The organism is Bacillus sp. AFS088145, assembly GCF_002564465.1.
Lineage (GTDB): Bacteria > Bacillota > Bacilli > Bacillales > Bacillaceae_G > Gottfriedia.
Map to the genome: position 1 here is coordinate 1 of NZ_NUUX01000002.1, position 57,671 is coordinate 57,671.

General features: G+C 35.2%; 55 protein-coding genes and 1 other annotated feature. Of the genes, 11 read left to right on the top strand and 44 right to left on the bottom strand.

Going from position 1 to position 57,671, the window contains the following annotated elements; genetic code table 11:
• The coding region (locus COI44_RS23800) for a hypothetical protein (protein WP_179886962.1) at positions 1-284 on the bottom strand (284 nt) is incomplete at its 3' end.
• A gap of 565 nt (positions 285-849) precedes the next feature.
• On the opposite strand from COI44_RS23800, the gene COI44_RS00620 reads away from it, so the two are divergent.
• The 3 genes from COI44_RS00620 (at position 850) to COI44_RS00630 (ending at position 5,814) form a co-directional block, all read left to right on the top strand.
• The gene (locus COI44_RS00620; RefSeq protein WP_098426211.1) at positions 850-2,481 is read left to right on the top strand and encodes a hypothetical protein; all 1,632 of its coding nucleotides are present in this window, start codon (positions 850-852) and stop codon (positions 2,479-2,481) included.
• Positions 2,459-5,215, top strand: coding sequence for a DEAD/DEAH box helicase (locus COI44_RS00625; RefSeq protein ID WP_098426212.1), 2,757 nt, complete (start codon positions 2,459-2,461; stop codon positions 5,213-5,215). Before COI44_RS00620 ends, COI44_RS00625 begins: the two co-directional genes overlap by 23 nt.
• 65 nt (positions 5,216-5,280) lie before the next feature.
• The gene (locus COI44_RS00630; RefSeq protein WP_286163685.1) at positions 5,281-5,814 is read left to right on the top strand and encodes a GrpB family protein; all 534 of its coding nucleotides are present in this window, start codon (positions 5,281-5,283) and stop codon (positions 5,812-5,814) included.
• A gap of 71 nt (positions 5,815-5,885) precedes the next feature.
• Here COI44_RS00630 and COI44_RS00635 read toward each other — a convergent pair whose 3' ends face one another.
• The gene (locus COI44_RS00635; protein ID WP_098426213.1) at positions 5,886-6,167 is read right to left on the bottom strand and encodes a hypothetical protein; all 282 of its coding nucleotides are present in this window, start codon (positions 6,165-6,167) and stop codon (positions 5,886-5,888) included.
• Between the two features lie 140 nt (positions 6,168-6,307).
• Between COI44_RS00635 and COI44_RS00640 the strand changes: the two genes are divergently transcribed.
• The gene (locus COI44_RS00640) at positions 6,308-7,063 is read left to right on the top strand and encodes a prolipoprotein diacylglyceryl transferase (RefSeq protein WP_286163687.1); all 756 of its coding nucleotides are present in this window, start codon (positions 6,308-6,310) and stop codon (positions 7,061-7,063) included.
• Positions 7,035-8,435, top strand: a complete 1,401-nt coding sequence (locus COI44_RS00645) for a radical SAM protein (RefSeq protein WP_335490663.1) — start codon at positions 7,035-7,037, stop codon at positions 8,433-8,435. Before COI44_RS00640 ends, COI44_RS00645 begins: the two co-directional genes overlap by 29 nt.
• 173 nt (positions 8,436-8,608) lie before the next feature.
• On the opposite strand, the gene fabZ is transcribed toward COI44_RS00645, so the two are convergent.
• The gene (gene fabZ, locus COI44_RS00650; protein WP_056469377.1) at positions 8,609-9,031 is read right to left on the bottom strand and encodes a 3-hydroxyacyl-ACP dehydratase FabZ; all 423 of its coding nucleotides are present in this window, start codon (positions 9,029-9,031) and stop codon (positions 8,609-8,611) included.
• Positions 9,032-9,459: 428 nt separating this feature from the next.
• Positions 9,460-10,095: a Crp/Fnr family transcriptional regulator gene (locus tag COI44_RS00655; RefSeq protein WP_098426216.1), complete on the bottom strand. Its 636-nt coding sequence runs from the start codon at positions 10,093-10,095 to the stop codon at positions 9,460-9,462.
• A gap of 70 nt (positions 10,096-10,165) precedes the next feature.
• On the opposite strand from COI44_RS00655, the gene COI44_RS00660 reads away from it, so the two are divergent.
• From COI44_RS00660 to COI44_RS00675, 4 genes are all read left to right on the top strand, one after another.
• On the top strand, positions 10,166-11,305 hold the full coding sequence (locus COI44_RS00660; protein ID WP_098426217.1) for an aminotransferase class V-fold PLP-dependent enzyme: 1,140 nt from the start codon (positions 10,166-10,168) through the stop codon (positions 11,303-11,305).
• Entirely contained in the window at positions 11,286-11,909 is a 624-nt protein-coding gene (locus tag COI44_RS00665; RefSeq protein ID WP_179886963.1) for a YitT family protein, read from the top strand. Before COI44_RS00660 ends, COI44_RS00665 begins: the two co-directional genes overlap by 20 nt.
• A complete protein-coding gene (locus COI44_RS00670; protein ID WP_098426219.1) occupies positions 11,906-13,321 on the top strand; it encodes an amino acid permease in 1,416 nt (471 codons plus the stop codon). The genes COI44_RS00665 and COI44_RS00670 overlap by 4 nt, the downstream gene beginning before the upstream one ends.
• A 251-nt stretch (positions 13,322-13,572) precedes the next feature.
• A complete protein-coding gene (locus COI44_RS00675; protein ID WP_098231086.1) occupies positions 13,573-13,830 on the top strand; it encodes a hypothetical protein in 258 nt (85 codons plus the stop codon).
• Between the two features lie 26 nt (positions 13,831-13,856).
• Here COI44_RS00675 and COI44_RS00680 read toward each other — a convergent pair whose 3' ends face one another.
• From COI44_RS00680 to spoIIQ, 7 genes are all read right to left on the bottom strand, one after another.
• Entirely contained in the window at positions 13,857-14,975 is a 1,119-nt protein-coding gene (locus COI44_RS00680) for a GerAB/ArcD/ProY family transporter (protein ID WP_179886964.1), read from the bottom strand.
• A gap of 17 nt (positions 14,976-14,992) precedes the next feature.
• Positions 14,993-16,174 carry a Ger(x)C family spore germination protein gene (locus tag COI44_RS00685; RefSeq protein WP_098426221.1) on the bottom strand — a complete coding sequence of 394 codons (1,182 nt, stop codon included), beginning with the start codon at positions 16,172-16,174 and terminating at the stop codon, positions 14,993-14,995.
• Positions 16,175-16,176: 2 nt separating this feature from the next.
• Complete coding sequence (locus COI44_RS00690; RefSeq protein ID WP_286163688.1) at positions 16,177-17,700, bottom strand: spore germination protein; 1,524 nt, start codon at positions 17,698-17,700, stop codon at positions 16,177-16,179.
• A 267-nt stretch (positions 17,701-17,967) separates the two neighbouring features.
• On the bottom strand, positions 17,968-19,299 hold the full coding sequence (locus COI44_RS00695; protein WP_098426223.1) for a UDP-glucose dehydrogenase family protein: 1,332 nt from the start codon (positions 19,297-19,299) through the stop codon (positions 17,968-17,970).
• Between the two features lie 548 nt (positions 19,300-19,847).
• A complete protein-coding gene (gene mreB, locus COI44_RS00700; protein WP_025569003.1) occupies positions 19,848-20,849 on the bottom strand; it encodes a rod shape-determining protein in 1,002 nt (333 codons plus the stop codon).
• Between the two features lie 157 nt (positions 20,850-21,006).
• Positions 21,007-21,276: a sporulation transcriptional regulator SpoIIID gene (gene spoIIID / locus COI44_RS00705; RefSeq protein ID WP_025569002.1), complete on the bottom strand. Its 270-nt coding sequence runs from the start codon at positions 21,274-21,276 to the stop codon at positions 21,007-21,009.
• 279 nt (positions 21,277-21,555) lie between these two features.
• Positions 21,556-22,350 carry a stage II sporulation protein SpoIIQ gene (spoIIQ, locus tag COI44_RS00710; RefSeq protein ID WP_179886965.1) on the bottom strand — a complete coding sequence of 265 codons (795 nt, stop codon included), beginning with the start codon at positions 22,348-22,350 and terminating at the stop codon, positions 21,556-21,558.
• Between the two features lie 334 nt (positions 22,351-22,684).
• Positions 22,685-22,980: a binding site (T-box leader), on the top strand.
• Positions 22,981-23,032: 52 nt separating this feature from the next.
• Here spoIIQ and COI44_RS00720 point away from each other — a divergent pair.
• On the top strand, positions 23,033-24,652 hold the full coding sequence (locus tag COI44_RS00720) for a peptide ABC transporter substrate-binding protein (protein ID WP_098426225.1): 1,620 nt from the start codon (positions 23,033-23,035) through the stop codon (positions 24,650-24,652).
• A 260-nt stretch (positions 24,653-24,912) separates the two neighbouring features.
• On the opposite strand, the gene spoIID is transcribed toward COI44_RS00720, so the two are convergent.
• From spoIID to COI44_RS00805, 17 genes are all read right to left on the bottom strand, one after another.
• Positions 24,913-25,926 (bottom strand): stage II sporulation protein D, encoded by a 1,014-nt coding sequence (spoIID, locus tag COI44_RS00725; protein WP_098426226.1) that lies wholly within the window; start codon positions 25,924-25,926, stop codon positions 24,913-24,915.
• A gap of 278 nt (positions 25,927-26,204) precedes the next feature.
• Positions 26,205-27,509 (bottom strand): UDP-N-acetylglucosamine 1-carboxyvinyltransferase, encoded by a 1,305-nt coding sequence (murA, locus tag COI44_RS00730; RefSeq protein ID WP_098426227.1) that lies wholly within the window; start codon positions 27,507-27,509, stop codon positions 26,205-26,207.
• Positions 27,510-27,541: 32 nt separating this feature from the next.
• Entirely contained in the window at positions 27,542-28,261 is a 720-nt protein-coding gene (locus COI44_RS00735; protein ID WP_098426228.1) for a YwmB family TATA-box binding protein, read from the bottom strand.
• Positions 28,262-28,341: 80 nt separating this feature from the next.
• Positions 28,342-28,578 (bottom strand): DUF1146 family protein, encoded by a 237-nt coding sequence (locus tag COI44_RS00740; protein WP_025568971.1) that lies wholly within the window; start codon positions 28,576-28,578, stop codon positions 28,342-28,344.
• Between the two features lie 179 nt (positions 28,579-28,757).
• A complete protein-coding gene (gene nuoN / locus COI44_RS00745; protein WP_098426229.1) occupies positions 28,758-30,254 on the bottom strand; it encodes an NADH-quinone oxidoreductase subunit NuoN in 1,497 nt (498 codons plus the stop codon).
• A gap of 3 nt (positions 30,255-30,257) precedes the next feature.
• Entirely contained in the window at positions 30,258-31,766 is a 1,509-nt protein-coding gene (locus tag COI44_RS00750; protein ID WP_098426230.1) for a complex I subunit 4 family protein, read from the bottom strand.
• Complete coding sequence (gene nuoL, locus COI44_RS00755; RefSeq protein WP_098426231.1) at positions 31,763-33,619, bottom strand: NADH-quinone oxidoreductase subunit L; 1,857 nt, start codon at positions 33,617-33,619, stop codon at positions 31,763-31,765. The genes COI44_RS00750 and nuoL overlap by 4 nt, the downstream gene beginning before the upstream one ends.
• A 17-nt stretch (positions 33,620-33,636) precedes the next feature.
• On the bottom strand, positions 33,637-33,951 hold the full coding sequence (gene nuoK, locus COI44_RS00760; RefSeq protein ID WP_025568976.1) for an NADH-quinone oxidoreductase subunit NuoK: 315 nt from the start codon (positions 33,949-33,951) through the stop codon (positions 33,637-33,639).
• Positions 33,948-34,466, bottom strand: coding sequence for an NADH-quinone oxidoreductase subunit J (locus COI44_RS00765; RefSeq protein ID WP_025568977.1), 519 nt, complete (start codon positions 34,464-34,466; stop codon positions 33,948-33,950). Before COI44_RS00765 ends, nuoK begins: the two co-directional genes overlap by 4 nt.
• Positions 34,463-34,882, bottom strand: coding sequence for an NADH-quinone oxidoreductase subunit NuoI (gene nuoI / locus COI44_RS00770; RefSeq protein WP_025568978.1), 420 nt, complete (start codon positions 34,880-34,882; stop codon positions 34,463-34,465). The genes COI44_RS00765 and nuoI overlap by 4 nt, the downstream gene beginning before the upstream one ends.
• Before the next feature lie 31 nt (positions 34,883-34,913).
• Positions 34,914-35,915: an NADH-quinone oxidoreductase subunit NuoH gene (nuoH, locus tag COI44_RS00775; protein WP_097974912.1), complete on the bottom strand. Its 1,002-nt coding sequence runs from the start codon at positions 35,913-35,915 to the stop codon at positions 34,914-34,916.
• On the bottom strand, positions 35,915-37,015 hold the full coding sequence (locus COI44_RS00780; RefSeq protein ID WP_098426232.1) for an NADH-quinone oxidoreductase subunit D: 1,101 nt from the start codon (positions 37,013-37,015) through the stop codon (positions 35,915-35,917). The genes nuoH and COI44_RS00780 overlap by 1 nt, the downstream gene beginning before the upstream one ends.
• An 8-nt stretch (positions 37,016-37,023) precedes the next feature.
• Positions 37,024-38,232 carry an NADH-quinone oxidoreductase subunit C gene (locus COI44_RS00785; protein WP_098426233.1) on the bottom strand — a complete coding sequence of 403 codons (1,209 nt, stop codon included), beginning with the start codon at positions 38,230-38,232 and terminating at the stop codon, positions 37,024-37,026.
• Positions 38,229-38,747, bottom strand: coding sequence for a NuoB/complex I 20 kDa subunit family protein (locus tag COI44_RS00790; protein ID WP_056469321.1), 519 nt, complete (start codon positions 38,745-38,747; stop codon positions 38,229-38,231). Before COI44_RS00790 ends, COI44_RS00785 begins: the two co-directional genes overlap by 4 nt.
• Entirely contained in the window at positions 38,738-39,106 is a 369-nt protein-coding gene (locus tag COI44_RS00795; protein WP_056469320.1) for an NADH-quinone oxidoreductase subunit A, read from the bottom strand. The genes COI44_RS00790 and COI44_RS00795 overlap by 10 nt, the downstream gene beginning before the upstream one ends.
• Positions 39,107-39,492: 386 nt before the next feature.
• Complete coding sequence (locus COI44_RS00800) at positions 39,493-41,274, bottom strand: DHA2 family efflux MFS transporter permease subunit (RefSeq protein ID WP_098426234.1); 1,782 nt, start codon at positions 41,272-41,274, stop codon at positions 39,493-39,495.
• A 12-nt stretch (positions 41,275-41,286) separates the two neighbouring features.
• On the bottom strand, positions 41,287-41,931 hold the full coding sequence (locus COI44_RS00805) for an HlyD family secretion protein (RefSeq protein WP_483295366.1): 645 nt from the start codon (positions 41,929-41,931) through the stop codon (positions 41,287-41,289).
• 226 nt (positions 41,932-42,157) lie between these two features.
• Between COI44_RS00805 and COI44_RS00810 the strand changes: the two genes are divergently transcribed.
• Complete coding sequence (locus tag COI44_RS00810; protein WP_098426236.1) at positions 42,158-42,778, top strand: TetR/AcrR family transcriptional regulator; 621 nt, start codon at positions 42,158-42,160, stop codon at positions 42,776-42,778.
• Here the strand turns inward: COI44_RS00810 and COI44_RS00815 are convergent.
• The 16 genes from COI44_RS00815 to deoC all read right to left on the bottom strand — a co-directional run bounded on the left by COI44_RS00815 (position 42,775) and on the right by deoC (position 57,659).
• A complete protein-coding gene (locus COI44_RS00815; RefSeq protein ID WP_098426237.1) occupies positions 42,775-43,761 on the bottom strand; it encodes a nuclease-related domain-containing protein in 987 nt (328 codons plus the stop codon). The genes COI44_RS00810 and COI44_RS00815 overlap by 4 nt on opposite strands.
• A 677-nt stretch (positions 43,762-44,438) precedes the next feature.
• Positions 44,439-44,840 carry a F0F1 ATP synthase subunit epsilon gene (locus COI44_RS00820; protein WP_025568605.1) on the bottom strand — a complete coding sequence of 134 codons (402 nt, stop codon included), beginning with the start codon at positions 44,838-44,840 and terminating at the stop codon, positions 44,439-44,441.
• Positions 44,841-44,923: 83 nt separating this feature from the next.
• Positions 44,924-46,336, bottom strand: coding sequence for a F0F1 ATP synthase subunit beta (atpD, locus tag COI44_RS00825; protein WP_025568604.1), 1,413 nt, complete (start codon positions 46,334-46,336; stop codon positions 44,924-44,926).
• 63 nt (positions 46,337-46,399) lie between these two features.
• A complete protein-coding gene (locus COI44_RS00830; protein WP_069033739.1) occupies positions 46,400-47,254 on the bottom strand; it encodes a F0F1 ATP synthase subunit gamma in 855 nt (284 codons plus the stop codon).
• An 85-nt stretch (positions 47,255-47,339) separates the two neighbouring features.
• Positions 47,340-48,848, bottom strand: coding sequence for a F0F1 ATP synthase subunit alpha (gene atpA, locus COI44_RS00835; RefSeq protein WP_056469307.1), 1,509 nt, complete (start codon positions 48,846-48,848; stop codon positions 47,340-47,342).
• Positions 48,849-48,870: 22 nt separating this feature from the next.
• Positions 48,871-49,410 (bottom strand): F0F1 ATP synthase subunit delta, encoded by a 540-nt coding sequence (locus COI44_RS00840; RefSeq protein WP_056469304.1) that lies wholly within the window; start codon positions 49,408-49,410, stop codon positions 48,871-48,873.
• Positions 49,407-49,910 carry a F0F1 ATP synthase subunit B gene (atpF, locus tag COI44_RS00845; protein WP_098426321.1) on the bottom strand — a complete coding sequence of 168 codons (504 nt, stop codon included), beginning with the start codon at positions 49,908-49,910 and terminating at the stop codon, positions 49,407-49,409. The genes COI44_RS00840 and atpF overlap by 4 nt, the downstream gene beginning before the upstream one ends.
• Positions 49,911-50,115: 205 nt before the next feature.
• Positions 50,116-50,331, bottom strand: a complete 216-nt coding sequence (gene atpE / locus COI44_RS00850; RefSeq protein WP_025568599.1) for a F0F1 ATP synthase subunit C — start codon at positions 50,329-50,331, stop codon at positions 50,116-50,118.
• Between the two features lie 80 nt (positions 50,332-50,411).
• Positions 50,412-51,083 (bottom strand): F0F1 ATP synthase subunit A, encoded by a 672-nt coding sequence (gene atpB, locus COI44_RS00855; protein WP_420488239.1) that lies wholly within the window; start codon positions 51,081-51,083, stop codon positions 50,412-50,414.
• 64 nt (positions 51,084-51,147) lie between these two features.
• Positions 51,148-51,528, bottom strand: a complete 381-nt coding sequence (locus COI44_RS00860) for an ATP synthase subunit I (RefSeq protein WP_025568597.1) — start codon at positions 51,526-51,528, stop codon at positions 51,148-51,150.
• Positions 51,529-51,532: 4 nt separating this feature from the next.
• Positions 51,533-51,757: an AtpZ/AtpI family protein gene (locus COI44_RS00865; protein ID WP_025568596.1), complete on the bottom strand. Its 225-nt coding sequence runs from the start codon at positions 51,755-51,757 to the stop codon at positions 51,533-51,535.
• A 261-nt stretch (positions 51,758-52,018) separates the two neighbouring features.
• Complete coding sequence (locus COI44_RS00870) at positions 52,019-54,223, bottom strand: S8 family serine peptidase (RefSeq protein ID WP_098426239.1); 2,205 nt, start codon at positions 54,221-54,223, stop codon at positions 52,019-52,021.
• Positions 54,224-54,399: 176 nt separating this feature from the next.
• Entirely contained in the window at positions 54,400-55,032 is a 633-nt protein-coding gene (locus tag COI44_RS00875; RefSeq protein ID WP_098426240.1) for an AmiS/UreI family transporter, read from the bottom strand.
• 114 nt (positions 55,033-55,146) lie between these two features.
• Positions 55,147-56,331: a NupC/NupG family nucleoside CNT transporter gene (locus COI44_RS00880; protein WP_098426241.1), complete on the bottom strand. Its 1,185-nt coding sequence runs from the start codon at positions 56,329-56,331 to the stop codon at positions 55,147-55,149.
• A gap of 118 nt (positions 56,332-56,449) precedes the next feature.
• On the bottom strand, positions 56,450-56,854 hold the full coding sequence (locus COI44_RS00885; RefSeq protein ID WP_098426242.1) for a cytidine deaminase: 405 nt from the start codon (positions 56,852-56,854) through the stop codon (positions 56,450-56,452).
• Positions 56,855-56,993: 139 nt separating this feature from the next.
• Positions 56,994-57,659 (bottom strand): deoxyribose-phosphate aldolase, encoded by a 666-nt coding sequence (deoC, locus tag COI44_RS00890; protein ID WP_098426243.1) that lies wholly within the window; start codon positions 57,657-57,659, stop codon positions 56,994-56,996.
• Between the last annotated feature and the right edge of the window lie 12 nt (positions 57,660-57,671).

Genomic DNA, 57,671 nt, shown 5'->3' on the forward strand with positions numbered 1-57,671 from the left:
GTTCCCCCAGTTGTTGCGCCACCGGTTGTTCCTTCAGTTGTTGCGTCGCCCGTTGTTTCTCCAGTTGTTGCGCCACCGGTTGTTTCTCCAGTTGTTGCACCGCCGGTTGTTTCTCCAGTTATTGCGCTACCAGTTGTTCCTCCAACTCCAGTCTGAATCGTCAAATCTGTAGGTTTTAGAGTTACAACCCATTTGTCTGCATTTGCTTTTGATTCTGCAAATACATCTTTAAACATACTAAAAATAAGTACTAAAACAATTAAACTAATATAACCTTTTTTCAAACCCATCACCTCTCTAGTTAATCAAAAACAATTGTGTATATGTGAGTAATTGTTTTTTTAAAATAAATCTCATAACAGACGAAAAGCTCCCTACGTAGGGAGCTTATTTTAATTGTCTAATATATTAATATTTTATAATATTAGCATTTTCATTGCATATTAAAATTGTATTACACACTTGCCTATTTCTGTTGCATTTTTTACTTTAAATATAGGTATGTTTTTATAGATTTTAGTTGATACTATGAGGATTTTACATATAAGTGCGATTTATTTGTTGAATATATTTGTTTTGATGGTTTTTATTTGCGATTCCCGGAATTTAATTACGATTTATACTTTTTTTTTTGCGATTTCCGGATTTTAATTGCGATCCAGACTCTTTATTTGCGATTTCCGAATAATAATTGCTTCCCACACTTTTTATTTATGATTCCAAAGTCTTAATGACGGCTTAATATTAACAATCTAGATCAACTTTCATTTTTTCCCTTTTCGGCTATGTGTATCGTATTTGTTTAGGGTATAATTACCAATAAGAATGTTTCGAGTAAGGAGGCATCGAATGCTTCAGCGTGATTTAAGTAAAGATATTATTTATGAACTTTCATATTCACTTTTTTCAAAGCTTTCTCCTCAAAATACGAGGGACGCAGAGCTTGTTGAAACTGGCCTGCAGTTGTATCGACTAGGTCAAGTATATAATGTTTCGGTTCGCGAAGGTCGCCTAGTTGGTGTTGTCGAAGAAGGGGATCAAATTCATTTACCAATTCTACATATTGAAAACCATGATCAAAATGGATGTGATTGCTACGAAGCTCCTCCATGCCAACATCAAATTGCACTTCTTTGCTATGCTGCCGCTTCATTTTCTTTAGTCGGTGATATTATGAGGAAGTTTAAGCAGTCTTCTTTAAAAAGTATCCCGAACATCATGACTGGTCGCCAACTGCTAGATCAAATGAGTATGTTTGAACAGGACCGACCGAAAGAGACAGTGGCGTTATTTGAGCAAAAGTATAAGGAGTATATAGAACAGCAAAGAACGTCATTTTACCAAGATGTTTATTTTGTATATCCATTATATGAACGGTTTTATCATGGATTATTGAATCAACAACCACGTCAAGAAAAGGAAAAGCTACAATATCAGTTACTTGCGTCAATTTTTACAATGAATAAAATGGTCGGACAAATCGAAATTCAAAGTACAGTTTATGACAATGCGCATTTACCGCGCGAAATGACAATGCTAGAAAATCAAATTGACGCAATAAGTAGACAATTACATAATTTAACTGGTGGTTCCGTGTCTACTCAGTACGAAGAAGTTCTGCGTGAGCAGTTGCAGGCTCTTTTATTAGAAAGAAACCTTTGTTTAGTTCCTCGATATAACTCTTTTCGTTATGTATATAAAGAGCTATTAAATAGTCCGAAGATTTTATATAAGGATTTAGAAACATTATCAAAGGTTGAGGACAATTATTATGCAGATTTAGGAAAAGCTCATCTATTTTTTTTATTAAAAGAAGATGAAACAATGCTGTCCATTATAAAGCAATACAGTAATAATGAACGTACTCTCTATTGCTTTACTTACTGGATAGAAATTCTTCGAAAAAACAATGAAACAGATCGGCTAACATTATTTTTGCCATTGTATTACGAGATGCTTTTACACTTTTTAAAAAATGGCGATGATGAATATGCAAAAACTACTTTTGCGAAACATTTCCTTACTAATTATGAGTACAATAGTTTTTACACTAATGAAACGGCCGGGCTAGAAGTAGTTTATCAAGCATTACTTCCATATAGTGTGATGCAGTACACTGATTATTTAATGCATAATCGAGAATACAAACGATGGGCTGAGCTGCAAATGCACTTATATTCTTATAATCCTGATTACATTGATAAACATGACCTTCAGGAAGTACATAAGTACTCACCTCAATCTGTATTACCTATATACCATCACTTAGTTCTTTATTACATTGAGTTAAAAGGCCGAGCAAACTATAAAATAGCTGTTCGATATTTAAAAAAACTAAGAACAAATTATAAAAAATTAAAGCGTATGAATGAGTGGGAAGACTATATTCAGTATGTTGAATCTCAATTTATTCGTTTACGTGCACTTCAAGAGGAATTAAAGAAAGGAAAATTAGTCAATGAAGCGACTAGCAAATCTTAGTATTGCCGTAAAATGGGTCGAGCGAAAAGGCTTGCTCATTTATGGAATGCAAAGTCACGGTGTCATTTTACCGGTAACCGCATGGAAGCATCTAGTGTTTCAATGGCATGAACCTTCATATTATGGGACATTATTGCAGCCGACCCGAGTCGGTCAGATTGAAGGAATTCTTTTAACTCCAATCGAAGCACTTACTTTTTTTAGAGAACACCAAGAAAACTCATTAGTAGAGATTACATATTTAGATGAAGCAAATGAGTTTCATTCCGTCATCTCACGTTTATACGACGATTTTAATGAGGGCCACGTTTCGCCAAGTTTTGCTTATTATCAGACTGGCGAAGAGCTATGGAAAATTGATGGATTTGAACAATTAGAACCAACTTTACAAGAATTGGTTTCTTCTGCAATTAAACAGCAGTTTGAAATAGAAACTTTACAGTCTAAACGCTGGGATATTGCTAGGGGCTTGTATCACAATCCAAGTTATATTAAACAGCAACTCACACATAGTATTGATGAAGACGATTGGCATGTAAAAATCGGGCTAAGAGACGATGATGTTCCATTTTCAATTCGATTAGTACTTGAAGAGCCAATGAGTGAACATGATGACTGGAATTTACGTACCTATTTAATTGATGAGCGAAAAACTATAAAACCTTATGAGTATAACGGACATGAATCCTTACATAAAAAGCATGCATCTTATGCTGAGTATTTAGACCGAACGTTCCAAGGAGTAGGATTATTAACACCAAACTTAATCGATGATCATAAGCCAAAAGAAATTTTAAGTGAACAAGAAGCTTGGACATTTTTAACAGAGGATAGTGAAAAAGTACTTTCCGCAAATATTCAAGTTCTTTTACCAAGCTGGTGGCAAGCTCTAAAACAAAATAAGATGACTTTAAAAGCAAGTGTAAAAGGTAAACCTGCTGGAAATTCATTTTTCAATATGGAAACATTAGTTGACTTCAACTGGCGAATCTCTACAAATGGGATGGAGCTTTCAGAACAACAATTCCAGCAATTCGTTGAAAATCAAAGACGTTTAATTCAATTTAACGGTCAGTGGATTGCACTTGACCCTGCTTTTATTGCACGTATGAAGAAAATGATGGTAAAGGCTGAAAAGCAAGGACTTAGATTTCACGAAGTTCTTCAACATGAGCTACTACAAGGGACCGAAAAACCTGAGGACGATAACTCTCCTTTTGCTGAAGTTGAAATTGAAGTAGATGATGTATTCCGAGAATTAACTAAACGATTAACATCCATTTCAGAAGTTCCTGAGCTTAATGTTCCTCATGGTCTGCAAGCAACGTTACGAGCATATCAGCAAAAAGGGTTCGAATGGTTAGTTCATTTGAAAAATATGGGATTTGGTGCACTACTAGCTGACGATATGGGGCTTGGTAAAACAATTCAATCGATCTCTTATTTAGCTTATCGTAAAGAAAACGAAGAAAAACGAGGAGCATCATTGATTGTCTGCCCTACTTCTGTAATCAACAACTGGAAACGAGAAATTGAATTATTTTATCCTGATTTAACTGTTCATGTTCACTATGGAGGCAACCGTTTAAAAGGTGAAGACTTATTTTCAGTAATGAGAGATGTCGATATTATCATTACCTCCTATGCTTTAAGCGTGTTAGATTATGAAGACCTAAAGCAATATGTTTGGAAAAGTATCATCCTTGATGAAGCCCAAAACATAAAAAACCCAACAACAAAGCAGTCTCGTGCAGTTCGTGGATTAAAATCTGAGCACCGCATTGCTCTTACTGGTACTCCAATGGAAAATCGCTTAACGGAGCTTTGGACAATATTTGATTTTATAAATAGAGGATATCTTGGTTCTCTTAACCGTTTCGCTAGCAATTATGTAAATCCTATTGAGAAGGACCGAGATGAAGAAAAGATAAATGCTGTTCATCGTTTAATTTCGCCTTTTTTACTAAGACGTACAAAGCAAGACGAAGACGTGGCATTAAATCTCCCACCCAAACAAGAACAAAAGATGCTTTGCCCGTTATCTGTTGAACAAGCGGCATTATACGAGCAAGTTGTTCAAGACAGCTTAAAACAAATCGATACATTAACTGGTATTGAACGTCGAGGCCGTATTTTATGGATGCTAAATAAATTAAAACAAATCTGTGATCACCCTTCTTTATTCTTAAAGGAATCACAGCTTGTTGAATTCGAAGAGAGATCAAGTAAAGTTGAACGATTATTCGAATTAATAGACCCAATCCTTGAACAAAAGGAAAGCTGCCTAATCTTTACTCAATATGTGAGAATGGGTGATATGCTAAAAGAGGCAATCCAAGCAAAATTTGGTGAAGAAGTATTATTCCTAAACGGTAGCGTACCTAAAACCGCTCGTGATAATATGATTTCTCGCTTTCAAAACGGCGATGTAAAAGTGTTTATTCTGTCACTCAAAGCTGGTGGAACAGGACTAAACTTAACAGCAGCAAATCACGTTATGCACTTTGACCGTTGGTGGAATCCAGCAGTTGAAAATCAAGCAACTGACCGTGCGTACAGAATTGGGCAAACAAAATTCGTTCAAGTCCATAAATTTGTAACGATCGGAACGCTAGAAGAAAAAATTGATGAAATGCTACAACGGAAACAATCACTTAACGATACAATCATAACGAGCGAACAATGGATTACAGAATTGTCTATGGATGAGCTTGTTGATTTATTAGGTGTTTAATATGAAGAGAAAATGGGATTATTGTATAAAGATAATCCCATTTTCTATTAATTGGGGGTTATATTATGGGCACAAATACTGGAATGAACGTAATTGTCAAAAACCATGATGAAAATTGGAAAAACTTATTTCAAATAGAAGCTAACCGTATACGTGAAATCTTAAAAGATGAGCTTATTGAGATTCACCACATTGGTAGTACATCAGTTCCAAATTTAAAGGCTAAACCGATTATTGATATGTTACCTGTCGTTAAAAACATAGAAAACATAGACAAGTATAATGATCAATTGGCTGAAATTGGTTATGAGGGACTTGGTGAGTTCGGTCTTCCAGGTAGAAGATACTTCCGAAAAGGTAGTGAGAATCGTACCCATCAAATGCATATGTATCAGTTTGATAATGAAAAAGAAATTGAGCGTCATATTGCGGTTCCTGCTTATTTAAGTGCACATGATGATGAGATGAAAGCATATGGAGAATTAAAAGCGCAGCTTGCTGAAAAATTTCCAAAAGATATTTATGGATATATGGACGGAAAAGATGCTTTTGTGAAGGAAATTGAGCGAAAAGCAATAGAATGGCGAAAATCGATTTAATTAATACAGATAATAAAACAGTAAAAAACATGCTTTGGGTATATGCATGTTTTTTTATTTGGATTTCATTATTAAAGATTATAAAAAAAGGTCCCACAAATCGAATAGAATATAAAGAACACAATTGGCAGAGACATGAAAAACCCTATTGCCAAGAACTTTCTTTTTGAGACTCCCCAACAAGAAATACCTATTAGAAGTGGTATAGCAACAACTATTCCAGCCGCGATGGGAAATTTTAATAAATCGATTCCCACTATAGTAACAAGGATCCCACTGAATGAAGTGAGGGTCCCAAGAAAAATCCCTTTAAAAAAATCAGCAACTGGATGATGATCACGTTTAGCTGACAATCTGATTCCCCCCTCCCCAATTTGCACTACCTATAAATATATGATAGTAGAACATTCAGAAAAATAGTATCATAGGGTTAGCAACATGACAATAAAACTTTTGAAATAAAAAAGGAAGTGATACTATAAACACCCCTGTAATGATCCCGCTTTTCGGCATGGAACTTCACCCACATCGAGTTTTTGAAAGTTTAGCCTTTTTTATAGGATTTAGAATATATATTAAGTTCCGCCGAAAGGAAACAATTAGTGAAGAAAAAACCGTTTATGTACTAATAGGAGCAATTCTAGGTTCCCTTTTGGGTAGTCTAATTGTCGCTTCACTACAGGACATCCCCAAATTATTACATAGCATTAATAGTCATGGTCTACTTGGAATATTTCAAGGTAAAACCATTGTCGGAGGGTTACTTGGTGGGATCATTGGAGTCGAATTAAGTAAAAAACTTTGTAACCAAACACGTTCAACCGGAGATGATATGGTCCTTCCACTTTGTCTGGCAATGTGCATTGGAAGAATAGGTTGCTTTTTAACCGGAATAAATGATGATACATATGGGATCCCTACTTCAAGTGTATTTGGGATTGATTTAGGTGATGGAATAAAACGTCACCCAACATCACTGTATGACATTGCCTTTTTATGCTGTCTACTGTTCGTTATAAAATACACTTTTAGAAAAAAACCTTATGAAGGTTTCCATTTTGCTCTATTTTCCAGCACATACTTTCTTTATAGGTTTTTCATTGAGTGGTTAAAACCAACAATCAAGCCATATGGAGAAATGAGCAGTATTCAACTAACTTGTTTATTAGGCGTATTGTATTACGCTATCTATTTTTTCTATCAGAGAAGGAGAAATTATCGTGCCAAATCGTCCGTATACGTACAGTGATTTTACATTATCTGTTTGTAGTAAATGCTTACGAAAAGTAGAAGCAAAAATTATATATGAAAATGATTGCGTTTATATGTTAAAACGCTGCATGCACCACGGAATGGAGAAAGTCTTAATTTCTACAGATATCCCTTATTATCAATTATGTAGGGAATTTATTAAACCAAGTGAAATGCCTCATCGATGGAACACTCCAATTAAATACGGTTGCCCATACGATTGTGGTCTTTGCCCGGATCATGAACAACATAGTTGTTTAAGTATTGTTGAAATAACAGATGTATGTAATTTGCAATGTCCAATTTGTTATGCAGAAAGTTCCCCTAAACGAACTACTTGGAAAGATCTAGAAACCATTAAACGGATGTTTGATACGATTATTAAAAACGAAAAAGAAGCAGATGTAGTTCAAATCTCCGGTGGTGAACCGACAATCCACCCTCAATTTTTTGAAATACTGGATGAGGCAAAAAAGCGAAGTATTAAACACCTAATGGTTAATACAAACGGAATTAGAATTGCCACTGATGAAGCCTTTGTAAAAAGACTCGCAAGTTACAAGCCTGGCTTTGAAATCTATCTTCAGTTTGATAGTTTTGAAGAGGAAACACTTCTTGAGCTACGAGGGCGCGATTTACGAGAGGTGCGACAAAAAGCTATTAACCATTTAAATAAATATAATATTAGTACAACACTGGTTGCTGTCCTAAAAAAGGGCTTAAATGATCATGAAATCGGTAAAATTATTAAATGGGGCACGGAGCAAAAATGTGTACGTGGTGTAACATTCCAACCTATTCAACACGCTGGAAGAACGGAAAATTATGATCCATCAACTGAACGCTTAACACTGAGTGAAGTTCGCCAAGAGATTATTAAACAAAGTGAATTTTATTCTGAAAATGATATTATTCCAGTCCCTTGTCACCCTGATAGTCTAGCGATGGGCTATGCTTTAAAAATGGGCGGTAAAATTACCCCTTTAACTAGTATCATTGATAAGAATGTACTACTTGAGGGTGAAAGGAATACAATAGTTTTCGAGAGCGATGAAGAGCTACGAAACAAGGTTTTCAAATTATTTAGTTTAAATCACTCCCCTCAAAGTGGATTTCAAGGCTTAAAGGATCTACTATGTTGTTTACCGAAAGTTATTTTACCAAGTGGAATGGGATATGAAAATGTATTTCGAGTATTAATTATGAAATTCCAAGATAATTATGATTTAGATGTTCGTAGCGTAAAAAAATCGTGTGTTCATTTTGTAACGACAGATGATAAAATGATTCCATTTGACACATATAATTTATTTTATAGGGACGACAAAGAGTCATACTTAGAGACACTTAGAGAAGAAATCATAAGATAATGCAAAACCCCACTTAAAGTAAAAGTGAATTTGAATTACTTATATTTTTCCTCACAATTATATATGAAATTATTTTTAGAGATGCCACTTTGAATAACAGTTAAATGTCCTTCTCTTAAGAATAAAAGAAAGCCTATTTTTTCAAAAATAGGCTTCTTTTTTATTCACTCTATTTATTTAAGTGCAAATGTAAGTTCAGCTTCACAAGCTATTTGTCCGTCAACTGTTGCTACTGCTTTACCTTTACCAATTGGTCCACGCATTTTCACTAGTTCAACCTCTAGTCTTAGCTGATCACCCGGTACTACTTGTCTTTTAAAGCGGCAATTATCGATACCAGCAAATAATGCTAGTTTTCCTTTATTTTGCTCAAGGCTTAAAGCCGCAACTCCTCCAACTTGTGCAAGGGCTTCTACAATTAGTACCCCTGGCATTACAGGATAATCAGGGAAATGACCGTTAAAAAACTCTTCGTTAGCAGTTACATTTTTAATACCAATCGCACGTTTACCTTCTTCGTGCTCAATAATACGATCTACTAATAAAAATGGGTAACGATGAGGAAGAATTTCTTTAATTGCTTTAATATCTAACATTTTATGTAGTCCTCCATTGTAAAAATTCAATATGTTAATAAAAAAGAAGCAAGTCTTAAGACCAGCTTCTATGCGCTATTAGTATAATACTATCTTATTTTGTAAGTTAACGCAAACCAATAATGAAACCGCTCATTTGCTTACCAGTATTACTCCAATTACTCTATAAGAGCTAAAACGGTAAGTTTCTTAGTCAATTAAGCCAATCATAGAACTCAATATATCTATTACTTTAAAGTTCAGTTATTAGTGATCACCCATAAGCAAAGGGTCATCCCAAACTGATTCAAGCTACCTACTGTGTTCGACTATTTATATGTCTAATTTACAGAAAATTTATAAAAATTAGAAATTTTGTAAAGTATTTGACAGACGAAAGGAACCAATTTTTTTATCATTAAATTAGAACAAGACAGAGATACTGCTCTTTAGGACAACAGTGTGTATCGCCCATTTTGTTTCTCAATGAATCCTTTTTCACATAATTCATTCATAACATAGGACACGCTTACACGTGATGAACCAACTACATAAGCTAGTTCTTGGTGAGTGAATGGAATCGTAATTGTTATACCCTTAGGTGTTTCCTTACCATATGAGGATGCTAATTGGCGCAACATTGTTAAGACACGCTCTCCTACATCTGAAAAACTCATTAACCTCGTTTGAAGAAGTAGAGCTGATTGTTTATTACTTAGCGATCTTAGCGTTTTAGGAATGAGCTCTGGCTCACTCATAACGATATCGCGAAACATTGATTTTGGAATTCGAAGGACACGTGCGATTGACGAGGTAGAAGCGTTATATCCATATGCTTCATCTGCCCATACGTTTGATTCTCCAATTATATTACCAGAGCCTACAATATATAAATGGCGCTCGGCTCCATTAGGTGATAACAAGTAAATACGAATTCGCCCTTCAAGGACGAGATAAACAAATGGATGATGTTCATCTTGTTGGAATAATACGACTTCACGTGAGAATGCCAGTTCTTTACCTACTTTAAGAAAATTTGCTGCTGTCCATTCGCCTTGTTCAAACCATAAGGATTGATGATTCATATGTCACCTCAAATTATTTATGTATCAAATAATGAAAACGCTGTCAAAACAGTGAAAGGATGAATTTAATATGACTAGCCCATTTTTGGAGAAGCGTTCTCTTTTTCCGACCTTATCTGAAACAATTCATTTATCAAGTTGTTCCCAAAGTGCAATCTCATTACCAGTGAAGGAAAGTATTCAATCTTACCTTACGAGCTGGACCGAAAAAGGTATGGACTGGGAAGGATGGATGGACAAAGTATATGAAGCAAAAGTCGCGTTTGCTACTTTAATAAATGCTTCTCCTGATGAGATTGCGGTGTTATCTAGCGTATCTGATGCCGCTTCATCATTTGCAGCATCGTTAGATTTTACTGGAAGTCGAAATAAAGTTGTTACAACCGATATTGATTTCCCATGCATTGGTCACGTTTGGCTATCACAAGTACCACGTGGCGCAAACGTCACGTTTTTAAATGAAAACCTTCATCAAATTCAAATCGAACAATATGAAAAAGCAGTGAATCCAAACACACTTATTACATCTGTGCCACATGTATCTTATTATAATGGGTTTATTCAGGATATCAAAGCTATATCAAACATTACCAAAACGAATGGATCACTACTATTTGTCGATGCCTATCAATCTGCCGGAAGTGTTCAAATCGATGTAAAGGAAATGGGAGTTGATGCACTCGCAACTGGTGCACAAAAGTTTTTACTAGGTATACCTGGGATTAGCTTTTTATATGTAAGAAAAGAGTTAGCAGAGTCTCTCTACCCCCCAACGACTGGTTGGTTTAGTCGAGTAAATCCATTTGCTTTTGATCAGCATCTTCTTGATTATGCGGAAGGGACAAGGAGATTTGATACTGGAACTCCAATGATGATAAACGCTTATGCAGCTGAAGCAGGAATTTCTTTATTAAATCAAATTGGTGTTCCAGCCATTCAGGATTATCTATCTTACTTATCTACTGTTGCAATTGAAACAGCGCATTCACTCGGGTTGACCGTTGTTAGCCCAACAGATTTATCAATAAAAGGTAGTAACACTGCCATTCGAGTGCAACAAGCTAATGTCGTTGAGCAATACTTAAAAACAAAAAAAATAATTGTCTCTGCTCGAAATGACGTTTTACGCGTGGCTCCTCATTTCTACAATACAGAAGATGAAGTTGTACGCGCGATTGAGGAAATTGCTTATGCAATTAGGAAAAGCTGACAAAAAACTATATTTCAAAAAATCCATTCTGGTAATTGTCGGAACAATTTTGGTCGCACTTACCTATTACTTTTTCCAGGTGCCAAATGGAATTGTGGCTCCTGGTCTTGGTGGTATCTGTATGTTGCTTGTTAAATTCATACCTATTCCACTAGGGATTCTTTACTTTTTATTAAACATACCACTATTTTTAATTGGATACCGTGCAGTTGGAGTACCATTTGCATTGCTTAGTTTACTCGGAATGTGTAGTTTATCATTCTTCTTAACTATCTTCTCCTCACTACCAGGCCCGCATCTTCCGTTTATAGGATGTATACTCAGTGGGATTTTGTCCGGAATCGGGATTGGGGTCGTGATTTTAGCAGGTGGTACAACTGGAGGACTTGATATAGCAAGTGTAGTAATCAATAGAAAATTACCGAATTTTTCTATTGGAAAAACGATGATGGTTATAAATGGAATTGTCCTTTTGTGTTCCTTAATCGGAGAAGGTTTACAGCGAACTTTCCTCACGCTTTTTAGTATGTTAATTGCCGGAAAAAGTGTTGATTGGACGTTATCTTATAGAAAACAATTCAAGAAAGGTGGCGAAACAATATGAATGAAAACAAAACTGTAATTGATCGAGAAGGAGGACTAAGTCGTTCGCTTACAAGTAAACAGCTAACCATGATTGGGATTGGTGGAGCAATTGGTACCGGTTTATTTATGGGAAGTGGCATTGCAATCGGATACGCTGGACCTGGGGTTATTCTAAGCTATATTATCGCTGCATTCATAGCAGTCATAATGATGTTTAGTTTATCTGAAATGGCAGTTGTGCACCCGACAGCCGGTTCATTCGGTACTTATGCAGAGATGTATTTAAATCCTTGGGCAGGTTTCCTAATTCGCTACACATATTGGGCGGCACAAGTAATCGCAATTGGTGGAGAAGCAGTTGCGGTTGGACTGTACATGCAGTATTGGTTCCCAAGTATTCCTGTTTGGTTATGGACACTTGGATTTGGTATTGCTTTAGTCCTTGTGAACAGCAGGTCTGTTTCCAACTTTGGTCAAATCGAGTATTGGTTTGCAATGATTAAAGTCGTTGCTATTGTACTGTTCATCGTTTTTGGTGTTTCGCTCCTATTTGGGATTGGACATTCACACTCTGTAGGATTTCACCATTATACCGATCAGCACGGGTTCCTACCTAATGGATTTAAAGGTGTTTGGATGGCAGTACTTATGGCAATCTTTAGTTTTTATGGTGTAGAGATTGTCGCTGTAACAGCAGGGGAATCTAAAGATCCAAAAACAGCTATTCCTAAAGCAATGAAGAGCATGGTTCTACGTTTGTTTTTATTCTATATCCTATCGTTAGGAATCATAGTTGCTGTTATTCCTTGGATGCAAGCAGGTGCTCATGAGGTTTCTGGATCACCGTTTGTAAAAGTCTTTGAGAGTTCTGGTGTGAGATATGCGGCTGGCATTATGAATTTTGTTATCTTAACCGCTGCACTATCCAGTATGAATACTAATTTATACTTAACATCACGTATGTTATTCTCCTTATCTCGTGGAGATTATGCTCCAAAATCATTTGGTAAATTAACTAAAAATGGTACGCCAGTAACGGCAATTTTCATTTCAAGTGCAGGTGTATTAATCGCAACTGTATTGTCTATGTACTACCCAGATACATTTAACAAATTATTTGGTATCTCAATCTTTGGTGGCATTTTAGTATGGCTTATGATTTTAATTAGTCATCTTCGTTTTAGAAAAACCGTTCACCTTCATTATAAAGAGCCATTACCAGTTAAAGCACCGCTCTTTCCATTTCTTCAATGGATCGGAATACTACTGCTTAGTGGTATCTTAATTACAATGGCATTTTCACCGGATTGGAACTCCGCTTGGAAAATTGGTGTTCCGTGGGTCATATTAGTATCAATTGGCTATTGGATCCAAAAAAGACGTAAATCGATTTTATACAAACAAAATTCAAATAATAAATCAGCACTTTAATTATTTAGCTCGAATTTTTTAAAGATTTTTAGTTTAAAAATACAAACAAAAAGACAGGTATAAAAGAGGTAAATGCCTTTTATATCTGTCTCTTTTTATTCTTTTGGATCAATTAACTACCCTTTTATTTATTCTAAATTTCCAGATAAAAGCTCTTAGACTTTTCTTGAAGTTTTCCTAACTTTTCGTATAATCACTGCCATCATATACCAAAATAATAGTAATTAGTCATTATAAATGGGGTGCGGGCATTGAAAGTATTTTGGGTTTTTCTTTGTTTATTTATACTAGAGATGTGCTTGTTGGAAGGGATCGACTTATATAATGGTGACCAATTTCCTCATCTACTAACGAATATAAAGCTTAGCAAAACAGAACTAGTAGGTGAAGATTATGTATTAATTTTCTTTTTTACTGTACCATTCGGCGTTGCCAAAATCGTCCTATCGTATATGAAAAAACTAAAAAAGAAACGAAATCAGGAACAAAATCAAAATACTTCTAATTAAAAAGAAAGAGAATGCAGCTAGAGTTTCTATGCTGCATTCTCTTTTGTTTTTGTTTTTGCTTTTTTTTGGATGACTGCAATGACCAACAGAACGGTAGGTATAACGATTTGTAAAGGTATATGTAAATAGTAAGGCACAATGTCGAACCCTTCTTTATAGTGCTCTAAATAATCAGGTGCCATCCATACGGAACAAATTAAGATAATTACTGCAATTGGATAGGTAAGTGTATCCGACTTTTTCACTTTAAATAAATCTGCCGCTCCAATGATCGCACAAAAGAAAAAAACCGTTATCTTAATAAATCCTCCTACAGCAATAACAATGACAACGACTGAATCGAGTCTTTGAATAAAATCAGCAATATTGATATAGCTAATTGCAGTTAAGATAGGATAAGTAGCTCTCACCACCGTGTTTGCTCCTAAAATACCAATATTAAGCATTGTTACTAACGTTAAAACAAGACCTGCAAAAATTAATCCAGGAATGCCGACCTTCCATGCATAATCCGGTTTCTTTAAATAAGGTAAAATCATTGTAAATACAATCATTTCCCCAAATGGAAATGTAACGGTCAAAGGGTATGCTTCTTTTATTACGGTTTTCCACCCCGTTTCTAGTACGGGTCTTAGATTATCAGTTTTTATTATTCCTGCAATTACTTCAAAACCAATTATTGATACCATTATGAAGATGATTACGATAAACAGAAACTCACATACTCTACCGAATACTTCAAATCCTTTAAAGAGTGCATACATACATAAAAACATAAATAAAATACCGATTGAAATAAGAGAGGACGCGTTATAAAGTGTAATCACTAGTAATTCTTCAAAGTCTCTAAGAACTCGTGCTCCAATATAAATAAAATAGAGAATATAAACCATTGCTAGTATTTTGCCTGCAAACTTCCCTAAAATAGATTGAACATATCTCGTAAATGGTAACTCAGGATACAGATCAAATAATTTAATGTAAACACAAAATAGTAAGCATCCAGTAACCAAAGCGATTAAAACACTAATCCAAGCATCCTGCATTGCACCAGATGCAAGCCCTACTAATGTAGCGCTCCCCATTTCAAATAAAAATATAATACTAAAGAATTGGTAGGCACCAATTGATAATTTTCGATTCATTAGCATTCCCTTCTTTTCTAAAATGGATAAGCTTTTTTTCTCATACCTACATTATTTATTTGGACATCAACATCAATTTTTACTTTAGCTTTTTGAAATTGGTCATCCCAATTTTTCTCATATTTTTTAAACTCTTTTGGATTTGATAAATGGAGTTTATCACCAAACCCAAAAATATCTGCCCCATATCCTTGTGCTTTTTTGATTCCTTCATCTATGGTTTTCTTTATCGCTTTCTCACTTAATAATTCATATTTTTTTAGTGTGTTTGCTTTATCAAAATTGTCATTACAAAGTACTTCATCAATAATGGCGATCGCTTTTACCGTAATGTGAATTTTTGGTATTTTATTTTTCATTTTAATCTTCGTGTCCGTTTTCACACGTGTGAGCTCCATCGAATCATATTCTTTTTTGCTGCATTTTATTTGTATATTTGTTTCTTTTATTGCATTATCAATTATTTGTACCGATTTTGCCGGTGAGCCATCTAACCACCCCACTAGCCTTCCTTTTTTAAAAACGGCTAACCCCTCAATCTTGTTATAGGATGATTTCACACTTGAAAAATTATCAAGTGTTTCAGAAGTCTTGGTTTCACGTTCTAAAAGTGCACCATTAATGACCGGTTCTCTACCACTACTTGAAAGAGCTGATATTACTTGGCGCATTTGTATTTCTTGATTTTCACCTAAAAGAGACGACGTATTTTTAATTTTTCCTACGATCGACTTAGCCGGTAATTTATCAAGTGCTGGCAAGTTATTCATTACTCGAGAAACACTGTCGTTCCTTGCAATAACAACTGGAATATTAACACGTATTTTGGAATCCCGCTCAAACACATCAAATATATAGTTCAACGATTTTTCCTTTGCTAGTTTTTCACCAATGACAACGAGTGCCACATGAGAATATATATTTGATCGAGAAACACTTTTTGTAACGTTTCGAGCAGCTTCCGAAATTGTTCTACCTTTTTGTTCTAAGGAAATAACTGGTGTACCTATTGAACCAGTAACACTGGCAATCGCACTCGGATTAATGATTTGAAGAACCATATTATATTGATTATCTTTAGGTATATAATCAATACCCATAGCTACCACGATCGATACACTGTTTAATTCTTTATAATTAGAACAACTCACCAAAAGTAAACTTGTAATAAGAATTAAGATTATACATTTTCTTTTCATACTTATTCTCCAGTACTTTGTTCTTTAACGGTTTTTGTGTTTCCTTGACTAGGTGCAACTAATATAGTATCTTTTTGACTTTTTATACGGAATGGAGCAAATGGTGCAAAATATGGCTCTCCAAAAGATCGTAGGCTACACATATGTAATAATATAATTAAACCACCAATCAAAATTCCAAATAAACCAATATAGGCTGCTGCCAATAATAATATAAAACGAAGAATCCTAGCAGCAGTTGACATATTATAGTAAGGGATCGTAAAGCTAGCAATCGCAGTAATTGATACGATGATTACCATTGACGCAGATACAAATCCTGCTTGTACAGCTGCTTGCCCCAAGATTAAGGCTCCAACAATTGATAGCGCCTGCCCAACCGCTCTTGGCATTCGGATTCCAGCTTCACGTAATACTTCAAAAACTAGTTCCATACCAAGAGCTTCAACAATTGCTGGCAAAGGCACACCTTCACGTTGAGCCGCTAAGCTTACTAATAAAACCGTTGGAACTACAGCCTGATGAAATGAAGTAATTGCAATGAAAATTCCAGGTGCAAATAAAGCAGTCCAAAAGGACATATAACGCAGCAATCTTAAAAAAGTACCAATATATGAGCTTTGATAATAATCCTCTGGAGATTGAAAAAACTGTGTAAATGTAGCTGGTAAAATTAAGACAAATGGTGTACCAGCTATAAAAATTGAAACGCGTCCTTCCAGTAAATTACCTACTACAGCATCAGGTCTCTCTGAATTAATCATTGTAGGAAAAATGGTCTTTTGGTCGTTTTGAATATAGTTTTCAATATAGCTGGATTCTAAGATTTCGTCTGCATTAATAGCCTCTAAACGATGTTTTACTTCCCTTAATAACTCTTCATCTACAACTCCTTTTATATACATTATTTCTACATCAGTTCTCGTTACTTCGCCTATTTTCATTGACTCGATTCGTAGCGCTGGATGTTGAATTCTATTACGAATTAGAGAAGTATTTGTACGTAAGCTCTCTGTGAAGCTATCCTTGGGTCCTCTAATTACAGTTTGCGTTGACGGTTCTGTTATACTTCTAGATTGGACCATTTTTGTACATGCAACTAAGAAGTTACTATCATGATCTAAAAGAACAACGGTATCTCCAATTAATAATGCTGATAGAAGATTTGTATAGCTTGATTGTGATTTTAAACTTGAAACGGCGATTACGCTTTTTAAGCCATTCTCTAAATCTGTTAGTGACAGCGTTGTTTCTTTTTCTGCATTAATTTTAACAATTTTATTAATGATTCCATCATTCACTAGTTTCTCATTTGAAATTCCGTCGATATGAATCACAGCAAAAGAATACTGCATACCTTCCCCAAGTGTTTCATGACGAATCACAAGGTCAGAGCTATCTCCAAAATCATCTTTTATTCTTTTTAAATTTTCTAAAATGTCCTTACTTAAAGAACGCGATATATTATTTTGAAATGGAATTTTTTTATTTGTAGCTGCACTATTGGTTTCTTTGTAGTTAAACACTTTTTTCACCACCCCATAATCATGGCATATTATTCTTATACTTTTTCCAAAATATTTCATTTAATGTATTGTTTTCTAAGTGGTTTATTTTACACACAAAAAAAGGCTGTCTCATGAGACACCCTGCTTCATTTTTGTTATGCGAATTTTTTTCCTCTAGGTTATTCAATCTCCGTAGTGCAGTGTCTTATCCATACAACTTTGAGACCAACCCCTATTAAAGAGTCATAGAAATTTCAGTTCTAAAGTGCATTAAATTTATAATAATTATTTACTAATAAGCTGTGGCATTGGATTCACTGGCTTTCGACCAATTGAGTAATAGTGGATGTTCTTTTTTTGCATTTTAGTTAATTCAAAACAATTACGTCCATCAATTACTAACGGAAGCTTCATTAGCTCCTCATACAATTGGAGATCAGTTTCTACGATTTCTCTCCATTCAGTCAAAATAAATGTGGCCTCTTTTTCACGAATGGCTTCCTTCACATTAACTGAATAATTTATGGAATCTCCGAATACTTTTCTTAATTCAGGTAGGGCATATGGATCATATACTGTTATTTTAGTACCTTCTCTGATGAACTGATTAATTAAATCGATCGAAGGTGCATGTCGAATATCATTTGTATTTGGCTTAAAGCTAACTCCTAGAATTGCAATTTCTTTATTTTTTAAATTTCCAAAAAGAGATTTTATTAATTCGAAAAGTTTTATTTTCTGTTGATTATTAATTGTAATAACAGATTTTAATAGTTTTAAGTCTACACCTACTAGCTCAGCTTCTTTTACTAAAGCAGTCGTATCCTTTGGGAAACATGATCCTCCATATCCAATTCCAGCTTTTAAAAACTTTGAACCGATTCGATGGTCTAGCCCGATACCATGAGAAACATGATCAACATTAGCATCCAATTTTTCACAGATCATAGCAATTTCATTAATAAAACTTATTTTAGTAGCTAAAAAAGCATTAGATGCATACTTGATCATTTCCGCACTTCTTGCATCTGTTGTATAAATAGCTGTATTAAATGGTTTATATAATTCCTTTATCAATTCCGTTGCACTTTGACTTTCGGAACCAATGACAATTCGGTCACCATTAAATAGATCGTATAGTGCAGAGCCTTCCCTTAAAAATTCAGGATTTGATACTATATCAATCGTTAAATGCCGAGGGGCATTTTCCAACATGATTCTCTTAACTGCTTCATTCGTTCCAACCGGAACAGTGCTTTTAATAACAACTATTAGATTTTTGTTAGCATTAATTGCGATCTCTTTCGCAACACCTTTTAAATAGTGCAAATTTGCTGTTCCATCAGGAAGTTCTGGTGTACCGACAGCAATGAATATGATATCTGCATGGCTATAAGCTACTTTGTAATTTGTTGTAAACTCAATTTTATTAAGGGAAATATTTTCTAATAATAATTCTTTCAAGCCCGGTTCAAAGATAGGGCAAATTCCTTTTTGCAGTAATTCAATTTTTTCAACATCAATATCAACACATGTTACATTGTAACCAACTGTAGCAAATGAAACTCCTGTAGTAAGACCAACATATCCCGTACCAGCAACAACTATATGCGTCATGGTTCATCCCCATCCTATACAATTAATCAGTAAAGATAAAAGACCTTTAACACTGCCTAAAGTGATAAAATTTACTTTTAATTGCAAATTTTGTTTTGATTTCTATAGGTCTATTGCTTTTTAAAAGAGATAAAGTTTAGTATCTCTACTTCTCTTGAAGTTCGATCATCATTTACACAAGTTAAATTAACTATCTACCAATCAACCCTTTTCCGTTTTTCTTTAGACCAAGTCCCAAGTTAAACTAGAGGAGCGTTTTACTAATTTTTAAGATGTTAGAGTTTTAAGTATTAAATCATATGTACTGCTTACCTTGATAATCCTCATTTTACAATTACTTAATTTAAACTTTAAATGGCGCTTTTTAAACGTTGATACTTTCTTTTTCTCTTTGCCAACTTTGACTACCTTCTAGTTCATCTTAACTTTACAAAACATAAACACTTTTCTTACAAAGATAACCGTTCCTAATAAATTCCAAACAAAAAAATCCCAAGCTCTATATGCTTGAGATTTCAGTGTGTAATCAAGCTAGATAGCTTGAGATTTTATTTTAAGTAACGACTTGGAATTTTATCAATATTTTCTAACATAATTCCAGTACCTACTGCAACACATTGCATTGGATCTTCAGCGATGAAAACAGGTACTTTTAATTCTTCAGCAAGTAAAATATCTATTCCATGAAGTAATGCTCCGCCACCAGTAAGAATAACTCCACGATCAATAATATCAGCTGATAATTCAGGTGGTGTACGCTCTAATACTGTTTTTGCAGCTTGTACGATTAAGTAAACTGGTTCACTTAATGCTCTTTGAATTTCATCAGATTGTACAGTAATTGTACGAGGTAATCCAGTTACCATATCACGTCCACGGATATCGATTGATTCATTTCTTGCGCCAGGGAAAACAGTACCTACTTCAATTTTAATTTGCTCTGCAGTACGTTCTCCAATTAGCAGTTTGTATTCACGCTTGATATAGTTTAGAATCTCCATATCAAACTTGTCCCCTGCCATTTTAATTGAAGAGGCGGTGACGATATCTCCCATCGATAAGACTGCGACATCGGTTGTCCCACCGCCAATATCAATTACCATGTTACCACTTGGTTGGAATATATCCATTCCAGCACCGATTGCAGCAACCTTTGGCTCTTCTTCAAGATAAACTTGTTTACCGCCACTCTTTTCAGCAGCTTCACGAATTGCTTTTTGTTCAACAGATGTGATGTTCGTTGGACAACAAATCAAAATACGCGGCTTTGACATGAATCCCTTTACATCTAATTTATTTATAAAATGACGTAGCATTGCCTCAGTAATATCAAAATCAGCAATTACGCCGTCTTTAAGTGGACGGATTGCTACGATATTACCAGGTGTACGACCTACCATGCGGCTTGCTTCTTCCCCTACTGCTAATACTTTACCGCTACTACGCTCTATTGCAACTACAGAGGGTTCGTTTAATACGATTCCCTTACCTTTAACATGTATTAAGACATTGGCTGTACCAAGATCTATTCCGATATCCTTAGAAAACATTCCTTTTGGCTCCTCCTTATTCACTATACTCATGAGCAGTTCCCCGAATACGTTCCATACCAAAATATAATTTTACCATAAAGAACTACTTTTAGTAATTAATATTTGTGAACAGGAGGTTAAATATTTCTAATTTTGTTTTCAAGGCTCAGAAACCCTATTTAGTTACTTTCTCAACGTCTTCTTTTTGATACTTTTGCTTTGTAGCCTCTCCACCGCGTAAGTGACGAATTGATTTGTGATAATCCAAAATTTCTTTTACTTCATTTGCCAAATCTGGATTGATTTCCGGTAGGCGTTCTGTTAAATCTTTGTGTACTGTACTTTTTGACACTCCAAACTCTTTAGCTATTACACGAACTGTTTTCTTCGTCTCCACGATATATTTCCCAATCTTGATCGTTCTCTCTTTGATGTAATCGTGCACACTACTCTCCTCCTCTAAATGGATGTGAGAAGCGTGAAATGAGACTCGTTTTGACTGACTAAGCTGCTCTTTTTCCTGCTCTGACTGACCTGCTGAGGTACATTTATTTTGACTAGGTAGAAAATCCACGATTCCTCACCTCAAACACCTCTTTGATGGGTTTATAACATTGTATTAGCAAAGGTGTCTAACTATGCACAATTATCAGAAAAAAACAAGTGCCCAACACATATGTGGTATGATTCCCACGTGTTAGGCACTTTGTGAATTGCTTAAATATTATTGTTGAATTTTATTTCCATCTGAATCAGCATTAGAAGAACCTTGTTCATTGTCATCTGATACATTCCCAGAAGTATTCATTGTATTAGATTCTTTTGTATCGCTTTTTGTATTTTCAGAACTAATAATTGATGAAACATCTTGTCCTTGGTATTTCTCTGGATTAATTGCTACACCATCTTTACGTAATTCATAATGAACATGAATGCCATTTTCTTTGCCAATTAAAGCTGTTCCAGCTGTTCCAAGAACTTGTCCTTGTGAAACTTTTGTTCCTGGCTCAACACTTACAGATTTTAAACTTTGGTAATATGAAACTAATCCGTTACCACTTTCTACTACAACTACATAACCTAGCTCAGCATCTTTTTGAGCTTTTGTAACAGTACCACTAAGAGCTGCAGTCACATCAAATTCTTTTCCACTTTTATCAACTAAATCCATACCAGTGTTGATCGTAAAAGTATTATTATCCATTTGGATTAATGATGCTTGTTGCTCATCTTTTGAAGCAGAGTCATCATAATAATGACTTTTAACTTGAACTGTTGCATCCTTTGAAACTGGGTAAGTTAATTTTTCTTCTGGCTGTGAAGCTGGAATTGCCTCTGGCTCTCTCGTATCAACTGTAGTTCCAGTTTTTGTTGGAGTTGGAGCATTACTATATTGATACCATAACGCACCTGTCAAAATAACTGCCGCACTCACTAAATAAATTGCTGGTACTACCCAACGCTTTCTTAACATTTTAATAACCTTTTGAGAAGTTTTTTTGTTTTGTTCCTCTCTCATCCTTATCACCTCTGCAATCATTGTCAACAGATTTCTGGAATTATATACGCAATTTAGAAAATTTTAGTTCGACAAAATTCTTATTTTTCCACACAATTTCAAACTAATTCACATTAATCCACAAAATACTAGAAAAATATTAACAAATGAAAGCGATTTATCCACAATTCCACAAGGTTTATACACAATATTTGTGGATAAGTTAATCAGTCTCATTATGAAGTTCACAAAATATTTTTCTTGCATTTTTCTTTATTACAAAATATAATCACACTACAAGCTTGTACGATGTATTAAAAACTTAAACTTAAAAAATTATTTCAGTCATTATATATTTTTTGCGATGATGAAGAAGAGTAGATTATATGAAAGTTTCAGAGAGCTGACGGTTGGTGCAAGTCAGTACGGACATATTTTTGAATGGGCTTCTGAGCACCCAAACCGAACCATTTATTTATGCAGTAGGCTTTGGCGGACGTCTCACCGATAAAAGAGACGGGTATTCAAACTCATGTTTCGATACTGCTTTTTGTCACAAGGTAGTTCAATTCATTTGTTTCGATACTGCAAAGTGAGTCTAAACGTTTTTAGACTAATTAAGGTGGCACCACGGGAGTCCTCGTCCTTTTTATAAGGCGGGGACTCTTTTTTTTGTACCCAAAAATAAGGAGAGAAAAATAAAATGATATTTACTAAGAAAACCTTCATATCAATTACTTTATTATTCACATTGGCACTAGCAGGTTGTGGACAACAATCAAATCAAACAGCTTCGAAGTCAAATGATCACACGTTACATTTAATGGATACTTCAGATATTGTAAGTCTTGATAGTTCACTAGCTTTAGATGGACCATCATTAAACGCACTTAATAGCGTAATGGAAGGTCTTTACATGCCAAATGAAAAAGGAGAATACGTTCCCGCTGCTGCTTTGTCACATAAAGTTAGTACGGATGGTAAAGTTTATACATTTACTCTAAGAGACGCTAAATATTCAAATGGAGACCCAGTAACAGCAAAAGATTTTGTTTTTGCAATGAAACGAGCAGTTGATCCAAATACTAAAGCACAGTTTGCATATGATTTATATGATATTGAAAATGCTAAAGAAATTAACCAAGGAAAGTTATCTGTGGATAAGCTCGGGGTAACTGCACTAGATGATAAAACACTACAAATTAAACTTGAACGCCCTATTCCATATTTCATTCAACTGACTAGTTTACCGATGTTCTTCCCGTTAAATGAAAAATTCGTTAAGGATCAAGGTAGCAAATATGGTTTAGAAGCAAATACAACTTTATATAATGGTCCTTACGTTGTAAGTAAATGGGATCATGAAGCTGGATTCACAATGACAAAAAATCCACAATACTATGATAAAAAGAATGTCCATGTAAATAAAATTGACGTTAAAATCATGAAAGAAACAACAACTGCAGTTAATCTTTATGAAACAGGTGAACTTGACCAAGCGATTATTGATTCTAATGTTATCGATCGTTATAAAGGGAATAAAGAATTAAACAAACTAGCTATGCCAATTGTCTCTTACATCAGCTTTAATCAAAAAAATCCATTTTTAGCAAATGTAAAAGTACGTAAGGCAATCGCAAATGGCTATAATAAAGAGGACATTAGTACAACGATATTAAACGATGGTTCTATTCCTACTGATCGAATTATTCCTAAAGGTTTAGTAAAAAACTCTAAAGGCGTCGACTTTGTGAGCTCAACGACTCATCCTTCTACAGTAAGTTTAGAAGAGGCTAAATCACTTTTTAAAGAGGCTTTATCTGAAAGTGGTAAGTCAAAAGCTACAATTTCATTACTAGTAAGTGATAACAATACATCGCGTAAAATCGGTGAATATTTAAAATCACAATTAGAAACAAACTTAAAAGGTTTAACTGTTAATATTGTCGTACAGCCCGCACAACAAAAATTCGAATTGCGTCAGCAAGGAAACTATGATCTCTCTCTAGATACATGGGGTGCTGATTATCCTGATCCAACGACTTATTTAGAGCTATTTACATCTAAATCGGCTTTAAATGTATTAAATTATAAAAATGCTCAATATGATGAATTTGTACAAAAAGCAAATACAATCAGCTTACAAAACGAATCAGAACGTACTCAGCTCCTTCATAATGCTGAAGACCTTTTATTAGATGACGCTGCGATTGCTCCAGTTTACCAAGCTGGCTATGTATACTTGCAAAAATCAAATGTAAAAAACATAAAAGTACGTCCATTTGTTGGATATTTTTATTATAAATATGCTCAAAAGCAGTAAGGGATAAGAAAAGAAGTGGAATTGTAGTGTAATCTTATGAATTTCGTAAGGAACTGAAATCGAACCTGTATGCTGCAAATAACACTAGTATTTCTGCAATTAAACTTCATAATTTCCCAAAATAAATACTTTATTTAATCAAAAAACACTCTAATCGGACGAATCTTAGTTTGATTTAGAGTGTTTTTTAATTAGTTACTTCTTCTCATAAAAAACCGATCTTAGCGGTTATACAAAAAAACAGACCTTAATGAGGTCTGTCAAAGCTTCTCCAATAGGTCATAATCCTTCTTACTAAGCTTCTTTATGCTAATTCCCTTATAGTAATACTTAGCGATCTCAGCGTATGTTTTTCCTTGCTTAGCAAGCTCATTTGCTCCGTATTGACTCATACCTACTCCATGGCCAAAACCTTTTGTTGTAATGATGATTTCATTACCTGAACGCTCCCATGAAAAATCTGTTGAACGTAGGTTTAGTTTTTCTCTAATTTCTTTACCAGAGAGAGTTTTTTTACCAAATGTCACTTGTGCTACACGTTTACCTTGTGTTCTCGAGGTGACTTTCCCTATGTCTGACTTATTAATTTTTACATTAAGTTTCTTTTCGAAATGACTTATTGTGATTGATTTTTTTGATAGATAGTTTGGAGCAACGGAATCCCAAGGACTCGGTACGCTTTTCAAATATGGTACACTATTTTTCCAATATTCTTCGGAGTTTTCTGTGTATCCATTGCTTGTGGAGAAGAATGAAGCAGTTATAGGTTGTCCATTGTAAGTTAATATTTGTCCTTCAGTAGCTCTTACTGCTTTTTCAATTTTGGCTATATTTTTATCGTATTCAGCGCCATATCTTTTCTTCAGGTCGTCACGATCCTGAAAGACTTGAAAATTAACTGAATCATCAACAATTCCACCCTCATCAAGTGGTTTTCCTTCTTTCAATCGTTTGATGATAAATGTTCTTGCACTTAAACTTTGTGCTTTTAGTGCTTCTGTTTCAAATTTTGCTGGCATTTCTGATGCTACTACTCCTAATACGTATTCCTCGATAGGTAGTTTTTCAACTTTTTGTGTTTTTGTTCTAAAAACTTCAATACTTAGATTGTCATTTTTGTTCGCTGCTGCGACTTGGTTTGCTTTTTTCTGTAGCTGATCAACCAATCTACCATCTGTATGGCTATGAAATGGTAGAACAAGCAATGTAGGGATAATAATAACGACTGAGCAAGTAGTTAATCCTGCAGTGATTAATGTTTTAAATGACTTCATATTTTCCTCCTATCCATTTCAATACAACTTTAAATGACAATTTTCAACTAACTGCCCTTTCTAAAGATAATTTATGTATATGGACAAGCATTTAGAACAAATAATAGATTGATTTCAAATTAGATTCTTTTAACAAATTGTATTATTTTTTATTATTTTTAGAATATTTTATAAGGTTTCTGTCTATAACTTATAGTAGAAAGTTGCATGAAAATGCAAAAATGCCCGACTCTATGTGGGGTAACACAAAGTGCCAGGCATTTGAATTAGTTTTTAGTTTACGCTTGTAAATCTTTTAGTGTTTCTTCCTCTACAGCTGTGCTTGGTTCGTTTACACGTTCAATGTCCGCTCCAAGTGCAGCAAGCTTTTCATGGAAATTTACATAACCACGATCTAAATGTTTTAATTCAGTAACACGAGTATATCCATCAACAACAAGACCAGCAAGGATAAGTGATGCAGCAGCACGTAAATCCGTAGCAGCTACTTCTGCTCCTTGAAGATCATTTGGTCCATGAATAATAGTTGATCGACCTTCAATTTTAATATTTGCATTCATGCGACGGAATTCTTCCACATGCATAAAACGATTTTCGAATACTGTTTCAGTAATCATGCCTGTTCCATTAGCTTTTAATAGAAGTGCCATCATTTGTGATTGCATATCTGTTGGGAAGCCTGGATGAGGCATTGTTTTGATGTCTACAGGTTTTAAATTGTCTGTACCAATTACACGAAGACCTTCTTCCTCTTCGATAATTGTTACTCCCATTTCACGCATTTTCGCTACAACCGAGCTTAAATGCTCTGGAACTGCATTTTCAATTAATACGTTTCCATTCGTAATTGCTGCTGCTACCATAAATGTTCCAGCTTCAATACGGTCTGGAATAATGTGATGAGTTGTACCAAATAATGTTGGTACACCTTCAATTCGAATAGTGCCTGTTCCAGCACCTCGAACTTTACCACCCATTGCATTAATGAAGTTTGCTAAGTCAACAATTTCAGGCTCTTTTGCAGCATTTTCAAGAATTGTTGTTCCTTCTGCAAGTGCTGCTGCAGACATAATATTTTCTGTTGCACCTACGCTTGGGAAATCTAAATAGATTTTTGCCCCTTTTAAACGACCGTTTGATTTTGCTTCTACAAAACCATTACCAACCGTAATTTGAGCTCCCATTGCTTCAAATCCTTTTAAGTGCTGTTCAATTGGTCTAGATCCAATCGCACATCCACCTGGTAACGCTACACGTGCATGACCATTTCTTGCTAAAAGTGGTCCCATTACAAGAATAGATGCTCGCATTTTACGAACATATTCAAATGGTGCTTCAACATGTAAATCCTTTGAAGCATCAACTGTTACTGTATTATTTCTGAACCCAACCTCTGTATTTAAATTACGAAGAACTTCGTTAATCGTGTAAACGTCAGATAGAGTTGGTACGTCATGAATTATATTTTTTCCTTCACTAGCTAGTAGCGCTGCAGCAAGAACTGGTAAGACAGCATTTTTTGCACCCTCTACACGAACTGTGCCTTGAAGCTGTTTCCCGCCACGGACAATGATTTTATCCAAACTTTTCCCCTCCGTGTCCTAAAATAGATCTATCAATATTCTACTGTTATAATCGGTGTGCCAATAATAATTGTCGTTGATTTATCAACATTGTTTTCGCGAATTGCAATTTGTAAATTAATTTTTTTGCCATTTGCAACCAGAGCGTCATTCCACTGTTCAGTATATGCTGAAACAGAGACGAATGCCCCTTCTTTTATTTCTTCAATTTTTGTTGCTTTAAAAGTCCCCAAAAAATCATTTTTTATACCCTGCAAAACACCTTCAAGTTTACCACCCATTGTCCCCTTTATACAAGTAAAAAAAGTAGGTTCTTTACTAAAAATATTTTCCAATGAGTTCTTTATGAGTTTATTCGTTTCTTTTTCAGCCTGCTGGTCCCATTTAGTCCCACTGAGTTCATAAATTACATAGCTGCTGTTATTGCCAGTAGATGTAACAACGATTCTTTCTGTGACCAAATTATGGTTAAACGTACCAATTATTTTATTACCATTGTCAGTTTTCGTCCACTTAAATTTTTTGAAATCCTCTTTATATTTACTGATTATTTTGGACACCGAAGTATTCATTTTAGCTTCTCTTGCGTATAAATTCCAACTTGTAACCGAAATGTCTTTTTTATTTAATACGTCTGCAAAACGGTTCAATTGGCCTACACCTGTATCAGCCATACCGATTTTACCCCAATTAAAAAATAGTGCAGAAGCAAAAGTAATCGTAATTAATAATAAGTACATAGTCTTTTTCATAAATAATCCCCTCTCTTACTTCCATTTTTCACAGGGAGAGAGGGGTTTATACGATACATCGTAACATACTTTTTGACAAATTATTTCAATAAATATGTAATGTTTTTTGTATATTGAAGATAGTCTAAGAAAAAACTACTTACAGCAGAAGAAATTGTAATCGTCAATAGCACCATAAAAAGTCGAATTTGGGCGACATGACCTTTTTTCATAATACTCTCCCACTTAATTGCTGTTAAAGCCCACCAAGTTAAAATAATGAAAAATAAATGGACAATTATTGCTAATAACGCTTCTGTCCCAACTAAAGCTTCCATTCTTCACGTCCTCTTTCCGATCTATTTTTATAGAAAAAACTTTCAGATTGCCTAGTTGCATTTTTAGCATATGTTTTCTTAGTGCAAGCAATTTCAAACAGTCTGAAAACCTAATTTTATACTTTCTCTACAAATTAAAAAGTGTAGGAATCACCCTACACTTTTAATTTAAATATATTTTACGCCATAAAGAAGTCTTTCACAATGTCTAGCTTATGAAATACATCTAATGCTAAAGATGGTTTAATACCCAATACAATTGTTAAAACAGCACAAACCAATACAACGAATAGATGTGTCTTAGGAAGTACAACTTTACGCTCTTCACCACTTCTAAAGAAAATATTTTGAAGGATGCCGAAGTAGTAAAAATAAGATACTACTGTAGTTAAAAGTAGAATGCCACCTAATACATAATATCCTTTAACTTGGACGAAAGCCCCCAAGAAAATATTTAACTTTCCTATAAACCCTGCAGTTAATGGAATACCTGCTAGCGATAACACAAATATTGTCATGGTAATCGCTAAAAATGGATTTGTTTTAATTAGCCCTGCAAATGATGATAATGAATCCGATCCCCTTTGTTGTTGCACATTGTAGACAATCGTTAAAATACCGATTGTCATGAATGTATAAGCTAATAAATAGAACCAGATTCCCTCAAACATGAATGGTGAAATACTTACAAATGCAACTAGAACATAGCCTCCGTGTGCAATACCTGAGTATGCAAGTATACGCTTTAGACTGTTTTGTTTTAAAGCAATTGTATTACCAATAATCATCGATAACGCGGCCAATGTAGCAACAACTGGTTGCATTACTTCAAATACAGATTTTTGTTCTTTCATCAATAATGCACCCGTGAAAATTGCTAAGAAGATGCGAAGTACGATAATAAATCCACCTGTTTTTGAAACTGTTGCTAAGAATGCTGTTACAGGTGTTGGCGCACCTTCATATACATCTGGCGCCCACATATGGAACGGAACAGACGCAAGTTTAAATGATAATCCAACAAATACTAACACAAATGCTAGGATCATTAGAAATCCATTACTGCTTGGAATTCCTTGTTGAAGTGCCAAATTCATTTCAGTAATGTTTGTTGTACCTGTTAAGCCATAAGTATAGCTTAGTCCGAATAATGTTATTGCAGTTGAAATACCACCGTTAATTACATACTTAAGAGCAGCCTCGGAAGAGCCTTCTCTTCTCTTTTGAATTCCAACTAGAATATAAGATGAAATCGAAAGTAGCTCTAACCCAACAAATAATGTGATTAAATCACTACTTGAAGCCATGTACATTGCTCCAATTAACGCTGTAATAAATAATGTGTAGTATTCTGAGCGCTCTGCAATCGATTTATCTCCTAGTGCAAGTAATAAAACTAGGATTGCTCCGATTAATAAAATTAGTTTAAATAAAAACCCAAACGAATCAAATTTAAATGATCCCGCTAATAGACTTATTGGTTTATGTGAATAAAGTGTGATTAACCATACAAGCGATCCAACTACACTTAACAAGCCAATCCAACCGACTATTTTACGACTAGCATTTTTAGGTAATAAGAGTTCAAGAGTTAATAGAAGAAGCGCAGCAGCTACTAGAATAATCTCAGGACCCATTGTTCCCCATTGAAATTCAGATAATGCTTTCCATGTCATCTTCTATACACCTCTAATCCCTTGAATGATAAAATCCACTGATGACACAATCATATCATTTACGAAAGCTGGGTATACACCAAGCAGGACAATCGCAAATACTAAAATAACTGAAGCGATTGCTTCGCGTTTTGACAAATCAGTGAATGATGAAATAAATTCACTATTTTTACCGAAGCTTAATTGTAAAATTGCTCTTAAAATATAAGCTGCAGTTAAGATGATTCCTAACGTACCTACAGTTGCAATTGCTTTATGAGATTGGAAAAGACCAACAAATGATAGCCATTCTCCTACGAACCCTGATAGTCCTGGTAAACCTAACGATGCCATACCGCCAAAAAGTAATAAGCCGGCAAGTCTTGGAGCTGATTTTGAAAGACCAGAAATACGGTCAAAACTAGTAGTATCACCTCGGTTTTCTAACATGCCAACTATTAAAAATAGAAGTGCTGCAATTAAACCGTGAGATACTGATTGTAGAATTGCTCCTTGAATTCCAGCGCTATTCATTGCTGCTAATCCAATAATAACAATCCCCATGTGTGAGAAACTTGAATATGCCAATACGGAGCGTAATTCCTTTTGAATTAAAGCAATATAAGCTCCGTAAAGTAAATTAATTACACCAATAATCGCAAGTGCTACCGACATTTTTTCAAATTGCTCTGGGAAAATCCCTAAAGCAAAACGAATTAAACCGTAAGTTCCAATTTTTAATAGGATACCAGCGTGAATAATTACTACAGCAGGATTTGCTTGAGTATGAACATTCACCATCCATCGATGGAACGGGAATAATGGTAGTTTGATTGCAAATGCAATTAATAAACAAATTAATAGAACCATTTTTAAATGCTCTGATATTGGACTAACTGTTTGTTGTCCTGTTGAAATGATATTTGCTAAAACTTCATAATTTGTTGTGCCTGTGCGAGCAAATAGGACAGCAATAACAAATAATAAGAATGCCGATCCTAATCCGTTATAAATTAAGAATTGGTACCCAGCACGTTCACTATCAAATCGGCCCCATTTTCCAATTAAGAAGAACATTGGAACTAGCGTTAATTCAAAGAATAAGAAGAATAACACTAAGTTCTGAGCTGCAAATACACCAAACATACCTACTTGTAAAATAAATAGTAGTTGATAGAAGCCTTTTGAACCTTTATTAATAGAGTAACCTGCTATTACAGCGATTAATGAGATAATACCAGTAAGTAAAATCATCACTAATGATAGACCGTCTACTCCAAGCTCAAACTTAACTTGAAACAATCTAGTTGATCCAGCGAAAAACTTTCCAAATGAAAACCAATCATATGAAATATTCCAATCTTTTAAACTAGAATGGTTTTGACCTGCTATATAAGCAAGTATAGTAACTGCAAATGATAAAACCGAAGTCAATAATGCCCAAAGCTTATAAGAATTCTTTGGAGCAAAAGAAACTAGTAATAATCCCAATAAAGGTGAGAAAACAACCCATAATAAGAAATGAGACATCATAAGTTGTACCCCCCTGTCACAACGATTGCTAATAAGATTAGTGCAAGACCAAGTAATGTGATAAATCCATAAGTTTGAACTTGACCACTTTGCAGCCTTGAACCAATTCCACCGATACTACTTACAATTCCTTTTACTAGAACTGCAATCCCTTCAATTACAAAGCGCTCAATAGCAAACATTACATGTCCGATTGCAAACATACCTTTTACGATTGAACCGTTATATAATTCGTCAATATAATATTTATTAAGAAGAATTTCATAGAATAATCCATTTTCTTCTTGTTTAGTTTGCTTCACTTTTCTTCCATACATATTGTAAGCAAGCGTAATACCAGCTAAAGAAACAAGCGTTGCTACGACCATAATCCAAACCGGCTCATGACTATGCTCAGCAATTGTAAATGGAGCTCCATCTAATAAAAACTCATTTAAGTGACGACCAAAGAAAGGTGTATTAATATAACCTGCAAATATAGCAAGGATCCCTAATAGTGACATTGGAAGAACCATTGACATCGGTGACTCGTGCGCACCTTTTGTCTTTTCTTCTCCAGTGAAAACTAAGAAAAATAATCGGAACATATAAAATGAAGTAAAGAATGCCGCTGTTAAAGCAACTACGAATAAAACGTAATTTCCATTTTCCCAAGTTGCAGCTAAAATCTCATCCTTACTAAAGAAACCAGATAGTAATGGTACACCTGTAATAGCTAATGTGCCAATTAAGAAGAGTGTAGATGTCCATTTCATTTTCTGACGTAATCCACCCATTTTAAAGATGTCTTGAGTGTGTACGGCATGAATAACACTACCTGCAGCTAAGAATAACAATGCTTTAAAAAACGCATGAGTTGTTAAGTGGAAAATACTTGCTGTATAACCACCTACACCTAATGCAAGCATCATATAGCCCAATTGACTGACTGTAGAGTATGCTAGTACTCGCTTAATATCTCTTTGTACAAGACCAATACTCGCTGCAAAAATCGCTGTAAATCCTCCGACAATCGCAACTACCGTTAAAGCAGTTCCACTAGCAATAAAGATCGGATAAGTCGTCGCTACTAAGTAAACACCGGCAGCTACCATTGTTGCTGCGTGAATTAATGCAGAAACAGGTGTTGGACCTTCCATCGCATCAGGAAGCCATGTATGAAGTGGGAACTGACCTGATTTACCCATTGCTCCTACGAAAATCAAGATCGCAATAAGTGTTAACATACCAGTACTCACTTGTCCACCTTGGATTACATTGAAAATTTGATCAAAATCAAAGCTCTTTGTTTTCCAAAATAAAAGTATCATCCCGATAAATAAACCAACGTCCCCTATTCTAGTCATAATGAACGCTTTTTTAGCCGCTGCTTTTGCTTCCTCTTTATAAAAGTAGAAACCAACAAGTAAAAATGAACCTAAACCTACTAACTCCCAGAATACATAAAGTTGTAGAATGCTAGGTGAAATGACAAGTGCTAACATCGCAAATGTAAATAAGCCTAAGTATGCGAAGAACACTGTAATTCGGTCATCCTCTTCCATATATGCTGTTGAATAAATATGTACTAATGTACTAACAAACGTAACGATTACTAGCATTAACGAATTTAGTGCATTTACTACGTATCCAACGTGAATATCGATATTTCCAATTGTTAACCAAGTGTATAGTTTCTGCACTGTATCCCCTTGTAGACGGTCAAATAAGACGAACAAGGAGATGATGAATGAGATTCCTGTTAAAGTTGCTCCTAAAATCCCACTACCTTTCTTTCCTTTTGTACCTGCTAATATTAGGATTAGAAAGGAAATTAGCGGAAGTACCGGAACAAGCCAAGCATACTGCATCATCAAATTCCACCTCCTATTTATCTTTTCAATGAATCAGCTTCATCGATATTGACTGTCTGACGATGACGATACCATGCAATTAAAATTGCCACGCCCACTGCAGCTTCAGCAGCTGCTACTGAAATCGTAAATAATGAAAAAATTTGGCCTGTTAATGACGGTGCTACACCAAGTTTACTAAATGCTACTAAATTAATATTTGCTGCATTTAACATTAACTCGATACAAATTAACACGATTACTGTGTTTCGTTTTGTTAATGCACCATATAATCCGATACAAAATAAAATTAGCGCTAAAAGAAGATAAGCATTAATTGGAACTGAACTCATTCCTTCGTACCCTCCTCTTTTGAATCATCTGACTTTGCTAAAATGATCGCACCTACTAAAGCAATTAGTAATAATACAGACATTACTTCAAATGGCACGATATGATTTGTAAATAGTTGTAATCCAATATTTTTCGTATTATTTGTTGCTAAATCAACATCTGATGCGTCGATTGAAAGTCCGTTTACACCTAAAAACATAACGACTCCAAATGCAACAATACCGATTAACGCCGCAATATTTCTCCAATTTCTTTTTGGTTTTTCACTTTCAATATCATGTTTCGTTAACATGATTCCAAAAATCATTAAGATTGTTACTGCACCTGAGTAAATAAGAATTTGAACAACAGCTACAAATTCAGCTGATAGAAGGACATAAATCCCTGCAATACTTATAAATGTTAATACAAGCGAAAGCATCATATGCATAACTTTCGTTGAGTTTAACATCATTACGCCACCTAAAATGGCTGATAAAGAAAGAAGAAAGAAAGCAACTACAAAACCACTCATGCTTTATTCTCCTTTCGAATGTTTTGATCGTTTTCATCAAGCCATTGAAGGTCTTTAAACAATTCATCACGTGAATATTCAGCAAGTTCAAAGTTATTTGTCATAATAATCGCTTCTGTTGGACAAACTTCTGTACATAAATCACATAGAATACAAATTTCGAAATTTATATCGTATGTGTCGATAATTTTTCCTTTTTTCGTAGGATCAGGATGTTTTTTACCAGTTAATGTAATACAGTCTGTTGGACAGATTGCTGAACATTGATTACAAACAATACATTTTTCTGGATAAAACTTTTGAATTCCACGAAAACGATCTGGTAACGGAATCGGCTGATTTGGATAATCATACGTCACTTTCTCGCGCGTTAAATTTTGAAGAGTATATTTTAAACCTTTTACTAACCCAATCATGACTCACACCCCTTTAGATTGGTCTATTTGTTTAGAAGAACAAGCTTTTTACTAATGCAGTTATTAAAATATTAGCTAATGAAACTGGTAATAATACCTTCCAACCGAACTCCATTAATTGGTCAGCACGTAAACGTGGGAACGTTACACGGAACCAAATTAATAAATATAAAATTACACTAAATTTTAAAGAGAACCATACAGCTCCAGGAATAAAGTCTAGACCCGCAATTGGTTTCCATCCGCCTAAAAATAGAATCGTAATTAACGAACACATTGCAAAAAAGTAAACATACTCTGAAAGCATAAAGAATGCCCAACGGAATCCTGAAAACTCTGTATGATAACCTGCTACAAGTTCTGATTCAGCCTCTGGTAAGTCAAAAGGTGTACGGTTTAATTCAGCTACAGCTGCAATTAAGAAAACGATAAATGCAATCGGCTGAGTTACAATGAACCACACATTCTCCTGTGCATTAACAATATCATTTAAATTTAAGCTTCCAGTTAATAAAATAACACCTAATACACTCATAACTAACGGAATTTCATATGAAATCATCTGTGCTGCTGCACGCATACCACCAATAAGTGAGTATTTGTTATTTGAAGCCCAACCGGCTGTAACAACACCAACTGTTGTTAATCCTGAAACAGCAATATAGTAAAGTAATCCAACACCTATATCAGCAAACTGTAAGTTCTCTGTGAAAGGTAGAGTTGCTAATACCATAAACGCTGGTGCAAATGCGATGATTGGTGCAAGTATAAATAATGGTTTATCTGCTGCTTTTGGAATTGTATCTTCTTTTAAAAGTAGTTTTAATACGTCAGCAACAGTTTGAAGCAAACCATAACGTCCACCAACTTGGTTAGGTCCAATACGCCCTTGCATGAAACCCATTACTTTACGTTCTGATAGGATTCCAAAAGTTACGAAGCCTAAAACTACAAATAGAAAAATAACGCCTAAGCCTAAATAGATGAGAAAATTTATCCAAGACGGTGTACTTTGTAGAAGATTTTCTATCATTATCCGTCTACCTCCCCAAGTACAATATCAATACCACCTAAAATAGTAATTAAGTTTGCGATGTTTTCACCTTTTAATAGCTTTGGAAGAATTTGCAGGTTATAAAAAGATGGTCGTCTAAACTTCAAACGATACGGCTCTTTTTTTCCATCACTTGCAATATAGCAACCGATTTCCCCACGCGGTGACTCGATTCTAACGTATCCTTCACCTTTAGGAGCCTTGATGATTTTAGGAACTTTTGCTAAAATGTCACCTTTAGCAGGGAATTGTTCAACAGCTTGTTCTAAAATCTTTAATGACTCTTCAATTTCTAGCATTCTGCACATATATCGATCCCATGCATCGCCAACTGTTCCCACCGGTACATCGAAATCAAAGCGATCGTAAATAGAATATGGAGCATCTTTTCGTAGATCATATTTAACACCAGTACAACGAAGATTTGCACCACTTAATGAAAAATTAATTGCATCTTCTTGTGAATAAGCACCAATACCTTTTACACGATTAATAAAGATTTCATTACCAGAAACTAAATCGTGATAACCTTTTAATTGCTCTCTCATATAAGGAATAAATTCTTTTACTTTTTCAATCCAACCTTCAGGAGCATCCCACTTAACCCCACCAACACGCATGTAGTTAAAAGTCAATCTCGCTCCACAAAGTTCGTTTAATAGATTGATAATCATTTCACGCTCACGGAAAGCATAAAGGAATGGACTCACTGCCCCAATATCTAGAAGGTTTGTACCCCACCAAACTAAGTGACTAGCAACGCGCCCCAATTCCATTGAAATAACGCGTAAATATTCTGCGCGATCTGGAACTTTAATATCCATCATTGTTTCAACAGCATGGCAGATAACATAGTTATTTGTCATTGCTGATAGATAATCCATACGGTCTGTATATGGAATAATCTGTGTATATTGAAGATTTTCAGCGATTTTCTCTGTACCACGGTGTAGATAACCGATGACAGGTGTCGCTTCTTTAATGATCTCTCCATCAATCTTTAACACAAGACGAAATACACCGTGTGTACTTGGATGCTGAGGTCCGACATTTAATAGCATTTCTTCCGTACGAATCATGGCTTATCCTACACCCCCTCGTCAAATTGAACGTAATCTTTTCTTAGTGGATAGCCAACCCAATTGTCTGGCAGTAGTATACGCTCCAATTTTGGATGTCCTTCAAACTGAATACCAAGTAAGTCGTAAGCCTCACGCTCTGGCCAGTTTGCACCTTCCCATATTGGAGTAATACTATCAACAATAGGTTGTTCACGGTCTGCTCTTACTTTTAAAGCGATTCCATGTTTACGTTTATATGAATATATGTAAGAGTAAACTTCCATGTACTCAACAAAATCAGTTCCATGTAATCCAGATAAATAAGTAAATTGTAGCTGTTCATTATTCTTTAAGAACTGTGCGACTTTAAAATAAGCATCCTTTTTAATTGTAAAAGTTGGATCATGTTTAGATAGCGTATTAATAATTGCTTCCTCAATAACATCCGCTCCAAACTCTTTTTCAATTAATGCCTTTACTTCATCTAACAATGATTGATTATGAGAAGGTTTCACTTCTTCAACTGGAGCCTCTTTACCACCATCTGTTTTACCTTTCGCTTTTGCTGCTGCCGCTGCTTTTGCCTTCGCAACTGCAATTGCCTTCGCTTTTGCTTTTGCCGCTTCATCGTCCGAACCAGCAGTTGCAGTGTCTTCTCCACCCGCTGCTTTTTGTTTTGCCAATGCCGCTGCCTTTGCTTTTGCTGCCGCTACTGCTTTTGCCTTCGCCGCTGCTAAGGCCTTTGCCTTATCATCATTAGAAGTCGCCTCTTGCTCTGCTGCTTGAGCCTGTTCGCCTGATTCCACTGCTTTTTGTTTCGCAATTGCTGCTGCCTTTGCTTTTGCTGCTGCTACTGCTTTTGCCTTCGCCGCTGCTAGAGCCTTTGCCTTATCATCATCAGAAGTCACCTCTGACTCTTCTGCTTGAGTCTGTTCGCTTGCTTCTGCTGCTTTTTGTTTTGCGATTGCTACCGCCTTTGCCTTCGCCGCTGCTACTGCTTTTGCTTTCGCTAGTGCAAGTGCTTTCTCTTTTTCATCTTCTGAAGCTGGTTCCTCTTGTTTAACTTCATTTTTAACAGTAGACTCCTCAACTACAGGAACTTCTTCTTTTTGAACCTCAGTATTTTTTGCAGCTTCCTTTTCTGCCTTCAACTGTTCCATTTTACGTCGAGCCGCTTCTTTAGCCCTCTCAGCTGCTTCTTTCTTTAACTGTTCTTTTGACTTATCTTCACTCACTTATTCGTCACCTGCTTTCCGGTTTTAGCTTCGTAACGAATCTTCTCTTTCAATTTATTAATACCATAAATTAATGCTGCTGGATTTGGAGGGCATCCAGGGATATACACGTCCACAGGAACAATTTGATCCACTCCTTTAACAACTGCATACGAGTTAACATATGGTCCACCAGCAGTCGCACATGAGCCCATCGCAATCACCCATTTTGGTTCAGGCATTTGATCGTATAGGCGTTTAACAATTGGCGCCATCTTTTTCGTAACAGTTCCAGAAACAATCATACAGTCAGATTGACGAGGAGAAGTACGGAAAAATGATCCAAATCGGTCTAAGTCATAATGAGATGAACCTACACCCATCATTTCGATTGCACAACAAGCTAACCCGAAAGTTAATGGCCACAACGAGTTACTTCTTGCCCATGCCTTCACTTCTTCCAAAGTCGTGAAAAAAATATTCTTTTGGAGTTCTTCCATTTCAGCAACAGAAATTCCATCTAACTTCATAACCATTTCAACACCTTCTTCTTCCAAGCATAAATAAGTCCAAGTAATAGCATAAGTATAAAAATAATCATCTCTACAAAAGCAAAAAGCCCTAATTGATCATATGCAACCGCCCACGGATATAAGAAAACAGTTTCAACATCAAAAATAACGAATAATAGTGCAAAAATGTAATATCCAGCGTGGAAACGAACCTTCGCATCATGAAATGGTTCAATCCCACTTTCATAGGTCGTTGCTTTTGCTTCAGTTGGTACATTCGGTCTTAAAATTTTACCAATTACCGAGAGTGCGACAACTGGAAGCGCAATTCCTATAACTAGAAACACAACTACGATCACATAATTATTTAAATAAGCATTCACGAAACTTGTCCCTCCTCTAACTACAGAGCTCTACATTATATACTTATTATAAATATAATGTATTTTTCATTAATTTTTACTATTCAGTTTTGTAATCGTATTCATTATAACAAATGTGACAAAAACGTGTCGATATTTATTGCCATTAATCTGAAAATTGAATGATATAGTTAGAAAATAAATTCCATTATTCTTTATTTATCTTAAATGTATGTCGTTCTAATAAATTTCTAATATTTCAATTGTCATTACCAGTTACTAAAATTGTATATCAGTATAAGAGTTATCCACAAATCCACAGAAAGTTATTCACAATTCCCACAAATTAAAAAATAGTGATAATTGTCGAAAAAAAAACCAGTTCAAAACATGAACTGGCCATTTTTTTAAGATGCAATCGTTTCTGAAGACTGCTGCTTATTTTGATTTTTAGATTTTGATTCAGGTTGTGCAATCTTTCTGCTCTTTGTACTTCCCATAAAGAATGAAAGCACTAATGCAATACCTGATAATACAGTTGCAAAGATAAATGCATCATTGATTCCATTAATAGATGCTAATTTAGACGCCTGACTATAAAGTGTTGTAACTGCTAAAGCTCCACCTTGAGAAGGGGTTACTCCAGCTGCACTAACTAACTGTGCGCCTGTTTGATGTACCCAATCCATAATGAACGAATTCGTTGACGTTACTTCATTTGAGAAGTCTGCCATGTGATTAGTCGTTTGAGTCGTCATAATTGTAACAAGGACTGCTGTACCTACCGAACCTGCAACTTGTCGTAATGTATTTTGAGTTGCAGTACCATGAGAAATCATCTTAAGAGATAACTTATTTAATCCAGCAGTCATAATTGGCATCATAATAAATGACATACCGAATGAACGTAAAGTATAGAAAAACATAATTTTTAAATACGGTGTATCAATAGACAATTTAGTGAACTCATAAGTTGTATAAGTCATAATAAGTAAACCAAAAATGGCTAAAGGACGGATACCATATTTATCGAATAACTTACCTGTAAGTGGTCCAAGAGCACCCATTATTAATGAACCAGGAAGTAATAATAATCCTGCTTTAATTGGTGTAAACCCACGAATGTTTTGTAAATAAAGAGGTAGTAAAATCATCCCTCCGTATAAAGCAGTCGTAACGATTAAATTAATTAATAAAGTGTAAGTAAACGAAAAAGATTTAAATACTTTTAAATTTATTAATGGTTGTTTAGCAGTTAATTCTCTCCACACAAATAAACCTAAACTGATACAAGCAATTACTAAAGAAAGAACTACTTCAGTGCTACCCCAACCTTTATTACCAGCTTCACTGAATCCATATAATAAACTTCCGAATCCAAGTGACGAGCTTATTACTCCCCATATATCCAAAGTTGGGAATGAACGTTTACGTGAAATATGAAACCAAGCATTAGACAAAATGATTGAAATGACACCTAACACAGCCATTCCATAAAATAAGAAATGCCATGAATAATCTTGTACTACATACCCAGTTATTGTTGGACCAATAGCTGGTGCCAGAATCATTGCAATTCCCATTAATCCCATTGCTGCCCCACGCTTTTCAGGTGGGAAGATCGTCATAAAGATATTCATACCAAGCGGCATTAAAATACCAGCCCCGACAGCTTGAACTACGCGACCTGCCATCATAACTGGGAAGTTTCCTGATAAAGCACAAATAATTGAACCGATTGTAAAGGCAATCATCGAAAAGATAAATAATTTTCGATAAGTAAATGTATCAACTAAGTAAGCACTGACCGGAATTAAAATACCATTCACTAACATAAAACCAGTAGATAACCATTGGGCAGTCGAAGTAGTTACATTAAAATCTGCCATTAACTTCGGTAAAGCAACATTTATTAATGTCTGATTTAAAATAGACACGAACATCCCTAGTAATAGTACTGTCAAAACTTTTCCCATGCTAAAGCCCTGTTTTTCACTTGACTCTGATGGAATTGATTTCTTTTGAATTTCTTCAGTTTTTTCTATTTTATTTGGTTCTTCCGTTTGGAACATTTCTTCTCTTTTATCTATTTTTAAGTCATTTTCTTTATTTCTTAATACAATTCGATTAATAATAAAGAAAACAATTAAGCAAAACCCTCCATATGCAATGATCATTCCTGTAGACATTGAAATTCCTCCTTACTTATGGATACGAACAGAAGCATTCATTCCTGGAACAATTTCAAATGACTTATTATGATCTAAAGCAATTCTTACAGGTACAACCTGCTCAACTTTCGTATAGTTTGCATTAGAGTTTCCAGAAGGTAATAAACTAAATGTATTTGCAGTTGTTAATCCAACAAATTCCACAGTACCTGTTAAAGTAGTATCTGGATATGCGTCAACATACACATCAACTTCTTGACCTTTTTTCACATCTTCTACTTCAGTTTCTTTAATATTTGCAGTAACCCAAAGATTATCTAAATTATATGCATAACCAAGAGTTGAACCTGTTCCAACTAATTGATCTTTAATTGCATTTGCTTGAACAATCGTAGCATTTGTTGGTACTGAAACTGATACTTCATGTGCAGTATCTCCAGCTGCTTGAGGTGCAGCTAAAACTTTACCGATTGATTCATTTGGTGAAAATGTTTTTCCGAATGTACCTGACCATGACTCAAGCTTACCAGCTGCAGGAGATGAAATAACAATTTGTTGCCCATCTATTTTTGCATTATCCGTTTTTATATAATTTGTTGATTGATCATAATAGTAATAACCAGCAAATCCACCAGCAACTAATATGATTAAAGTAATTATGTTAACAAACACCATTTTCTTCATGTTCCCCATAAATAAAATTCCTCCTAAATTTTTAATCGTTTCTCTATATAGGTAACAAAAGTAAAGCAACACATTGTCGTTTTACTTCTCATAGTTTTTAATTATAATTGATTTATAAACGTACTCAACCGTTAATAATTTAAAATTTGTTGTTTAAGCAACACTACTAACAACGATTGTTTACTTTCTTAGAGTTATTTAATAAAGGAGTTTTAAAATGAGCATAAAAAATAATCTCGACCCTCGTGTCATTCGAACTAGACAACTTTTACAAGATGCATTAATTACGCTATTAGCAGATAAAGAATTCGAAGCGATCAGTGTACAAGACATAACTAAAAAAGCAAATGTCAACAGAGCAACCTTTTACAGCCACTACGAAGACAAATACCAAATGGTACGCCAAATCGTTAGAGAAAAACTAGTTGATTTGGACAGTGCCATGAAGAATGTAGATTTTAGTATGTATGACGGAAACCCAAACTCACTAGATGAAATGGCCTTACAATCATACTTCCATCTATTCGAACATATCGAAAAAAACAGTTACTTCTATAAAGTCCTACTAAAACGACAAGGACCAAATATTTTTAGAAGAAGACTTTACGAAGTATTATATACAACGTTCGAAAAAGGCATTGCATTCATACAACCAAAAAAGAATATATATCTTGTCCCAGGTGACCTACTAGTAAGTTATATATCAGGCGCAACTCTCAGCGTAATTTCATTTTGGGTTGAAAATGACATGCCATACACAAAAAAGCACATGGCAGAATACCTTTTAAAAATCTCAAGAAATGGTGTTTTAACAACAGCGGGATTGGAATTAAACTAAAAAGAGGATTGCTGTGACAGATCGTCTAAATAGTGAGTTTTATCTTTTTTTGTTCTTGATGATGGTAGGTTTAGTTTGCGAAGGAGTCTTGAAGCAGAGTATATTGAAGATATATGTAGGAAATCGCGAAGTTGGCTATTTTTAATGGTATTTCCAATTAATAAATAAAAATCATATAACGAATTTAAATGAGCATCTTTTGAAACACTGAAGCAATGCGGACAATACCAAGATCCCTTGGTTCTAATCATCGAATATAATTTACACTTTTCACAAATTACTCCAGTCAATAATTCATTTTTAGATATATTGTATTTCTCGAGTATATTTTGATCTAGAAGTTGATTTTGCTTTATTAAATGTTTTGCTAGCTTACGAATTTCTTTTGGTGTGAAAGAATTTATAGGAAACTTTTTTTCTAATTCCTCTATTTTTCTATAGAGTAAATCTGAATGAATAACTGTGTTAGATATCTGTATTACATTAGAAGATGCTTTTATTACTGATTTGGAATTACTCAATACAACCAACGGAATTATTGGGTAATTCATAAACTTATTTTGCTCTAGCCAACTTCGAAGTTGGCGTTTTTGCCGCTCAACTTGAATAATTGGATTCATGAAAGCTTCTTCTTTACCCTCGGTTATTCGAATAAGTTGATTGAAACTTTGATCAAAATAAAGAACACCAACTAAATTCTTCACTTCAATAATTAAAATAAAACTTGGTGAAAGAATAATTGTATCAATTTGAAAAAACCGTTTTTCATTGTCTAACAATCTTAAATCTTGAATTACAATACACCGTTCCTTATTAAAAAAACTTAAATGATAATCTAGGGGTTTTTCACCATGAAACCCCGCTTTAAATTTTGCAAGATCTTCTTCAATTCTCACTCTTTGGATGTGCTCTTCGGGTAATCTTCTAAGTAGAGCTTCAAGTTTCCTAATAGTCAAAGGAACAGTTCTTTCTTTCAAAATCATGTAATCACCTCTTTTTTTATTTTAAGATAAAGTTCGACATACTTTTTATTTCACCTCCAATCTTGAATGTAAAAAGTTTAAGTGAATGGGTGTCTATTCTTCAGTTTTTTTATAAGTTTTAGAGGAGTATTGCCTTATTTTAACTATTTCTTTGATATATCGTACTAATCTAGTCAAAAAAATATCTAGAAGGATAATTTTTGATTAATTTTAAAGGATAATGTAATTTATTTGCGATTCACCTGTTTTATATTGCGATTTCCTTATATTAATTGCTATTTTGCTTATTTATTTGTGATTCTCATAATTTATTTGCAATTTGCTATTTTTATTTGCGATTTGCCAAATTTAATTACTATTTTCAATTTTTAATTGCGATTCTTCAATTTTATTTGCGGAGTACACTTTTACTTGCGTTAATCATAATTTATTTGCGCACTCGTACGGGGTACTGTGGATACTCATGCTTTAACTTGCACCTACCAGTTTATCCGTCATTCACTTAAACTTATCTACACGCTCAACCTATTTACTTGCACTTTCATTGTAATTAATTGCAGTTTCTTCGATTTTATTTGCAGCACCCCGATTCTATAATTGCACACTTATCAGTCTACTAACAACCCACCCTAAAATAACCCAACAAAAAAAGAGCCCCCACTAGGGCTCTTTTTTAATTACTTATATTGTGCTACGTTTAAACGGTTCATTGCTTTGTGTAAAGCAAGTTCTGCACGTTTGATATCTGTGTCAGGTCGTCTTTCTTGTAGACGTTTTTCTGCACGTTTTTTTGCTTCTACTGCACGCTCAACGTCGATTTCAGTTGATGCTTCAGCAGATTGAGCCAATATTGTAACGGCTTCAGGTCGAATTTCAATGAATCCGCCACTAACTGCAACGTAATCTGTTCCAGCTGGTGATTTAATTTTAACAGGTGCTGTTGCTAACGGTGCCACAGTTGAAATGTGTCCAGGTAAAATACCTAGCTCACCGCTAGTTGCTTTCGTGCTAACGAATTCTGTTTCGCCTTCATAAGCCGGTCCATTAGGAGTGACGATACTGACTTTCATTGTCTTCATAGTGAACTCCTCCTGTCTAGCTTCGTGAGCTAATCAAGTTCATTCAAATAGAATGATGAACAAGCCTTTCGATTAGACAATTATTATACTAATGTTTTTGCTTTTTCTACTACTTCTTCAATGCGTCCTACTAAACGGAATGCATCTTCAGGAAGAGTATCATATTTACCTTCTAAGATCTCTTTGAATCCACTAACAGTTTCTTTAACTGGTACGTAAGAACCTTTTTGTCCTGTGAATTGCTCCGCAACGTGGAAGTTTTGAGATAAGAAGAATTGAATACGACGAGCACGAGCTACGACTAATTTATCTTCTTCTGATAACTCATCCATACCTAAGATTGCGATGATATCTTGAAGTTCTCTATAACGTTGTAAAGTTGATTGTACTTGACGAGCTACTTCATAGTGCTCTTCACCAACGATTTCAGGATTTAATGCACGAGATGTAGATGCTAATGGATCTACCGCTGGGTAAATACCCATCTCAGATAAACGACGCTCTAAGTTTGTTGTTGCATCTAAGTGAGCGAACGCTGTAGCTGGTGCTGGATCCGTATAGTCATCGGCAGGAACGTAAATCGCTTGAATCGAAGTTACAGAACCTTTGTTTGTTGAAGTGATACGCTCTTGTAATTGACCCATTTCAGTAGCAAGAGTTGGTTGGTAACCTACCGCAGAAGGCATACGACCTAATAGGGCAGAAACCTCAGAACCTGCTTGAGTGAAACGGAAGATGTTATCGATGAAGAATAACACGTCTTGTCCTTGCTCATCACGGAAATATTCAGCCATTGTTAAACCAGTTAAGGCAACACGTTGACGTGCACCAGGTGGTTCGTTCATTTGTCCGAATACCATCGCTGTTTTCTTGATAACGCCAGAGTCGCTCATTTCGTGGTATAAGTCGTTACCTTCACGAGTACGCTCACCTACACCAGCGAATACTGAGATACCGCCGTGCTCTTGTGCGATGTTGTTAATTAATTCTTGAATTAATACAGTTTTACCTACACCCGCACCACCGAATAGACCGATTTTACCACCTTTGATGTAAGGAGCTAATAAGTCTACTACTTTGATACCAGTTTCAAGGATTTCTACTTTTGTAGTTAATTCTTCAAATTTAGGTGCTTGACGGTGAATTGGGTCACGACGTACGTCTTCTCCAAGTTCTTCGTCTAAGTCAATGTTGTCACCTAACACATTGAATACGCGTCCTAATGTAGCGTCACCAACTGGAACCGAAATTGGTTTACCTGTGTTAACTGCTTCCATTCCACGTACTAATCCATCAGTTGAAGCCATTGCAACTGTACGAACAGTATCGTCACCTAAGTGAAGAGCAACTTCTAATGTTAAATCAATGTTTACTTCGTTTGCGTCGCCCGCTTCTTTACGAACACGTAACGCATTATATATTTGTGGTAATTGGCCGTTTTCGAACTTTACGTCTACTACTGGTCCTAATACCTGAGTAATAATACCATTGCTCATCGCTTTTCCTCCTAGCATTGTTTCATTAAAAGCCGATCAATTTATATAGCCGTTGTAAGCAAATTAGCCAAGTGCTGCTGCTCCGCCGACGATTTCAGTAATTTCTTGTGTAATTGCTGCTTGACGCGCACGGTTATAGTGAAGAGTAAGCTTACTAATAACTTCTTTCGCATTATCAGTTGCACTTTTCATCGCTGTCATACGTGAAGCGTGTTCACTAGCTTTACTGTCTAATAATGCACCAAATATTAAGCTTTCTGCATATTGTGGTAGTAAAACTTCTAAGATTTCATCATCAGATGGTTCAAATTCGTAATTAGTTGTTGCCTTACCTGTGTCAATATCTGTTAAAGGTAATAGCTTTTTCTCAGTAACCTCTTGAGAAATCTTACTTACGAAATGATTGTATGATAAGTAAAGCTCATCAAAAATGCCGTCAGTGTACATTTGAACTGTACGATTAGCAAATTTTTGAATATCATCGAATGAAGGTTGATCTGGAAGCCCAAGAACCTCTTCAACGATTGGGTAACCTAAACGCTTAAAGTAGTCACGTCCAACTCGACCTAGTACAATAATTGCAAATTCATCATTCGATTTATGACGCTCTTTAATTGTATTAGTTACCGCACGTAATACGTTACTATTAAATGCACCAGCTAAACCACGGTCAGAAGTGATGACAATGTAACCAGTCTTTTTAACTGGACGAGTTACTAGCATCGGATGTCTACTGTTTACACCTTTTGCCACGCTACCAACTACCTCTTGCATTTTTTCCATATAAGGAACGAATTGCTTAGAGTTTTGCTCAGCACGGTTTAATTTTGCAGCAGAAACCATCTCCATCGCTTTTGTGATTTGGCTTGTCTTTTTTGTTGAATTAATTTTTGTTTTTATATCGCGTAATGATGCCACAGGTTTTCACCACCTTTTGGTAAACAGTTAAATGAAGGACGAGCTAGAGCCCGATCCTTCAAATCCAGATATTTAAATCGCCTTCTTATTTAGAAGCAATAAAGTTCTTTTTAAAGCTTGTAATTGCAGCGTCAAGGTCAGCTTCGTTTGGTAATTTACCAGTATCACGAATAGCATCTAAAAGACCTTTTGCATTTGCGTCCATCCAAGCTAACATTTCTTCTTCAAAACGAGTAATGTCTTCAACTGCTACGCTGTCTAAGTGACCACGAGTTAACGCATATAAAGATGTTACTTGTTTTTCTACTTTTAATGGTTTGTGTAAACCTTGTTTAAGGATTTCAACTGTACGAGCACCACGGTTAAGTTTAGCTTGAGTTGCTTTATCTAAGTCTGAACCGAACGCAGCAAATGCTTCAAGCTCACGGAATGACGCTAAGTCAAGACGTAGCGTACCTGCTACTGATTTCATCGCCTTAGTTTGCGCTGAACCACCAACACGTGATACAGAAAGACCTGCATTGATCGCTGGACGTACGCCAGAGAAGAATAAGTCAGACTGTAAGAAGATTTGTCCGTCAGTAATTGAGATTACGTTTGTTGGAATATAAGCTGAGATATCACCAGCTTGTGTTTCGATGAATGGTAATGCAGTTAATGAACCGCCACCTAACTCATCATTTAACTTAGCTGCACGCTCTAATAAGCGAGAGTGTAAGTAGAATACATCCCCTGGATATGCTTCACGACCTGGAGGACGTTTTAATAGTAATGAAAGCTCACGGTAAGCTACTGCTTGTTTTGATAAATCATCGTATACTACTAATACGTGTTTACCATTGTACATAAACTCTTCACCCATTGTTACACCAGCGAAAGGAGCTAAGTATAACATTGGAGCTGGAGATGAAGCTGGAGCTGTTACAACGATTGTGTAATCTAAAGCGCCATGCTTACGTAATGTTTCAACAAGTCCACGAACTGTAGATTCTTTTTGACCGATTGCAACATAGATACAGATCATGTTTTGGTCAGCTTGGTTAAGAATTGTATCGATAGCAACAGCTGTTTTACCAGTTTGACGGTCACCGATGATTAACTCACGTTGTCCACGTCCGATTGGTACAAGAGCGTCGATCGCTTTGATACCAGTTTGTAATGGCTCATGTACTGATTTACGTGCCATTACGCCAGGTGCAGCGTTTTCGATTGGACGAGATTTTGTTGTTTCGATTGGGCCTAAACCATCAACTGGTTGACCTAATGAGTTTACTACACGTCCTACTAATGCTTCACCAACTGGAACTTGCATGATGCGTCCAGTACGACGAACTTCGTCGCCTTCTTTAATACCTGTGTAAGGTCCTAAGATGATAATACCTACATTGTTTTCTTCTAAGTTTTGTGCTAGTCCCATAACGCCGTTAGAGAACTCAACTAGCTCTCCAGACATACATTGGTCAAGACCATGAGCACGAGCGATACCGTCACCAACTTGGATAACTGTACCAACATCACTAACTTCTATTTCAGTTTGGTAATTTTCGATTTGCTTTTTAATCAGCGCACTGATTTCTTCAGCTTTGATGCTCATGCATTTCACCCCTATCTACAAACTATTTTGCGATTAATTCACGTTCAATTCGGACAAGTTTATTTTTTAAACTGCCGTCAAAAATACGATTTCCAACACGAACTTTGTAACCACCGATTAAAGATGGATCAATTTCGTTTTTCAAACGTATTGAGTTTTTACCTAATTTAGAAGCGAATAACGCTCCAATTTTATCTAGTTCTTCAGAAGACATTGCCGTTACAGAGTAAACTGTTGCATCTGCAATATTACGAGTTTCATTCGCAATTTTTACATATTCAGTTACTAAGTTAGAAATAGTGCTCATTCGTCCACGATCAACTAATAAGCATACTAGATTTAATACCGTTTCAGAGATTGAAGCAAACGTGTCATTTAAGACAGACTTTTTGCTTTCTTTTGTGATTCCAGGGTGTTGTAAAAACTTATTTAATTCTAAGTTTTCTACATACTCCTTTTTCACTACTTGTAAGTCATGTTCAACAGTTTCTACTAAATTTTGTTCAGTAGCTAATTCAAAAAGAGCGTTTGCGTAGCGTTTTGCAACTAATTCGTTACTCATTTAGCTTCGCCTACTTCTTTAAGATATTGATCAAAAATAGCAGATTGGTCTTCAGACTTCACTTCTTTTTCAAGTACTTTAGAAGCGATTAATACAGATAATGAAGCAACTTGTTGTTGAACTGATTGTATTGCAAGCTCTTTTTCACGAGTAATTTCACGCTTAGCGCTTTCTTTCAAGTTTTCAGCTTCTGCTTTAGCTGCGGCAACGATTTCTTCACGTTGTACATCAGCTTGCTTTCTAGCTTTCTCAAGAAGCTCACGAGCTTCAGTTCGAGCAGCAACTAACTCTTGCTTTTGCTCTTCAACTAGTTTCATTGCATCAGCGTTGTTTTTCTCAGCTGAGTCTAATTGATTAGCGATGTGATCTTCACGTTGTTTCATAATTCCCATTACAGGTCCTAATGCATACTTACGTAATAAAGCAAGTAGGATTAAGAAGATTACTAATTGAAACGCTACATCGCCCCAAGGTATACCATGTCCGTTTGCTTCACCGATTACGAATAATGAACCGTTTAACACAAGCCTTCACTCCCTTCGAGGGTATCATTTAATAATTTTTCTTTTTTATAACATAGCCTAGGACTCTTGCCGACCTTAGCTTTATTTTCAAAATTTAATCTTTACAACAAAAGTGTCATAAAGGAATGGCGAAGTAAATGTGAACACAAACTTCGCCATTTTTTAACTGCTTGTATAAATCTTAAGCTTTACCAAATGCCATGAATGCGATAACTACCGCGATGATTGGAAGTGCCTCAACTAATGCAACCCCGATGAACATTAAAGTTTGAAGAGTTGAACGTAATTCTGGTTGACGAGCAACACCTTCTACTGTACGTGATACAATTAAACCGTTACCAATACCTGCACCTAGTGCACCTAAACCTATTGCGATTGCCGCTGCTATTAAAGCCATTTTAAATTTCCTCCTTCTTAATCATAAGAAATATATTTTTTTTTATAATTTTTATCTAACTACCAATTTTAATGAGCAGATTAATGCTCGTCCGCCACTTTATGTGACAAGTAAACCATTGTTAACATTACGAAGATAAACGCTTGGATTGAACCAACGAATACAGAGAATCCCTGCCATACGATCATCGGTATTGCCGCTGCAATTGTCCAAAGAACGCCTTCTCCTGCGCTTGATGCATAAGCATGTGTACCCATTGTTGCAAGTAAACCTAGTAAGATTTCCCCCGCGTAAATGTTACCGTAAAGTCGAAGACCTAGCGTTAATGTGTTTGCTAATTCCTCAATAATTTTTAATGGGAATAAGAATGGCATTGGTTGGAAGAATGTTTTACCATACGCTCCAAAACCGCGCATCTTAATACCATAATAATGTGATAAACCAACTATAAAGATTGCTAATGATAAAGTAATGACTGGGTCTGATGTAGGTGATTTCCAAACTGAGTTTCCATCGAATGAGATATCGAATGGTAGACCTAACATATTTGAAACAAATATGTACATAAGTAATGTCACACCTAGTGTAAGGAAGCGACCACCAGTTTCCCAATCCATTGTACTGTTGACAATGCCTTTAACGAAATCTATAACCCACTCTAAAAAGTTCTGCTTTCCTGATGGACGTATTTGTAGACTTCTTGCGCATGTAACTGCGATGATAAAGACGATTACTGCAGCAATGGTAGTCATTAGAACATTTGTTAACGTAAAATCTAAACCAATAAATTTAAAACCATAAGTGCCGTGTTCCAATTTATTCACCTCTCTTCCTTGCAAAAGACGTTTGTTGTAATGCAAAATGTATCATAATGACAAGATGTCCTGTCATTAGTCCCGCAGTTAGTGCTGGTATGCTCACAAAATTTTCATACCGAAGCGCGATGACCATAGCTAGAGCCACCGCTGAAAGACAAATTACAGTACCTAAAGATCGAACTTTTTGTTGCTTTAAAACTCGGTCAAAAAAGGTATTTATCTTTCTGTGTAGAATCCATATACAATAAAAGCTAGTTACTGTTCCGAGAATATAGCCTGTGAATATTGTTTTATAGTCGGTAAATGCCCAACCTAAAACAGCTAAAGCAATGATATACAACATATCTCGTGTGAATCGTCTAAAATTATCTTTTTGCATGTAACTAGTCCCCTGGTGTGAATTGCTTAACTAATTTAAGCGTGCCGTAGATTCCAGTAAATAATCCTAACAGTAAAAAGATGATCATAAATACTGGTACTGGCCAATTAAAAAATGAATCAATCCATCTTCCTAAAAAGATGCCTATGAGAATAGAACCGACAAGCTGAGCTAGAATGGAAGACATGAGTGCCATTGCTTTAAGAGGATGTTGATTGTTGTTTTTCATACAAAATCCCTCCATGTCAATTTTCATTCTAAAAAAATTGCCAAAAGTCTTATCTTGTTTAATTCTACAACAAAAATTTGCTAAAATCTCTAAACATTGAAAACGTTCACAAATTGTTCACAAAACGTTCAAAAAATTTTAATAACATAGTATTTACATACGATAAAAACCCTTTTAAACATTCATGTTAAGCATACAATATGTTACAAAAATGTGTCAATTACTTAAATTAAAAAACTATTAAAAAATACTTACCAATTTTTAGTCTTCAACATAAATTTTAGCGACATTGACGTAAGATTCCGTTGCACTTTCATATTGTTTACGTTTATAAAAGATCACAAACTTATAAATTCCACTTTTAGGAAAGTCTTTTAAAACTAGTTCCTTCTTGATAATTCCCCTCTTACTATTTTCCTGTTCATCAATCACTCCTAACAAACGGAATGTTTCTGATTCAAAAACAGCAATTTTGTATTCCTCAACTTTACTTGGTAAATAGAGTTCATATTTATAGCGATTTTTACCTTTTACTCTACCAAAGTGAAATCCCATTACTGACGGAAAGTTCGGTTCTCCTTGTAGTAATAAAAACGGCATTCTTAGATTTTCATCATCATTTGTACTGAACGTAATTGCCCCATCATAAAATCCATCTCTTAATCCTTTCGTATCAACTGTTGCCGTAAGATTAATCTTTTTGCTAGTATGCGCTGGAATTGTAAAAGGATTAGGTAATACCCATTGTATTCCAGTGGCTGGCTGATTATTTATAGCTGTAACTTGTTTTGGCATATTTGATTTATTAGAAATTCTTACGACAAAATCTTTCTTTACTTGTAAATCCGTTTTTCTCGTTACTCCTAAAGATAATGATGTCGGGAATAATGTTGTCTCAGTCTCTAGTGCTTTTTCAATATCTAATCTTCCAGCCCCTTGTTCGTACGCATGATACATCTTTTTATTATTCTTATATAATGGTGTTGCTGTATTGACTAGCACACTTTTTAAATCGTCCATACTCCAATCTGGGTGCAATTGTTTTACTAGAGCAGCTGCTCCAGCGACGTGTGGACTTGCCATACTCGTTCCTTGAAGTGCTAAATACCCACCCGGAATTGTACTTTTTATTTGTACACCTGGAGCTAATAAATCCGGCTTCATTTGCCAAGTACCTGTTACCGGCCCTCTAGAGCTGAAATCCGCAAGAATATCAACCTTCTTTTCATGTCCAGTTTTAGCTTCCACTTTAGTTTTTTCAATGATTTTCTTAATCATTAAGCCTTCTTTTCTTGAAATAGTCGCGGCTGGAACAGTAAATTTCCCTTTAATTTGTCCGATGAAATTTCCGTCAATATTATTAAAGACAATAACAGCCTTTGCACCAGCATCTTGAGCATTTTTTACTTTATCAGTGAATGTGATTTTTCCCCTTTCAAGCAAGACAATTTTGTCTTTTACTCTTTTTAAATCACGCTTTTCCCCATATTTCTTAAATACAAATCGCCCATTTATACCTTTACCCCATTTAGCAGATCCGATCATAGGACTAATAATTGTCTCTTTATTTTTCACATGTATAGATGGGAAAAGAACAGGTGGATAGCTCGCACCCACTGTTAAAGCCTTTGATGCAGTTGCGGGAGAACCGACAGTCCATAATCCTGGTCCAGAGTTTCCTGCAGCCGTAATTGCTAGTACACCCTTCTCTACTGCCTTATCTAACGCAATACTTGTCGGCCAGTCTGGTCCGTTGACATCATTACCTAGTGATAAGTTAATAATATCTACTTTATCCTTCACTGCTCGCTCAATTGCTGCCATAACCGTTTCAGATGTACCAACACCACCAGGTCCAAGAGCACGGTATGCATAGATTGTTGCCTTAGGGGCAACGCCTTTTCTTTTTCCATTAGCCGCTATTACACCCGCTACATGAGTACCATGAAATGTACTTTTTTCTTCAAGTTTAGTTTCCATTGGGTCTTTATCTAAATCAATCGTATCGTAACCGCCACCATAATTTGCTTTCAAATCAGGATGTCTGTAATCTACTCCAGTATCGATTACTCCTACCTTAACTCCTTCGCCAGTAATCTTTCTCCCCCTTTGATCCTTATATAACTGAGCTTCGTCCGCTCCAATAAAAGGGATGCTATCTTCTAAATGCGCTCTATAAGTTGTAACAAAATGCATATCATTTACTAATGGCATTTTAGCTAACTGTGATAACTCTTCAAGAGAACCCGATACTGAAAAACCATAGTATGTCTCAGTGTATTGTTGTCTTACGGTTACATTTGGGAAACGTTCACCAATATATTTTATTGCTTGTGTAATCATTCCATCTTTAACCGAAATTAAAGCAACTTGTTTTTGTTGTTCATGTGCATTTACATAAACATCTTTAAATGGAAATAGTAAAAAAACTAGACAAATAATTATTTTAAGAAAGTAATTTTTCATTCAATGCAGGTTCTCCTTTATATAAGATATTTTCTTTTTAGCTTTCTCACTAATCGTTCATTCATGTATAAAAAGGTAATTTTCTCTAGAACCTACAAAGTTTTCAAAATAGAAAAAAGACTAACTCTAGGTAAAGCATTAAGCTTCCCTAAAAAGTTAGTCTTTTTGTATTATCATTAATTTTTTAATTCAGGTTGGTTAAACAACTGGAATTTTTTATTTGTAACATACGCTTTAACTTCATGGATGACAAAATACAATATTGATGCTCCTAAAACTACGATCCATGCATTGGAAATTACTGTCTCCTGCCAAATCCCTAAAAGCATAAAAAATGCTGGAAGAGTAATTGTAGTCCAAGATTGTATCATTGCGACGATTCCTGTGTATCGTTCTATTTTCTTACCTAAGACAAGGCCAGCAAAGAATAGATACCATAAATATGCCCACATAACCCATAATAGTCCGCCTACAACATCATGAATAATAACGAAGTTCACGAAAGCCCAAAGTACAGACATGATAGATACCCAAAGTGAGAACCAGCCTAAGCCTGTTCCATTAAAACCTTTAAGATTTGTAAATCCATTATATAAATAAGTAATACCAAAAAAGAAAATGCTTGCCGTATTAAATAATTCCCACTTACCAGCACCTAAATGCATTAATAAGTAGATAGGAAAAACGATTTGTAATGTACCAACAAATAAGTTTAATAGTGCTGCACTTTTAGCATTTGCTTTATTTAATAAAACTAGACTATTTAAAAACAGAGTTGCACCAGATAAAAGTAAACCTACAGATCCCATAGTGACTTGTTAAAAAGAAAATTGTTAAAAATTTACTTTTTAACTCAACCCTCCTACTTTAAGATTAGAAAAAAAAATACAAGCGCCTGATCTAAGTCAAACGCTTGGATTAAATTATTTTAAAACGATCCCTACGATAATTGCCGTTAAAACACTTACTAATGTTGCACCAAATAATAATTTTAAACCGAAACGAGCGACAACATTTCCTTGTTTCTCATGTAAACCTTTAACCGCACCTGCAATAATCCCAATTGATGAGAAGTTAGCAAATGATACAAGGAATACTGATACAATTCCTAACGTACGAGTTGAGAACTCTTTACCATGTTTCGCTAAATCCATCATTGCAACGAACTCATTTGAAACAAGTTTTGTTGCCATAATACTACCTGCATCAACCGCTTCTTTAAATGGTACACCCATAATGAATGCGAATGGTGCAAAAACATAACCTAAAATTCCTTGGAATGAGATTCCAAAAATCATATCAAAAATGTTATTAATTCCACCAATTAATGCAACAAAACCGATTAACATTGCTGCAACGATGATTGCTACTTTGAAACCATCTAAAATATACTCTCCAAGCATCTCGAAGAATGTTTGTTTTTCTTCTTCTTGTACCGTTAAGATATCTTCTTCTGCTGTAACAGTGTAAGGATTGATGATTGACGAAATAATAAATCCACCAAATAAGTTTAAGACAATTGCTGTTACAACATATTTTGGTTCAACCATTGTCATATATGCACCTACGATAGACATAGATACTGTTGACATTGCTGATGCACAAAGTGTATATAAACGATTTTTTGGTAAATGACCTAATTGTTTTTTTACTGAAATGAAAACTTCAGATTGTCCTAAAATTGCAGATGCTACTGCATTGTAAGACTCTAATTTACCCATGCCATTGATTTTGCTTAAGATTAACCCAATGTATTTAATAAAAAACGGTAAAATCTTTGTGAATTGTAAAATACCAATTAATGCAGAAATAAATACGATTGGTAATAATACTCCTGTGAAGAATGGGAAAGCACCTTCATTTGCCATACCACCAAATACGAAATTAACACCTTCACCAGCGTATTCTAATAACTTTCCAAATCCATTAGAAACTCCTTTAATTAACACTAAACCTACTTCTGTATTTAATAATAAGAACGCTAATATGATTTGAACAACAACCATAATTACTACTGGACGATATTTAATGTTTTTACGATCACTACTAGCGATGAAAGCTAGACCGAAAACTACTAGTAGTCCAACAAGAGCAATAATATATTTCATGTTTCTCCCCCGAAAATCCAATAAATTTTTTTATTTAATATAAGCGCTTTCAAAACGAACACAACTTTTTATTTGTTGGATGTCAGACATCATATAGAAGTTAGATGTCAGACAAGGATTAACCTTGTAAATCTTTTGAACTAAATGATCCAGGAAGTAATTCCTTAACAGTTGTTTCAGCGATGTCACCTTTTAAGTTAGTTAAGTATACTTTTGTATTTTCATCACTAAATTCTGCAATAACTTGTCTACATGCACCACATGGTGAAATCGGGCCATCAGTGTCCCCTACTATTGCGATTGATTCGATCTTTGCTGAACCGTTACCCGCAGCGACCGCACTAAATATAGCAGTTCTTTCTGCACAATTTGTTAGTCCATAAGAAGCATTTTCAACGTTACAACCTGTGTAGACTGTTTGGTTATTCAATAAAATTGCTGCACCTACTTTAAACTTTGAGTAAGGAGCGTATGCGTTTTCACGAGCCTTTAAAGCTTCGTTTATTAATGATTGTGTATTCATATTTATCACCCTTTAACGAATTGTTAGGTAATTCTTTATTAAAGTGTGTGAGTTTTGTCTTCGCTTTACCATATTACCAACGTAAGAGCTAAAGAGCAATAACTCACTCACTTTTTTTTATTTTAAAATTATTTTGAAATTAATAAGCTGTGTTAGCTTCTTCACCTTGAACAATTTTAACACCTGAACTTGTACCGATACGGTTTGCACCAGCAGTTACTACATTTTCTACGTCTTTTAAGTTACGAACACCACCAGAAGCTTTAACGCCTACGTTTTCTCCAACAGTTTTACGCATTAATGCAACGTCTTCTACTGTTGCTCCACCAGTTGAAAATCCTGTTGATGTTTTTACAAAGTCAGCACCAGCTTTAACTGATAATTCACATGCTCTAACTTTTTCTTCATCAGTTAAAAGACAAGTCTCAATAATTACTTTTACTAAAGCTTTTCCTTTAGCAGCTTCAACAACTGCACGTATATCTCTTTCAACTAATTCATCATTTTTTTCTTTTAATGCAGAAATATTGATAACCATATCAACTTCCTCAGCACCATTTTCAATTGCGTTTGTAGTTTCGAATGCTTTTACTTCAGGAGTGTTTGCTCCTAGAGGAAAACCAATTACCGTACAAACCTTTACAGAAGAATCCTTTAATAATTCACTTGCATAAGAAACCCAAGTAGGATTGATACAAACTGATGCAAAGCTAAATTCTTTTGCTTCCTCAGCTAGTTTTGCAATTTCTTCTCTTTTTGCGTCAGCTCGTAATAATGTGTGATCTACTAATTTTGCGTAATTCATATATAGTCGCTC

Bases quoted from the DNA above. Each gene is read 5' to 3' on its own strand.
- COI44_RS00620 (WP_098426211.1), top strand. From the start codon at position 850: ATGCTTCAGCGTGATTTAAGTAAAGATATTATTTATGAACTTTCATAT.
- COI44_RS00625 (WP_098426212.1), top strand. From the start codon at position 2,459: ATGAAGCGACTAGCAAATCTTAGTATTGCCGTAAAATGGGTCGAGCGA.
- COI44_RS00630 (WP_286163685.1), top strand. From the start codon at position 5,281: ATGGGCACAAATACTGGAATGAACGTAATTGTCAAAAACCATGATGAA.
- COI44_RS00640 (WP_286163687.1), top strand. From the start codon at position 6,308: ATGATCCCGCTTTTCGGCATGGAACTTCACCCACATCGAGTTTTTGAA.
- fabZ (WP_056469377.1), bottom strand. From the start codon at position 9,031: ATGTTAGATATTAAAGCAATTAAAGAAATTCTTCCTCATCGTTACCCA.
- COI44_RS00655 (WP_098426216.1), bottom strand. From the start codon at position 10,095: ATGAATCATCAATCCTTATGGTTTGAACAAGGCGAATGGACAGCAGCA.
- COI44_RS00660 (WP_098426217.1), top strand. From the start codon at position 10,166: ATGACTAGCCCATTTTTGGAGAAGCGTTCTCTTTTTCCGACCTTATCT.
- COI44_RS00665 (WP_179886963.1), top strand. From the start codon at position 11,286: ATGCAATTAGGAAAAGCTGACAAAAAACTATATTTCAAAAAATCCATT.
- COI44_RS00670 (WP_098426219.1), top strand. From the start codon at position 11,906: ATGAATGAAAACAAAACTGTAATTGATCGAGAAGGAGGACTAAGTCGT.
- COI44_RS00680 (WP_179886964.1), bottom strand. From the start codon at position 14,975: ATGAATCGAAAATTATCAATTGGTGCCTACCAATTCTTTAGTATTATA.
- COI44_RS00685 (WP_098426221.1), bottom strand. From the start codon at position 16,174: ATGAAAAGAAAATGTATAATCTTAATTCTTATTACAAGTTTACTTTTG.
- COI44_RS00695 (WP_098426223.1), bottom strand. From the start codon at position 19,299: ATGACGCATATAGTTGTTGCTGGTACGGGATATGTTGGTCTTACTACA.
- mreB (WP_025569003.1), bottom strand. From the start codon at position 20,849: ATGTTTTCTAAGGATATCGGAATAGATCTTGGTACAGCCAATGTCTTA.
- spoIIQ (WP_179886965.1), bottom strand. From the start codon at position 22,350: ATGAGAGAGGAACAAAACAAAAAAACTTCTCAAAAGGTTATTAAAATG.
- COI44_RS00720 (WP_098426225.1), top strand. From the start codon at position 23,033: ATGATATTTACTAAGAAAACCTTCATATCAATTACTTTATTATTCACA.
- spoIID (WP_098426226.1), bottom strand. From the start codon at position 25,926: ATGAAGTCATTTAAAACATTAATCACTGCAGGATTAACTACTTGCTCA.
- COI44_RS00735 (WP_098426228.1), bottom strand. From the start codon at position 28,261: ATGAAAAAGACTATGTACTTATTATTAATTACGATTACTTTTGCTTCT.
- COI44_RS00740 (WP_025568971.1), bottom strand. From the start codon at position 28,578: ATGGAAGCTTTAGTTGGGACAGAAGCGTTATTAGCAATAATTGTCCAT.
- nuoN (WP_098426229.1), bottom strand. From the start codon at position 30,254: ATGACATGGAAAGCATTATCTGAATTTCAATGGGGAACAATGGGTCCT.
- COI44_RS00750 (WP_098426230.1), bottom strand. From the start codon at position 31,766: ATGATGTCTCATTTCTTATTATGGGTTGTTTTCTCACCTTTATTGGGA.
- nuoL (WP_098426231.1), bottom strand. From the start codon at position 33,619: ATGATGCAGTATGCTTGGCTTGTTCCGGTACTTCCGCTAATTTCCTTT.
- nuoK (WP_025568976.1), bottom strand. From the start codon at position 33,951: ATGAGTTCAGTTCCAATTAATGCTTATCTTCTTTTAGCGCTAATTTTA.
- COI44_RS00765 (WP_025568977.1), bottom strand. From the start codon at position 34,466: ATGAGTGGTTTTGTAGTTGCTTTCTTTCTTCTTTCTTTATCAGCCATT.
- nuoI (WP_025568978.1), bottom strand. From the start codon at position 34,882: ATGATTGGGTTAGTAAAAGGTTTAAAATATACTCTTCAAAATTTAACG.
- nuoH (WP_097974912.1), bottom strand. From the start codon at position 35,915: ATGATAGAAAATCTTCTACAAAGTACACCGTCTTGGATAAATTTTCTC.
- COI44_RS00780 (WP_098426232.1), bottom strand. From the start codon at position 37,015: ATGATTCGTACGGAAGAAATGCTATTAAATGTCGGACCTCAGCATCCA.
- COI44_RS00790 (WP_056469321.1), bottom strand. From the start codon at position 38,747: ATGGTTATGAAGTTAGATGGAATTTCTGTTGCTGAAATGGAAGAACTC.
- COI44_RS00800 (WP_098426234.1), bottom strand. From the start codon at position 41,274: ATGTCTACAGGAATGATCATTGCATATGGAGGGTTTTGCTTAATTGTT.
- COI44_RS00805 (WP_483295366.1), bottom strand. From the start codon at position 41,931: ATGGTGTTTGTTAACATAATTACTTTAATCATATTAGTTGCTGGTGGA.
- COI44_RS00810 (WP_098426236.1), top strand. From the start codon at position 42,158: ATGAGCATAAAAAATAATCTCGACCCTCGTGTCATTCGAACTAGACAA.
- COI44_RS00815 (WP_098426237.1), bottom strand. From the start codon at position 43,761: ATGATTTTGAAAGAAAGAACTGTTCCTTTGACTATTAGGAAACTTGAA.
- COI44_RS00820 (WP_025568605.1), bottom strand. From the start codon at position 44,840: ATGAAGACAATGAAAGTCAGTATCGTCACTCCTAATGGACCGGCTTAT.
- atpD (WP_025568604.1), bottom strand. From the start codon at position 46,336: ATGAGCAATGGTATTATTACTCAGGTATTAGGACCAGTAGTAGACGTA.
- atpA (WP_056469307.1), bottom strand. From the start codon at position 48,848: ATGAGCATCAAAGCTGAAGAAATCAGTGCGCTGATTAAAAAGCAAATC.
- COI44_RS00840 (WP_056469304.1), bottom strand. From the start codon at position 49,410: ATGAGTAACGAATTAGTTGCAAAACGCTACGCAAACGCTCTTTTTGAA.
- atpE (WP_025568599.1), bottom strand. From the start codon at position 50,331: ATGGCTTTAATAGCAGCGGCAATCGCAATAGGTTTAGGTGCACTAGGT.
- atpB (WP_420488239.1), bottom strand. From the start codon at position 51,083: ATGACTACCATTGCTGCAGTAATCGTCTTTATCATCGCAGTTACATGC.
- COI44_RS00860 (WP_025568597.1), bottom strand. From the start codon at position 51,528: ATGCAAAAAGATAATTTTAGACGATTCACACGAGATATGTTGTATATC.
- COI44_RS00865 (WP_025568596.1), bottom strand. From the start codon at position 51,757: ATGAAAAACAACAATCAACATCCTCTTAAAGCAATGGCACTCATGTCT.
- COI44_RS00870 (WP_098426239.1), bottom strand. From the start codon at position 54,223: ATGAAAAATTACTTTCTTAAAATAATTATTTGTCTAGTTTTTTTACTA.
- COI44_RS00875 (WP_098426240.1), bottom strand. From the start codon at position 55,032: ATGGGATCTGTAGGTTTACTTTTATCTGGTGCAACTCTGTTTTTAAAT.
- COI44_RS00880 (WP_098426241.1), bottom strand. From the start codon at position 56,331: ATGAAATATATTATTGCTCTTGTTGGACTACTAGTAGTTTTCGGTCTA.
- COI44_RS00885 (WP_098426242.1), bottom strand. From the start codon at position 56,854: ATGAATACACAATCATTAATAAACGAAGCTTTAAAGGCTCGTGAAAAC.
- deoC (WP_098426243.1), bottom strand. From the start codon at position 57,659: ATGAATTACGCAAAATTAGTAGATCACACATTATTACGAGCTGACGCA.